Origin of the sequence: Martinezella multihospitum (assembly GCF_900094585.1) — a bacterium.
In the GTDB taxonomy this organism is placed as follows: Bacteria; Pseudomonadota; Alphaproteobacteria; order Rhizobiales; family Rhizobiaceae; genus Rhizobium; species Rhizobium multihospitium.
The window spans coordinates 1-56758 of the sequence record NZ_FMAG01000015.1 but is presented as its reverse complement, the minus strand read 5'-3'; the positions used below and the strand labels follow the sequence as shown (position 1 = coordinate 56758).

Genomic DNA, 56758 nt, shown 5'->3' with positions numbered 1-56758 from the left:
TGACGATCGTTCCCTGGTCGGTCTGCGGCCGCGGCGTGGACAGCGACGGCGCCGGGAACTGGGTGGTCGTAAATTCCTCCTTGTCCGGCGTCGTCATACTCGTCGGCCGGGGCTTGGTCGAATTATAGATCATCCATCCGGCGACCAGAGCCGCGCCGAGCGGGATGCCGAATTTCAGGAACCGGCCGACGGTGGTGTTCCCGCGCGCCACGGAGGTGGCGGCCGAGGCCTCGAGTTCGAATGAGCGATAGTCATCAGGCGTTGGCATCGCCCGTCACCCTCCCCCGTTGGCGGCCACGCCGACGCGCTGCGGTGCGTAGGGCTCGAGCCCGTTTGGCTCGTGAACGTTGGTGAGCCGGCGATTGAAAATGCAGGTCGATTCCTGGCCATTGCGCAGCGTCCACTGCGGTGAGACCTTGTCGACGATGACGTAGGGTCCTTCGGTGCGGAAATTTACGAGACTTTCGTTGCGATCGGCGTCGACGATGTAGATGGCAGGGGTCTCGCCGTCGAAGCGGAACCAGGTCTTCGTTCCGTCGTCGAAGACAGCGACCGGTTTGTTCGCGGATGATCCCTTGTAACCGTAATTGCTGTTTGCGTTGGCAATGTTCAAGCTCGCCAGATTGGGATTGGCGGCGCGCTGTTTGGCCTCAGCGAGGAGCTTTGCGTTGGTCTCGTCCTCTGGAAACCGAAAGCGCACGGCGTAGATCTGATTGGCCGCTGGCCGCGTATTCGAGCGCAACAGGAAAACGTAGATGCGCTTGTCGGTGACGACATTGAGGTTCGACTGCGCGTTCTTTTCGACCGGCTTCACGAAAATGATGTCGCCCTTGCGGTTCGGCTCGACCTTCCAGGCGATCGAATCGCCGAGCGCCAGGGTCTCGATCTTCTCGTCGGGCTGAAGCTCGATCATCGTCGAGGTGCCGTAACTTGCGTCGATCGCTGTGACGTTGTCTCTGTTGTAGACGACGTCGCGCACCCGTGGGTCGGTCCGTCCTGGCCGCGGCAGCGCTTCTCCCAGGGCGGGCGCGGCGATGAGGCATAGAACGAGAGCTGTTCCCAGCAGACGCACTGTCATTGTTGCGCTCCGGTGGTGCCGGGCGATGGCGCCGTCTCCTGATCACGGCGATATTCTACGACTTGAAATCCGAGCGGATTGTCAAAGCGCCACTCGTTACGCATCGGCGCTCCGCTATAGCGAAAGCGCACCAGCGAGACCCAGTTGCGCGTCACGATGCTGGTCGCCGACTTTTCGTCCGTTGAGAAGCGCACGAGCGCGGTTCGATTGTTGGGAAAGGTCACTGACTTGATGTTGACGGCGATTTCGGTGTTCGTGCCGTGCAGCTTGACCGGATTGTTCGGGTTAGCGGGAGAGTAGATCTCGGTCAGTTCGCGTGCCGCGTCGCCGGTGGCCAGCAACTGGGCAAGGTCGAAATTGTCCTTCAGGGCGCGAGGGTCGTATGTCTCGCGCGCCTTGATGTAGCGCACGACGTTGAACATCGTGACGGCTTCGTCCTGTGTCAGTGCTCCTTCGGCCATCGGGCGCTTGACCTCGACGAACCCCGTCGTCTTATCGACGACGACCATGTAGGGCTCGTACGTCTTCAGCGGCACGAGCAGGGCAAGGATGCCCAGGGCCGCGACAGCGACGACACTCATCACCGCGGCGACGATCCAGGCAAGCGCCCGCGAATTGCGATTGCGACGGGCAATGTCCTGCTCCCAGGTCGCCCCATCGGCGTAGTAGCGCGGATCAATACGCTTCGGTTCGGGCGCGGTCGCCTCACTCATGGCCGCCCTCCCCCGCTCGACGCCGGCGTCGAGGCCGAATTGCGAATCTGATCGGCGAGCCGCCGAAATTCGGCGGACTGCGCCCAGGAGGTCGCGCGCAGCCCGACCCGCGCGCGCTGGCGAGCCGCGAGCTCTTCACGTCGTGAGACGGAGGCGGGATTGAGCGGGTTACGAAGTGCGAGCCGGGCACGGTTGGTCGCGACCCCAAGCCGGTAGCCGGTCGCCGTCGCAAGCACTGCGCCGACGCGCGGGGCATGGATCGGCACACCGCCGGCGATCGCAGCCGCGACGTTGTTGATCTGGCTCAGCAGCAGGATCCCGATGATCGCAAGGAGCACCACGGGTCCGATCGTTGCCCAGGTCGCGGACTTCGCGTTGGCGACGCCGTTCAGCGCATCGATCGATTGCTGGATCAGCGAAACGTAGAAGGCGAGGAATGCGTAGACGAGCACCTGCACCACGAAATACTGCGCGAGCGAACTTAACCAGCCGCTGAAGAAGCGCGAGGTGGCACCGAACAGCAAAAGGATGATGAACACCGGTGCGAGCGCGAGCAACAACCACATGAAGAGCTTCGACAGCACGATCAGGAAGATCGCGAAGCCGATCAGGATCGCCATGACCACATAGAAGACCGCAGCGAAGATATAGGGTCCCCAATTCGTGATGCCCGCATTCTGGAGGAACGCCTCCGTCGCTGAGTTCGTCGTGTCCCACATATTCTGCAGCGCCGACTGCACGCCATTGACCGAGGTCAGGTTCGCGGCGGTTCCGGTGTTATTTGGCGTGGTGACGACGCTCAGGAGCGCGTTGCCAATCGCAGACGGGCCACTGTTCAAGGCATTGTACGCGAGCGTCTGGAAGTCACTCCAACTCGTCGCGAGCGCGTAGATCACGAAAGCACGGAACAGCCGGAAAGCGTGATCGGCAGGTCCACCTGTCGCCGTACCCTGCCAAATGCCGATTCCCCAGAAGATCACATAGAGCGTTAGCAGAAGGCCGGCGGCGCTCGTTACGCCGCCGGAGGTCGCCGCATTGGAGAGTGCCTGGTAGGCGCTCTGAACATAATTCTGTCCGATCTGATCAACCGACTGAAGGAGGGAGGTGATATTAAAGGTGTTGCCCATCGCTCTCCTCAGATCGGCCGCATGGGGCCGCAGCTATCGAGCGCCGTAAACGCCGCTGGGACCTGGTGGGTTGGGGTGTCGGTATAGGCGAGCGGCGTCCCACCCTCGTTGGGCGAACACGGCGCCTTCAGGGGTTTGTAGGCGCAGCCGGCGAGCGCAACCGCCATCAGGCCAAGAATGCAGCAGCGCACGATTGTCGTCATTTCTGAGGCGCCTTCGGCTGGGTGAAGGTCATCGCCCGGGAGGCAGCGGCCGCCGCATCGTCCTGCGCCGCAGCTTCGGGGTGGGTGGGGCGCGGGTGTGGGGAAGTAAAAAGCGCGCGCCCCGCGACGAGGCCGATGACGAGCGCGACGACGATAGCGACTACAACAAAACGTGGCGACAAAAGCCCATCCCCTCCATCACTGCGTAAACTTCATTGCGCGAGCGGCCGCAGACTCCGCAGCGATCCGATCGAGGTTGGCCTGGTTGGCAGCGGCTGCCGCGTTGTTCACGACGCCGTTGAGCTCATTGACGGTCTGACCTGTCTGGATCTGGACCTGCGTGTTCTGGTCGACGCTGCCCTTCAGGTCCTGCGCGCTGCCGATTTGCTGGCCGCCCTGCATGAAGGCCTGCGAGCGCGTCTGGACCGCGCTCTGAGTCGAATTGATCAGGCCCGACAGGGTCGCGGCGACATTGACCGAGTTCTTGTAGGCGGTGTCGACCGGATTGGTCTGGCCGTTCGCAAGGCCGGTGATGGTCTGAACGAGCTGAAGACCGTTGATTAGCGTCGATACGATGTTCTGCGAGCCGGCGCCCATGCCGGCGAACGACAATGCTCCGCCTGAGATGACCGAGCCGAGCGACGGTGCCTGCGCCATGCTGAACCCGCCGCCAAGCGCCATCTGGGCAAGCGACCCCTGCGCCTGCGAAGAACGATCGCCGGTCACGGCCTGCAGAGTCTTCTGCGTGAACTGCATGATCTGCTGGTCGGCGCCCAGGATCTTGCTCGTATCACTTGCGATCTGCTGCGCTTTTTCGAGATTGGCATTGTCGATCACGGGGACCTGTGCCAGCGCGGGCGACAGTCTGAGGAGCATGAAAAGAGCTGCAATTGCGTATTGAGCGCGCATCGGAACCTCCCTAGCGACCGTTCGATGTTGCCGCGGCGTTTGCCGCGTTCTGCGTCTGCGCGAGAAAGAAAAGGACGTTGTCGTTAGTATCGACGTAGCGGGCACTCACGCAGGCCGGATCGGGCGTAGCGCCGGGCGGCGTGGTCTGGCAGGTCGACGGCGAGCGGCAGGGATCGGTTGGTGTGCCCGAGCCGATCGTTCCCGCTGGGCAGGCTGGTCCCCGCGTGGGGGTCGGAGAGCCTGCGGTGGAGCGCATCCCCGCGGCGGCCCGGCTCATGTCGCTGGTCTGCGCCAAGTTGAGTGCATTCACTGCCGTGACCCAAAGATTCGCCGAGCCGATCACGTTGTTCCAGACGAGATTGTTCTGCAGCCGCGCGGCGCTGTTCATGTCAATCGCCGCCATCACAGTCTGCGCAGTGCCGACCTGACCGGTTGATGTCTGAAATCCGGATTGCGCCGCTGCGATCGTCGAGCGGCTGGCATCGAGCCCTCCGACCACGTCGCCGCTCGACTGGAACAGTGTCTGGCTATTGAGGGCGGCGCCCTGGGCGGTCGCGTCTTTGGTGAGAGGCAGGTCGGGACCGTATGAATGGATCGTTTGCGCGCCCTTTCCCATCTGGGGCTGAACCGTCGGGTTGGTAATGTTTGCCTTCTTGCCGGTCGTCACCGCGCATTTGACCCCGCTATTGGCGTCCTCGCGCTGCGTCGTCACCGGTACGAGCTTGATGGTCGTGCTTGCTGTTTCGGATTTTTGCGTGAGCTGGGCCGCATCCTTGACCGGAATGTTGGCCAATGCCGGCACGACACCGGCGATAAGCAATGCTGCGGCGGCAAAGGCGGCGAGCTTCATGGTTCGCTCCTTCCAAGGAAGATCGGCAACCAGACCGCGGCATCATCGCCGACCCTTGTCCTGATCGCGTCGAGTTCCGCGACGGTCTCCGTCCGCCCCGACAGCACCTTGATGAGATCAGGCATACCCGCGAGGTTGAGACGGGCGACGACGCTGTCGCGGCCGTGCTTGATCAGAAAGGAACGGCTTTCGGCCGCGGTCGACCTGATCCACCCCACCTCGCGGCCCGAGAGCCGGAAGGCCTGCTTGTAGCTTTCGTCGTCGGCCTTCGGGTTCGGGAAGAAAATATTCGTGCTGGTCTGTTCGATCAGCGTGTTCGAGGCTTTCGAACGCACGATATCGGCGGCCGACTGTGTGCCGAAACCGATGATGCCGTTCTGCTTGCGGATGGTTTTCAGCTTGTCGCGAATGAAGAAGGCAAAGACATCGTCGTCGAGAAGCCGCCACCCCTCGTCGAGGAAGATCATGACAGGATCGCCGGTGAGCAATTCCTCGGTCCGGTGGAAAATGTACATCAGCGCCGCCGTGCGGATGACCGGATCGTCGAGCACGCGCGTCATGTCGAAGCCGAACACGCTGGAAATCGAGAACTGGTCTTCCTCGTTGTTGAACAGCCAGCCGCGCTGGTCGAGCCGCATCCAGCTCTCGAGGCGCGCGAGCAGATCGCCCTCCCCGGCTCGGATGCGGCCACGCAACAGGGTCGAGAATGCCTTGAGCGTCCGCCCGTCAGGACCGGCAGAAAGTGCTGCGGCGATCGCGTTGCGGATGACCTGCTCCTCCGAGGCTGACAGATCGCCGCCGTTCGCCGGCCGAAGCATGAAGGCAAAGAGCTGGTAGAGGAATTCGCGGTTCGGCGCCGTATCGGGGAGCGAAAGCGGATTGAATCCCGTCGGTTCGCCTGGCACGAGGGTTTCGTACTGGCCACCGAGTGCCCGGATGAAGATTTCCGCGCCGCGATCCTTGTCGACGAAGACGAGCTTCGGACGCGGCACGATGCGTTGCGTCTGTGCCGCGATGAAGGACAGGAAGACGGTCTTGCCCGACCCGGTCGGACCCACCACCGTGAAGTTGCCGATGTCGCGGACGTGGTGGTTGTAATAGTAGGCCGTCTGCGACGTCGTCTCGAAGACCGAGATCGCCGGTCCCCAGTGGTTGTTGCTTGGGCGGCCGCTCGGATAATTGTGAAGGGACGTGAAACCGGCGAAGTTCTTCGACGAGATTACGGCCTTACGCGCGACATAGGCGAAATTCCCGGGAAGCTGCGACCAAAATGCCGGCTCGCAATTGAGATCCTCCCGAACCCAGATCACCGAGCGGTCGGTCAGCGCTGCACCGACCGCCGTGACGGCTGCGCCGACCTCGGCCAGATCGCGACCGAGACACATGACGGTCATGTGGTGCTCGCCGTAGATCGCCTCGGAGGCGAGCAGTTCGTCGCGTGCTTCATCGAGGTGGTCGGCGACGATCGAACCTGCTTCGTCCGACATGTCGACCTGGCGCGATACCCGATCGATCTGCCTTGCGGCTTCCGGCCGGTCGACGATGGCAAAGCTCTGCGTGGCGATGAACTCGTGCGGCACTCGCAGCAGATTGTCGAAGGAGCCAGGCCCGGTCTGCGCGGGGTATTCGCGGATCGACACCATTGCCCCAAAGCGCGTGTCCGCCGGTCCGGCGCCCTTGATCTCGATCGCGTTGCGACCGAAGAAGATCCGCTTCATCGAAAGCGCGTCGGCGAGATCCATCCGCGGCAGGTGCATTGGGCGCGACAGGCCACCATTAAGCAGCTGGACGAGGAACTCGAGCGGCTCGGAAAACCACACGCCATCGCGGTTGGCGACGCCGAGCTGGCGCACGCCGTAACCAGCAAGGCTCTCGCGAACGGCCGTCGCGACATCGCGCAGCTCGTTGAGGGCGGTCTGGCGGGCGACCGATTCACCCGCCTCGTCCTTGCGGCCGAGCAGCTTGGTGAGCATGAGGTCGAACGTGCCCGCCTGTCCCTGCAGTGGTCTGCGCACGATCGTCAGATAAAGATCGTTCACGAACATCCGGCGCTTGGAAAGCGCGGTGTTGTAGCGCTCATCGAGCTCGGCGCAGAACGGATTGTCGAATGTCGATTCGATGCGCGGCTGTACCTCGCGTCGAATGATATGCGAGACCAGCGCGAACCGGGAGTTCGCCAGCGTTCGCACAATGTCGTTGCGTCCGAGCAGCCGCGCGTTCACTTCGCTGATGTCGGAGGTTTCGAACGAATAGCCGTCGAGCTTGAAGATCGTGAGGACGAGCCCGTCCTTGGTCCGAATGATGAAGTCGTCGACGTGCCGGGTGTAGGGCACATGCGACGCAACGGGCCGTTCGCGCCTCGAGACGGCTCCGAAGGTCAGTTCATCGAGAAGTGCCCGGGCCACCATTGTCGCACCTCACACCGAATAGCTGTCGGCGGCCCAGAAGGTCCGCGAGCGAGGAGGGCATCTGGTCGACTTGACGAACAGGATCTCGAAGATGCGATCGTCCCGGAGCGTCATGACGTAGCCGAAGAGATGCAGCGGAATCGCGACCAACAGCATGAAGAGGTTGTGCGAGACGAGGAAGCAGATGCTCGAAACCACACCGTTGAACATGAAATACATGTACGGGACGCCCATCAGCGTCGGCGCGCGTGTGAGCGCTTTGACGAGAGGCGTGATCAAGGGATCTTCGAGCTCGTCTTCGGTCATTGGCCGACCGCCGACTGGAAGAACTGCACGATCTGCGCCGATCCGAAGACCAGAACGATGCCGAAGATCACACTGCCGGCAATCCCCCAGGTCAGCCGTCCGCTCCACGCGAACAGGCCGCAGGCGATGACCGCGAGCGTGGCAAGAGCCGTTGCGATCGGGCCTGTCAGGGTCGAGACGAGTTGCTGGAGCGTGGACTGAACCGGTTGGAGTGTGCCGCCCGTCGACTGCGAGAACGCGTCGGCCGCAGTCATCAGGAGCAGCGATGGCGCCAGTGAAATCCGTGCAAACGATGTCTTCATACGATCCTCCGTTCAGTCGACATGCATGACGAACCCGTTGTCCCAGTCAGCCTTTGCACTCGATGTGGCTGCCGGGGGGGATGGTGCTGGTTTCCGAACGCCGGGCTCGATCAGGTCTGGCGTGCTGGCGGCCAGCAAGCGGGGATCCTGCTTCGCCTGGCCGCCCGGCGCGGGCCATGTATAAAAGTCGTTGATGACCTGTGCGACGAAGCGGACGGTCTCCGGAAACGGCGGCACACCCCGGTTTCGTTCGACCGCATCCTCGCCCGCGTTGTAGGCAGCGAGGATAAAGAACGGATTTCGGTACTTCTCATGCAGCGCTCTGAGAAAACGCACGCCGCCGAGCACATTGCCGGCGGGGTCGCAGATATCGACCTTGAAGCGCTGAGCGGTCTCAGGCTCGAGCTGCATCAGTCCATAGGCGCCCTTGTCGGAGAGCGCGGTCGAATTGAACCGGCTCTCGCTTTTGGCGACAGACATCACGAAATCCGGGAAAAAATTCTCCTCGGTTGCGACGCGGGTGATGAGCGCGCGCGCCTCGTCCTGGCTGAGCGGCCTGGCATCGGCACAGGGTGATGCCGAGGCGGTTCGGCCAATCGTCTGGGGCGCGACATCCTGTGTTTCCACCGGGACGACACGGCCCGAAGCGTCGACAACAGCTAAGCGACGGGGCTCGGCGATATCCTGTGCGCGAGCCCCGGAGAACGTCACCATGACGCATAGTCCGATCGCTACGCCGCGAATCACCATGCCAGCCGGCCTCCATTTTCCAATAGACAATATATTGAATGTTGATACGTTGGCAACAGGTCAAAAGATGACTGGCGATGTGTCCTCTTCGGGAGCAAAGGATGAAGCGCGCAGCACATTTCGTGATGATGGGAGTGGCACTGCTGGGACTCGCTCCGGCGCGCACGGCGCACGCGCAGGACGCATCGTTTGGGTGCAAGGTGCTCCTGTGCGCCGCCTCCTCCTCGCCGAGCTGGTCAGGCATCCCCTATTGCGTGCCGGTGATGCACGATCTCTTCCGACGGCTTGCGCACGGCGGCAGCTGGCCAACCTGCCCCGAAGGCCATGCGAGCGGTCTCGGATACGATCCATATCTCCCCTGCCCCGCCGGAATGACGCCGGTGGAGAACGAAACGCACGGCAATGGCGGATTGACACGATCGGCGAACGGCAACCTGTGCGTCGACTTCTCGAAGCCGCACCGGACCTGCTTCGGCGGTCACGACGGTTGCACGACCGAATATCCGACGACGTCGCGCGCGCGCCGCGATGATCCCTACTTCGTCGACATTTCGACCGCGAACGGCGCGCAGCGCTTCTATTTCTCGCTGGAAGGTTACTGAGATGGCGAGCGCGCGACTACCAATCCTTGCGCTCCTCTTAGCCCTCGCAGCAGGTCCGGCTCCGGCGCAGGTCGCCTCGTCGGGATGGTTTCCCGTCCCACCTGACGCGATCTTCGAGACCGGCGACAGCTGGTCGAGCACCGGCACGACATATCGGCTCTACGGTGTTCAATCATGCCTGCGTGGCACGAGCTTCACGAACGCCCACGGGATCACGCGCGATTGCGGTGAGGCCTCGCTCACGATGCTTGTCGCGCTGATCCGTGATCTGAAACCCCAATGTTACGAGGCCGCCGAGGCACCGCAGACGAAGACGGCCTTTGTATTCTGTGTCGCCGTGCGGACCGAGGGCGCGGGCAAGGGCTCGCGGATCGATCTCGGTACCGCGCTGATCGCGACCGGCTTTGCCTTCGCCGCGCTAAAGCCTGACGGAACTCCGGTCCATGCGCCGTATCTTGAGGCGCAGCATGTGGCCCAGAACAGCCGTGCCGGGCTTTGGGCCTTTCGCGATCTCCCCGATCCGAACGCCATCATCTTGCGCGCGCTTCGCCAGGCTTCTCCATCGGCGAGCGCGACGCCGCCTCAGTAGTCGTCGATCAACACATCAGGGAGATCAAACCTTGCGAACGACCAATCTGTTCATCGTGCGTGGCCGCGTCGGCCAAACGCCCAAAGCTTTCAACAAGGCGGCGAAGGTGAGCGTCGCGACCGATCGAGCGTGGACTGACGCCAAGGGCGAACGAAGAGAGGAAACCGACTGGGTGACGGTCACGATCCTCAACGAAAAGGCAGCCGAATGGGTGCTCGCCAACGTCAAGAAGGGCGACGCCGTTTACGCCGAATGCCGCGTTGCCGACGGATCCTACAAAGGCAAGGACAACGAGACCGTCTACACGACAGACATCATCGCGAACACCTTCCACAAGCTCGATCTGGGCTCGCGCGATGATGCGGCCGCGTGAGGTCGGCTCGTTGGCGGTCATCGGTGTTGTCGCCTGCGCGGCGGTACCCTGTCTTGCGCAAAGCGGCGCCGACCCCGCCAGCCTTTACCAGCCAAGGGTGGCCGCTCAATTACCGCCATTGCGAGTCGAGGTCATCGACGGCGTCCGTTTTCGCGATATCGAGACGAAGACGGTCTTCCGCCTCTACGGGATCGATGCCTGTGCGCCGGAGCAGACGGCGAATCTCGGCCGCCAGCCGTGGCCCTGCGGCACGATGGTTCAGGCCTGGCTGGTGACGGCAACCCTCAATACATGGGTCGCATGCACGGTGATCAGCGATCAGCCGGGCGAGCATCTCGCGCGTTGCGCCACGGCCGGTCATCGTGATCTCGCCGCCGATATGCTACGCGAGGGCGTTGCCGTCCTCGCGCCTGTCGCGGAAGGCGGTCCCGTAATCCGCGAATACGCGGCCGCCGAAGAAGCAGCTCGCAAAGCGTATCGCGGCCTTTGGTCGAGCACCTTCCAGATGCCATGGGAGTGGCGAACCGCCCACGAGGCGACAGCCAGCACCGTCGCACGCGCCGGGGCAACGCCATGAGCTGGGCAAAGCGCTACGCGGTTCTGCCACTCCTCGTCGCACTCGCTGCATGCGCCGAGCGCCAGCAGACGATCGTCATTCCGCCAGCGGGCCCGGACGCTCTCTATACGCCCGAGCGAGTCGTTCCCGGCCGCCTCGAATACGCTCCCGATCGGTCGACCTTCGCGCCAATCCTCACCGAGCGATCGGCCTATCCGACGCAGCCGGAGGCGAACGCAGCCTATCTGCGGCTTATCGCGGCCGCTCCGTCGGGTCCGGCCTATCCGCGATCGATCTGGCTTTTCGGCTGCAGACCGGGCGCGCTCGACGCACAGACCGCGCGGATTTCACGCTATCCCGGTCCGATCGTCCATTGCGCGACGGATTTTCTCGATCCCAGCGGGCGTCGCGTCCGGCGCGAGACCGCGAATTTCTACTATCACAACCGCATCTGGTCGATGCAGCCCGTCTATCCGCCAAGGTCCGGCGTCGCATGGCGCAATCGCGAGAGTTCGCCAAAAGATTTCTGGTGGTGGGTGCCGGGCCGGCCCCGCTACGAATAGGCGGACAAGCCGATGGGCAAGATCCGTTCACCGTTGATACAATATATTAGATGTTGTATTACCTTCGTTGCAGTTGTCATCGGAGGATCGGCTATCATGAACGCATCGCAGGCCCAGGCCCAGGCCGTGACGTCCGATCCCGGGGCCTGGCGCGCGATGTCCTACGCGAACCTCCAAGCCCCCTCGCCCGCGACGGCGACCTATATCGATATCTGGAAGGATGCGCTCGACGCAAACAACCGGCACTACGAATCGCGCGGAGACCGGCGGTTTGCCGGCGGAAATGCTCCGGCCACCGAAGCGCACTTCATCATCTGGAGCAGCCGGCGGTCCGCCGTTTTCACCATCCTCGACACCGCAAGCCAGTGCACGACGAAGGCCAGCTTCCCCGACGCCGGAGCGACGGTGAAGCTCTGCCCGATGCGCATCGCGATCTACGAGGGCCTGCAGGTACGGACGATGGATGGCGGCAAGGCGTGCTTCCTCGAGCTCGCCGGCACCTTGGCCGACGCGAACGCGTCAGGGGCTTACGCGTCCTACGACGTCGCAAGTCGCAGCCTGAAGACCGGTTTGATCGTCAATCACACCGCGGTCGACGGCTGCTCGTTCAGCGTCCCGCTTCCCCGGCAATGATGGAACTGCAGCATGCGGACAGTCGGTACGCCGGCCGAACGACAACGCAAGGAGATCAAGATGCGACTTCCCGCCCTAACAATTCTCGCTGCTCCCGTCTTGTTGCTCATCGCTTCGCCGGGCCTCGCGGCCGACAGCGCCTTCTCCTACAAGACGAGCTATCGCAACGTCACGAGCGATCCTGACAATGTGTGGACCGGGGACGCGCTCGCACCCAATTCGAAGGGGACGGTCACCATCCACGAATATCAGCTGCGGACGCCCGACGGTGATTGGCTGATATCGCAGATCTGGAATGACGATTGTTCATCGGGAACCTGCCCGACCCGGGTCTTGCGCGTGGGTCCGAACGGCGCGCGGCAGGTCGTTGTCGACGACATGATGCACCAGATCGTGCCCCCCGATGACCCGCGTTTCGCCGGCATGGCGTCCAACAAGGCGACGGAAGCGTTCGCCCGGCAACCCTTCACGCTTAGGGACAATGGCAAGACCCTCGTCAATGGTGACTTCAAATTCCAGGTCGACGGGAGCAAGCCATGATCTTGCCCCGCGTTCTCCGCCAGTCGCTCGCGGATGCAGGCCTGCTAATTTGCCTGTCCGCCGCCGTCGCCTTCGCCGGCGAAACGGCAGCTAATCTCACTTCAGCCGGCATCCCGTCGAACTGCGCCGATTTCGCCTCGAAGGTTTCCGCGAGCGAGGGAAACTTCGGCACGACGAACCAGTTTGGGTGCCTTGGCGCCTTTCAGTTCTGCCCGGGGACGTTCGAGCAATATTACAACGGCAGCGCCGAGAGCTTCCTCAACAACCCGTCGGCTCAGACCGCGGCGTGGACCCAGTACGAGCAAGACGAGTGGTCGAAGGCGCAGAAGAACGGCCTCACGTCGATCGTTGGCCAACAGGTATGCTCCGGCGGCAAGTGCGCGACGGTCGATCAATCCGCGATCCTGATGGCCTGCCAGTTTGGGTGCGGTGGCAAGGGAAAACTCGCCAATTACGTCGCAGGAGGCGATTGCAACGCCCAGAACGTGAAGGATGGCAACGGCGTCAGCGTCTGCACCTATCTGGTGCGCGGCGCTGGCTATGACGTGTCCTGCTTTACCGGCCAGCAGTCGAATGTATGTGTCCAAGCGCCGACCGGCCCCGGCGATTTCCCGACATCAACCGGAATCGCGTCGAACCCACCGTCCGCTTCAAGCGCATCGATCATCGTCGGCCCGACCGAGATATAAGTTCGCTAGTTCAGCTCACTCGGATCACGGAGGATAAAGTGAGAAAAAGCGTTCAGTTGCTCCTCGACCGAGGCGCAGAGATCGCCGCCCCTATAGTGCGCGTGCACCAGCGCCCAGAAGACAACTTCGTCTGAGCGGCCGGCGAAGAGCGCCTTCTGCAGCGTGCGCCCGATGAGCGTCACCGCGCGGTCAGGCTCGTATCGGGCGTGAAGTTCGGAGGCGACGATCTTGGTATCAGCAGTTCGAATCACTGGTGGTTCCTTAGTTCATTGCGGTTTGGTCTAGGCGGCTGTCGGCCATGATGCGTCCCTAAGGACAGAATGCGTGCACCCCCGCGCCGCGTGGAGCGCCGACAGGGTTTCGTGGTTGAAGGACATGCGGAGGGCGACCACCTCGTCGCGGCCGATCCTGGCCGGAAATCCGAGCGGCCGAACGAAGAAGCGCAGTTGCATGGCGATCACCATGAGCCGCCAGTCGATCGCGACGGTGACCGTGTCGACGCGGTTCGCCATTCCCCACTCGACGACACCCTGCGCGAGCTCGAGGAATGGGCTGTCGCCACGCGGGCGCATCTCGCGCTGCCCGCGAGCAACGCAGAACCGCGTCCATTCGAAGACGCGCGGGCCGCGTGGTGGCGGACGCCGGCACAGATCACCGAGAACGTCGGTGAGAAGATGCGGCCGCGTCGTCGGAAGCAGGCGCTGATAACCCACGATCGCGTCACCGCGCAGACAAATCTGGTGGATCGCGTGCGCATCGTCGAATTGATCGCGCTCTAAGCCGTCGGGCTGACGCAGATCCTCCCAGCCCTTTTCTTCGACGAATATTTTGTGGCGGAAACGAAAAACCCGGTCCATCAGCGCCGAATGCTTGCCGATGTCCGAGCCAGGCAGGATTTTAAGCATGATTAAACCTCGGCTTGGAAAGACGAGGCGAATTTGTTCATGAAGCCGCGCGCGCAGGTATGGAGCGAAAGCTCCACCAACGCACAGGGCGACGCGTCCTTCGGCGGTTCGAGCACTCCAGCTCCGAGCCCACGGCACCTGTCTCAAAAAATTCATTTGGGGCCGAGTGCCGCACGATCACTCACTCAAATCCACTTGCAGCCGCCTCGAAAACCCCTCTATCTATCGATAGACAAAGAGAAACTGCCATCGCAGGATGCGGGCCAGGAGCGGGCAGTGCTGGAAGCCTGGGCTCCATCATAGCCGGTCTATCGATAGATAGAGCTTGACTCCGCAATCCGCCTCATCTAGCTATCTATCGATAGGTAGCGAAAACCTATCCAGAGGACCGACACCGCGCAGACGCGCCCGAAATTTCAAGGAGCTTTCAAATGCTGTTCGAACACAAGGTCAACATGGAGATCAGCGGTGACCGGACCGCGCTCGTACTCGTCGATATCCAGAACGACTTCCTCACGGACGGCGGCAAATACTTCGTCATGATCGAGGAGCTGATGAAGAAGAACAATGTGAATGCGAACCTTGAGACCTTGCTGAAGGCCGCCAAGGAACACGGCTATCCGGTATTCATGTCGCCGCATTACTTCTTCCCACACGACCATAAGGGCAAGACGCAGCTCAGCCCCATGGAAGATCTCGCGCTTCATGGCGGTGTGGTCGCTCGCGAGAGCCCGCTTCACACTCATGACGTACCCGGCGGCGGCGCGGACGTCCCGGACCGTTTCCGCGCCTATATGGAAGACGAGAACACGACCATCGTGTCGCGCCACGTCACCTACGCGCCAACCAATGACCTCGCCTACCTTCTGCGCCGCCGGAAGATCGAGACGGTCATCATGGCGGGCCCGGTCGCAAACCTCTGCCTCGAAGACCACATGCGCAACCTCATCCGTGACGGCTTCGAAACCGTAATGGTGCGCGATGCCGTCGCCGCCGCTGCGAACGAGGAAGGCTCGGGTCTGGACGCTGCCATGATCAATTGGCGGTTCATGGCCGGCGCGGTTTGGACCACCGAAGAGACCGTCCGCCGCATGGCCGAAGCCGCCAAGGCGAAAGCCTGAGACCCGGCCAAGCGTCCGCGGGCTGCCGCGGACCAACCGACATTCGATTTGGCGCGCTCCTGAGACTTGAGTTGCGCGCCCATTCAGGACCACCCGCAAACAAGCACCACCAATTTATCGACCACTGGAGATTAACATGAGTAAGGGTACCATCCTCGTCATCGGTTCGAACGCGACCGAGCTTGAAGCAAAAGGCGGCGGCACGATCACGATCGGCCAATTCCTCAACGAAACCGCTGTTCCGCTGATGGCGCTCGTCGCCGCCGGCTACGATTTCGTCCTCGCCACGCCGACCGGCGAGAAGCCGCATATGGATAAAGATTCTGATGCACTGATCTACTTCGCGCAGGACGACGCTGCCCGGACGAAGGCTCGCGACTTCTTCAACAACAATCCCTCGATGAACGACGTCCGCACGATCCGCTCGGTGATCGATGCTGGGCTCGAACGGTTCGCCGGCGTGTTCTTCCCCGGCGGTCACGCACCGATCGTCGACGTCATGCAAGATCCCGATGCCGGTGAAGTGCTGCGTTACTTCCATGGCGCCAAGAAGCCGACCGCCGCGATCTGCCACGGCCCGATCAGTGTCTTGGCGGCGCTCGACAAGGCGCGCGAGTTCCGCGCGGCTTTGATTGAGGGCAATGAGGTGAAGGCGCGTGAACTTGGCAAGGGCTGGCAGTATGCCGGCTATCGGATGACCGTCTTCTCGCGCAGCGAAGAGGAATATGCCGAAGACAACGTCTTCCACAAGAAGCTGATCTTCAACATGCCCGACGCCCTCGAGGCGGCCGGCGCCGAGGTCGTCAATGCCGACAACTTCACCTCGTTCGTCGTTGTCGATCGCGAGCTGATCACCGCCCAGAACCCAATGTCGGACCATGAACTCGCGGCGAAGTTCATCGATGCCCTCGCGAAGGCGGCCTGACACCGAACTTTCATTGCCAGCACAAACCCCCAGGAGAAATACCATGAAAAAGTTCGTCACGGTTGCCGCCTTGGCAGCGCTCGTGTTCGCGACCGCCGCCCAGGCACAGGACTCGTCCTATCCTCCGGCCTACGGCGGCGAATCCGTCACCAAGCCGGCCAGCGAGTTCTCGTTCAATGACACAGGTGCGAGGGGTGTTAACCCCAAGACTGGCATCAAGTTCTCCAACGTCTGGGGAGATGCGACCAAGGGGGCTCACGGCGCCTTCTTCCGGTTCGATCCGGGTTTTGTAAGCAAGCTTCACAGCCACACCTACGACTATTACGCAGTCGTCATCAAAGGGCAGTTGGAAAACTATCAGCCGGGGCAGAAGCCTCAGAAGCTTGGGCCGGGGTCGTACTGGTATCAGCGTGGCAAGCAGGCTCATACCACGTCGTGCGTCTCCAAGCAGGCATGCGAAATCTACATCGTCCAGCAGAACAAGTTCGACGCGCAGATTCCCCCCGTCACCGAATAGGCGGCCGCGGACTGCATCAAACGTCTCCCGTCACATTGGCCGGGGGACGTTCTCCACGCGGCGCTTTGCGGCCCCCCTCGCACTGCGCCGCGTGCTGAATAGAACGCAAGGTCACCCACCAGCCGAGCACCTGTGCCCGTGATCGGGTGCTGCTTTCGCCCCTCTCCAACAAGAATTCACCCGCAACGGCCAACGCCGGCGGCAACGCACGATTGGAATAACACCATGACAACTGAGAGCCTTACCGAACAGAACAAGAAGACGGTCCTGGCCTTCTATAAGGAAGCGCATTTCGACGGTGACGTCGACGGCGCGATCGCCCGCTATGTCGGCGATACCTACATCCAGCACACCGCGGCCGCCGAGGATGGCGTCGAAGGCCTCCGGGCCTTCATCAACGGCTTCCTGACCGCTTTCCCCAATGCCAAAGGCGATATCCGGCACGTCCTGGCCGACGGCGACCTGGTCGCGGTCCACGCATACTGGACCGGCCTTGTCAGCGAGAACGGCGATGTTGGCATCGACATGTTCCGCGTCAAGAACGGTAAGCTCGTCGAGCATTGGGACGTCTTCGCTCCGGTCCCTGCCACCTCCAAGAACGGCAACACCGTTTACTGACGCGCTGGTCGGGGGCCGCTCGGGCGGCTCCCGACGCGTGTGTAAAGGCGCGTAGGAGATATCGTCGTGGCCAATCACAACCCCAACGTCACCAACGCACCGGTGGAGGCCGTGATCGACGCGGTCAACGCCGAACGTAGCTTCTTTGGCTGGAAGGTCGTCGTTGCAGCTTTTACAGTCGCTGTGTTTGGCTGGGGCACCGGTTTTTATGGCCCACCCGTCTACCTTGAGGTCGTGCATCAATCGCGAGGCTGGCCGATCGCGCTCATCTCAGGCGCCGTCACTCTGCATTTCCTCGTCGGCCTCGCTCTCATCCCGAACATGCCTCGCCTTTATCGGCGTTTCGGACTGCCGATCGTCACTTTCATCGGCGGCGTCGTCATGGCGGCCGGAGTCCTCGGCTGGGCCGTCGCGAACACGCCGTGGCAGCTTTACGCGGCTGCGTTCCTATCGGGCATCGGATGGTCCGCTCTCGGCGCAGTCGCCGTCAATGCGATCGTTTCACCGTGGTTTGCCGCCAAACGCCCCCTGGCGCTCGGTGTTGCGTTTAACGGCGGCAGCGTCGGAGGCGTGATCTTCTCACCGTTCTGGGTCGCACTGATCGATACGATCGGCTTCCCGGCCGCCGCACTCGTGGTCTGCGTGGCAATGCTCGTCACGCTTGGCATCCTGGCTGTCTTCGTGCTCGCGCGAACACCGGAGAGCCTCCACCAGGCGCCTGACGGCGCCCCGCCGATCGCTTTCGTTCCTTCCGTCGCCGCGTCCGGTGCGCCGGCTACCGCGTCGGTGCCCCGTCGCCTCTTCCACGATCGAGCCTTTCTTACGCTTTGCATCGGGATGACCCTAGCCCTGTTCGCGCAGACCGGGCTGGTCGCACACCTCGTCTCGGTGCTGGCGCCGGCACTCGGAAGGCAAGGCGCGGGGCTCGCAGCCGGCGCGTCAGGCGTTGCTGCAGTCCTCGGCCGTGTTGCCGTCGGCTGGCGTGCATCAGGCACCTCGAATTGGCGTGCTATCGCATCGTACAGCCTCGTCGCGCAGGCGCTCGGATGCGTCGTGCTGCTCGTCGCCGATGGAAGCAATCCCGCCCTTCTCGTCGTCGGCGTCGTACTCTTCGGCCTCGGGGTCGGCAATGCCATCTCCGTTCCGCCGGTGATCGCCAATCTCGAATTCTCCAAGGAAGATGCTGCGCGCGCCGTGGCCTTGATCGTCGCCATTTCCCAAGGCGCCTATGCGATTGCGCCCGCCGTGTTCGGTCTTTTCCGCGAACTTTGGTCGGACGAGATCATTTTCGTCGCGTCGGTTGTTATTCAGCTCGCTGCGATCGGCGCCTACTTGCTTGGCCCAGGGCGCACCGCACCGCCGTGCGTGCCCAACGCCTAGCGGCAAAACCAGTCGGCCTGAATATCACGGCCGCCAGCCGTGATCGCGGCTTGCAAAGGACCGCCCTCGCCAAGTCGCACGGCCGCTCCCGTCCCTCATGATGGGCACGAGCGTCATTCTTCGTCTCTCGGAAGATCAATCCTGAAACGCCTTCGATCCTCGGCGCACAGGGTGAGTGAGCGCCGCACGCGACGTCCGCCGCGCGCGATCCAGCTCGCAGGTCATGTCAAGCCGCCAACTTGCTCGTTTCCGGCCAGGATTCCATCGCGATCCGGCCGATCGTTTCAAGCTTCTCACGGCTCGCGCCATCGCGCGCCTGTACGGCCATTCCGCGAATGATCGCATGGATCAAGGCGGCAAGTCCGTCGGCATCGACCGTGTCGGGCATATCGCCGTCCCTGATCCCCTTTCGGATGCGATCGGCGAGGTAGACCTCGGAGGCCGCGCGATATTCGACCATCATGTCACGGATCGGCGTGAGATCGGGGGCCTGGTGCGTGCCCGAGAGCGAAACCATACAGCCGCGTGGCAGGTCCTCGCGCGTGAGCTCTTCGGCGGCCGATTTCAGAAGACGCGTGAAAGCTTGACGCGTCGTTGCTCCTTCTTCCGACAGCGCGCCCTGGATCCACGTCTGCGCGTGATCCATGAAGTTCTCGGTCGCCTCCCGATAAAGGCGCTCCTTGCTGCCGAACGAATTATAGAATGTCGACGGGCTGATGCTCATCTTGGAGATGAGCTCCTCGAAGGTCGTACCCTCGTAGCCATTCTCCCAAAACAGCTTCATTGCCTCGAGCAACACCGATGAGCGGTCGAATCTGGACGGCCGACCGCGGCCGCGTTTTTGTGTCTCTAACATTTTTGGTATTTTCACTCCAAAATTCGCTTGACGTGTTTAGGCTTTCGCCATATTGGTGATTATAGGAGCAGTTACTCCAAAAATAAAGACCCTTTCGAAATATCTCTCAAACCAGAAGGAAAACCCGTCATGAGCGACTTTGTTATGAGATCCCCGGTCGACACCACCGTTTCCAATAAAGCACGTAGCCACAAGGGCTTGCGCTGGCAGCTCCCCCTCTTCACGGCGATCGTCGCTGGCGGCGTGGGCGGCTTCGCCTACTTCAGCCAGGAGACCTCGCAGGCTTCGGTTGCGCCCGCTGCGCCGCTTGCTGCCGTGACCGTCAGCAACCCGGTCCAGCGCGACGTCGATACACGCCTTGGAGCGATTGGCCAGTTCTCGGCGGTCAATAAGGTCGAGCTGCGCGCCCAGGTCGGCGGCACGCTCTCTGAAATCCATTTCGAGGACGGTCAGATCGTTCATAAGGGCGATCTTCTCTTCGTCATCGATCCCCGCCCGTACGAGATCAAGCTCGCCCAGGCCAATGCGGCGCTTGAAACCGCCAAGGCACGGTATAACCTCGCAACGAACCAGCTAGATCGGGTGCAGGCGCTCCTCAAGACCGGCAATTCGACCCGCGAAATCCTCGATCAGCGCGTTTCCGAGCAACAGGCCGCGCAGGCCGCGATCGATGACGCACAGTCACAGATCCGCAACGCTCAGCTCGATCTCGAATATACGAAGGTGACGGCGCCCTTCACCGGCCGCATCGGGGCTCGACAGGTCTCGTCCGGTGGCCTGATTGCCGGCAGCCGCGCTGCGGCCAGCCCGACGACCTTGCTTGCAACGCTCGTCTCGCTCGACCCGATCTATCTCGACTTCGACATGAGCGAACAGGATTACCTGACGTTCCAGCGCCAGCGCCAGAAGCAGAGCGGCTCGCTCGACAACAAGGTCGAAGCATCGTTGAGCGATGAAACCGAATATGGCCTTCAGGGCTCACTGAACTTCCTCGACAACGCGGTCGATCGCTCGAGCGGTACGATCCACGCCCGCGCAACCTTCAAGAATCCCGATCTCTTCCTGGCGCCCGGTCAGTTTGCCCGCGTTCGCATCGGGCTGACCGCTCCGGCTCCGGCGCTCCTTGTGCCTGACGCCTCCGTACTTGCCGACCAGTCTTCGCATATTGTCCTGACCGTCAGCGACAAGAATGTGGTCGTGCCGAAGCCGGTCGAGCTCGGCGACCTGCGCAATGGCCTGCGCGTTGTTCGCTCTGGCCTGACGGCCACCGACAAGGTCATCGTAGGTGGCATCCCGATGGCGCGTCCGGGCTCGGTTGTCGACCCTCAGGTCGAATCTGCCAAGGTCGCTATGAACAAGACTGCCACCGAATGAGGCCGCTGTGCAGCCGATATGGGGCTGCATCGGCAAAGATAGTCTCGGTATCGTTCCGAGCCCCTCCAAGACGGATGAACGTTGGCGCGCTCCTCCGTCTCGAAGGTTGAATGAGAGGAAAAGCACGGGGAGTGCGGCCCTATCGATAGATAGAGGATTGACACGCCTCCGCCCGTCCCTCTAATTGTCCAGCAATCTATCGATAGATAGTTACGGTTTGAACTTCACGCGGTGTCGCCCGTGGTTGAACTCGCTCAAGCCGCGTCTATTCAAAACCTAGGCTGAGTCGAACCATGAAGCTCGCGCATTTCTTCATCGATCATCCCCGCTTCGCAACGGTGATCAACATTTTCTTCGTGCTGATCGGTCTGGCGATGCTGACATCGCTTCCGGTCGCTCAATATCCCAACATCGTTCCGCCGACGGTCCAGATCACGACGGCATATCCCGGCGCCTCCGGCGAGACCGTCGCACGCACCGTCGCCACGCCCCTTGAGCAGGCGGTCAACGGCGTCGAGAGCATGGACTACATCACCAGTCAATCGACAGGGAATGGTCTCCTGACCATAACCGTGATCTTCAAGGTCGGTACCGATCCGAATACCGCCTTGATGCTGACCCGAAACCGGGTCCAGGACACGCTGTCGCGCCTTCCCCAGGAAGTGCAGTTGCAGGGTGTTCAGGTGAAAAAGACCATCCCGGCGCTTTTGCTCGGCGTGCATCCTTATTCGCCCGACGGCTCGCGCAGTGCCGAATACATCTCGAACTACTTCATCCTTCACGTCAAAGACGAGATCTCGCGTCTGCCGGGCGTGGCAGACCTCTGGAACCTCGGAGAACGCCAGTATGCCATGCGGATATGGGTCGATCCCGACAAGGCCGCTGCGTCGAACATCACCGCCAATGAGATCTTGAGCGCACTTCGCGCCCAGAACGCCCAGGTTTCGGCTGGAACCCTGAACGCACCGCCCGTGCCCAGCCCGGGAGCCTATCAGATCAGCGTCGAGGCGCTCGGCCGTCTGACGACGCCCGAACAGTTCGGTGATGTCATCGTCAAGTCCGACGCACAGGGCCGCGTGACACGGATCCGTGACATCGCGCGCGTCGAGCTCGGCGCTGCCGATTATGGCTCGAAAGCCTATGCCGACCGCTACGACTCGTCGCCGTTCTGGGTAATCGCGCAGCCTGGCGCCAACGTTGTCCAGGTCGAGAAGGCCGTCTGGGACAAGATGGAAGAGCTGAAGAAGAGCTTCCCGCCTGGCCTCGACTACATCAACATTTATGACCCGACGACGTTCGTCAGCCAGTCGATCGATGAGGTCGTGCATACGATCTTCGAAGCAATCGTCCTCGTTGTGGTCGTGGTGTTTGTCTTCCTGCAAAACTGGCGCGCGACGATCATCCCCGTCCTGGCTATCCCGATTTCGCTCGTCGGTACTTTCACGATCCTCGCGATGTTCGGAGTTTCGATCAACAATCTGTCGCTGTTCGGCCTCGTCCTTGCGGTCGGCATCGTGGTCGACGATGCGATCGTCGTGGTCGAGAACGTCGAGCGCAACATGCAAGCTGGCATGTCCCCACGCGAAGCGGCGCACCAGACCATGACCGACGTCTCGACGGCGCTGATTGCGATCGCCCTGACGCTCTGCGCGGTCTTCGTTCCGGCAGCCTTCATTTCGGGAATTGGCGGCCTTTTCTTCAAGCAGTTCGCAATCACGATCTCGGCCTCGACCGTGATCTCCTGCTTCGTCTCGCTGACGCTGAGCCCCGCCTTGTGCGCCGTCCTTCTCAAGCCGCATCCGACTGGCGAGCACGCCAAGCCGCGTGGTCTCGGACGGATCTTGCATGCCGTGTTCGGCCGCTTCAACCACGGCTTCGAGTGGTTGTCATCCTCTTACGGGAAGATGACGGCGCGATTTGTCCGCGTCACCGCGATCATCGGCCTCGTCTATGTCGCTCTGATTGGCTTCACCGGCTTTCAGATGTCGCGGATGCCGACGGGCTTCATTCCCGAGCAGGATATCGGGTATCTGGTAACCGTTATTCAGCTTCCCCCAGGATCGAGCCTTGCTCGTACGGATGAAGTTGTTCGGCAGGTGAACGATATCGCTCTCGGCATCAAGGGCATCGAGCATACGTCGCCAGTGACCGGTTTCGACGTCACCACCAACACTGTCGCACCCAACGCCGGCACGATCTTCGTCGCGTTGCCTTCGCTCTACGGAAAGAACATTCCTGGCGTGAATGCTGCCGCCATGCTCAAGATTTTGCGCGAGAAGCTCGCGGTTGTGAAGGATGCCTACGTCATTGCGGTCATGCCGCCGCCCGTACAAGGCCTCGGCTCGGCTGGCGGCTTCAAGCTGATGCTCGAAGATCGCGGTGGACTTGGAGCACAAGCGCTTGCCAAGGCGGCTAACGATCTCGTCGCGGCGGCCAACAAGGACCCGGCTTTCGGTGGCGTCTTTACCCTCTATAATGCGGGCTCGCCGTCCTTGTTTGCCGACATCGACCGATTGAAGGCCGAGAAAGTTGGCCTCACGCCGACCGACGTGTTCTCGACGCTGCAGCTCTACATCGGTTCGCAGTACGTGAACGACTTCAACTACCTCGGCCGCACCTTCCAGGTAATCGCGCAGGCCGATGGGCAATTCCGCGGCACGCCGGACGACGTCGCGCGCCTGAAGGCCCGCAATGCCGCCGGTGAAATGGTGCCGATCGGTTCGGTCGCCACTTTCCGCAACGAGACCTCGCCTTACCGCGTTCCGCGCCACAACCTCTACCCGGCGGGAGAGATCATGGGCGCGGCTGGAGCGGGCATTTCCTCCGGCACGGCAATGACACGAATGGAGGAACTGGCAAAGCAAGTGCTTCCTGAGGGTGTCGGGTTCGAATGGACCGAGCTCTCCCATCAGGAGAAGCAGCAGGGCACGCCGACGATCCTCGTCTTCGCAGCAGCCGCCTTGTTCGTCTTCCTCGTGCTTGCCGCGCAGTACGAAAGCTGGAAAACGCCGCTGTCGATCGTGCTCATCCTGCCGATGTGCCTTCTCACGGCAGCCGCCGGCCTGCAGCTGCGTGGCATGCCGATCGACATCCTTGCGCAGATCGGGTTTGTCGTCCTCGTCGGTCTCGCAGCGAAGAACGCGATCCTGATCGTCGAGTTTGCTCGGCAGGAAGAGCACCGGGGCGAGACGCCCGAACAGGCAGCAGTCGGCGCGGCAAAGACACGCCTTCGGCCGATCCTGATGACGTCCTTCGCCTTCATCCTGGGTGTTCTGCCGCTTGCGACCGCGACTGGCGCTGGTGCTGAGATGCGCCAATCGCTCGGAACCGCTGTCTTCTTCGGGATGCTCGGGGTGACGATCTTCGGCCTTCTCTTCACGCCGGCATTTTATGTGCTGGTGCAGCGCTTCGGAACAAAGAAGGCGGCAACAGTGAACGATGAGGCCCCGGTCTCGCACACCGCATAACGTCGGTCGGAGTGAAGATTGGCGTACTGCCAGTCTCCGCTCCGGCGCTGTTTTTCCCGAGCCGGATGAAGGGGCGAGGTCATGGTTGCCGAGCTGGAAGTCACGAATACCTTACAGGTCAAGGGAAAGTGGATTGCCTTCTCGCAGGTGGGCAAGGGTTATCCTGTCGCGCTTCTCCATGGGATACCGACCTCGCGGCTTCTGTGGCGCCACGTCGTGCCCCTCCTTGCAGCGCGTGGATGTGAGGTCACTGCAATCGACCTCCTCGGTTATGGACAATCGGATCAGCCTGACGACACCGATCTCGGCATCGCCGCGCAAGCAAGTCTGATCGGAGAACTGCTCGAGACCACCGGCTGGAACCGCGGCGCGCTTGTCGGCCACGATATCGGCGGCGGGATCGCGCAGCTCGTCGCCGTCGACCGCCCTCCTCTGGTGGATCGTCTGGTGCTCGTCGACACGATCGCCTACGACTCCTTTCCCGTCGGACCACTCGCGCGGCTTAAAGACCCCGTCTGGGATACCATTCTCGCAGCGCCAGATTTCGATCTGAAAAAAGGCCTTCGGAAAAGCTTCGAAGCCGGAATGGTCCATGCCGATCGCGTCACGCCGGAATTGATCGCGATGTACGAGACGCCGTTCGCCGGCGTTGAAGGGCGGCACGCCTACCTGAGGGCGGCGCGCGCGCTGCGCACCGATGAGCTCGCCACCCGAATGGCAGAGGTTGAAGCACTGAAGCTTCCAGCGCTTGTCCTTTGGGGCGAGCAGGACGGCTTTCAGCCGATCGCGTACGGAGAAAGGCTGGCCGCCGCGCTCGAAAACGGACGGCTCCTGCGGATCATGAACGCGGGACATTTCTCGCCGGAAGACCAGCCGGAGGTGCTGGCGGAGCGCATCTTGGAATTTTCCGTGGACGCGCAGGAGCAGGAGTGGCGGTGATGTCCAGCACTAGACACGGGCTGCTGCTGCTCCGGTTGAGGAGGGATGATGCAGGACCCTTCGATTGAAGCAGAATCCGCCGAGCCCCAGAGCGAGATCCCGCAGCGACCGAATTACAACACGTTGCGCGCAGACGTCGAGGCCTGGAAGGCCGATTGGATAGAGTACGTCCGGGGCGAATATGGCGATGAGGCTGCGAAGGAGGCCGCGAAATACCTCGATGAAAGGCCGTGGCTCTGCCTGAAATGGTTTGTCGACGATCACACACCGAAGGAACAGCGCGAATCTTCGGTCCCGTTTCTCTGATCGGAAGCCGTCCTACTTCCGCCCTACAGACGGGCGGGAGCACCTGGCAGAACTCATTTGAGTTCCCGCCACCATAGCCACGGCAGCGCGAGCATCGACGACAGATAGGCCGCGAAATTTAATCGTCCCTCCAAGCAGCGGCTTGCGGGGCATACAGCGAAATATTCGAAGTGGAGACCCCCGCATGAACACACCCCAATCTCCCATCGCGTCTGGCTTTAATGCATCGACGACAGCCGAAGACGTCATTCAAGGCATCGACTTGACCGGAAAGGTCGCGATCGTGACCGGTGGTTACTCCGGCATCGGGCTCGTGACGGCCCGCACGCTCGCGCTCGCCGGGGCGCGGGTCATCGTGCCTGCGCGCGATCAGGCAAAGGCTCGTGAGGCGCTACGGCCTTTCCCAAACCTGATGCAAGAGTCGCTCGACCTGGCAGATCCCGCCTCGGTGGACGCCTTTGCCGATCGCTTTCTGCAAACGGGCCAGCCCCTCCATATCCTCATCAACAACGCGGGCGTCATGGCGCCGCCACTCGTTCGGAACGCGCACGGTGAAGAGTCCCAGTTCGCCATCAATCATCTCGGTCATTTCCAGCTGGCTGCACGGCTGTGGCACGCCTTGCGCGATGCGGACGGCGCGCGCGTCGTGGCGCTTTCTTCGCGGGGGCATATGCGCGGCGGCGTCGATTTCGACGACTGGAACTTCGAGCGGCGCGAATATGACCGGTGGCTCGCTTACGGCCAGTCGAAGACCGCCAATGCGCTCTTTGCCCTCAAATTGGATGAGGTCGGCAAGCCGCACGGTGTCCGCGCGTTTTCGGTTCACCCGGGCGCAGTTCTGACCGATCTTCTGCGACATATGTCCGTCGCGGAGCTTCGCGCTGCGGGCGCCATCGACGACGATGGTGAGCCGATCCGTCCTCCGGCGAACAATCTTAAAACGCCGGAACAGGGTGCAGCAACGAGCGTGTGGTGCGCCACAAGCCACCAGCTCGACGGCATGGGCGGGGTTTACTGCGAGGATTGCAATATCGCCGAACCGCTGCCGGCAGATTCCAAGGAGCCGCGCGGCGTCAGACCTTGGGCGATGGATCCCGCCCTAGCAACACGCCTTTGGAAGCTCAGCGAAGACCTGACCGGACACACATTTCGATAGCGCTCTGCCAAGGGCCTCGGCGTGGACGATCGATGCCGTCGGCGCCGAACCGGGCTGCACCAACCTGAAGGAATATCGATGGGCACTGCTGGCCGCCCAAGGGAATTCGCCAAGGATATAGCTTTGGAACAGGCGCTCGTCTTGTTTTGGGCAAAAGGCTATCGGTCCACGTCTATTCAGGCTTTATCAAGCGCCATGGATATCGATCCGAAGAGCCTCTACGCCGCGTTCGGTAGTAAGGAGGAGCTCTATCTGTCGGCTTTGGATCGTTATGCGGCAACCTACGACGCCCGGATCTGGGGCCACATGCCTCCCGGTCAAACGCCTCGGGAGCGTGTTTGCGCAGTTCTGGAAAGAGCGGCCAGATATTTAATCAGAACAGACGTCACACCCGGTGGGTGTCTGATTACTCTCGCTGCCTTGGCGGAGGAGACGACAGATCGTATATCGCAAATCGCACGTGGTCATCGTGCGTATCGCTTGGGTCTGCTTCGAACATGGCTGCGGGCGGCGAAGGAACAAGGAGAATTACGACCGTCAGCCGATATTGTCGACCTGAGCCTGTTATTCTTCGCCGGATTTAACGGCATCACGGTGCAGGCGAGAGACGGTGCTAACGCCGATGAGCTGACCGCGATCGCGAACCTATTGATAGCCGCGTGGCCTGGCCGCTGACGGCATGGGGCTCAAGCCGGCTGGCGATGAAGGACGTTCTCAACGACGATGTGTCCGACCGCGGCGATTGAGCGGTCCACGACGATGGCGAGAAGGCCGACAAGGATCGCGCCCTGCAGGACATAGGCGGTATTGTAGGCGCTCAGCCCTTCGATGATCGGGTTGCCGAGCGTCGCGGCGCCGACGGTTGAGCCGACCGTGGCGGTACCGACATTGATAATCGCCGCCGTGCGGATCCCGGCGATGATGATCGGCCCCGCCAGCGGAATCTCAACCTTGAACAAACGCTGCCGCGGTGACAGGCCCATCCCGTCAGCGGCCTCGATGATGCCCGCATCAACACCTTCCAGCCCCGCGACCGTGTTGACGATAATCGGCAGCAATGCATAGGCAAAAAGGGCAACGACCGTCGGCGCGCTTCCATATCCGAGCAGCGGTACGGTGACGGCAAGCACTGCTACCGGGGGGAACGATTGGCCGATGGCGGCCACCGCCATGACCAGCGGCTTCACCCTTCGGCTCGCCGGTCGGCTCACGGCGATAGCAAGTCCGATTCCGATGAGTGCGGCGAGTGCGGTCGCCACGAGGACCACGACGATATGTGAGACGGTGAGCTCAAGAAAGGCGACTCGGCGGTAGACCGGCCGCTCCAGCTCCGGAAACAGCGCGTGGAACAGCCATTGGCTGTTCGGTAGGAATACGAGCGCGCCGGCGAGCAGGCCCGCCGGAAGCAGCAGACGGCGAAGTGTGAGATCCATCATCGCGCAAGCACCGCAGACAGATCCTCGAACGTCAGCCTCCCGACCGGCTTACCGTCGGAGGCCAGCACCGAAAGCGGCAGGCGGCCATGGACGAGCATTCGCGAGAGCGCGACCGACAGGCTTTCGTCCTTTCCGATTGTCACGGCGTCGGTGGCTGTCTCCACGGCGCGCATGGCGTCGGCGACCGTCAGCCGCGCCAGCAGGCGCAACAATGCCTCCTCGCCGCCGACAAATCCGCGGATCAGATCGGATGCGGGATCGGTGACGATGGCATGCGGCGGTCCGTCCTGCACGATCCGTCCGCCGTCCATGACGACCACGCGATCTGCCAGCTTGAGGGCCTCGTCCATGTCATGCGTGACGAAGACGATGGTCTTGCCGGTGCTTGCGTGGATCGCGCGCAATTCATCTTGCAGCGATCGTCGCGTCACCGGATCCAGAGCGCCAAAGGGCTCATCCATCAAGAGCACTGGCGGATCGGCAGCAAGCGCGCGGGCGACGCCCACCCGCTGCTGCTGTCCACCCGACAGCTGGTGTGGGAACCGCCGGTCGGCGTCGATGCCATCGAGGCCGACGAGACGGACGAGCTCGGCGACGCGGGCGCTGACCTTTGCTTCAGGCCAGCGCAGCAGCCTTGGAACGGTCGCGATGTTGTCTGCGACGCTCCAATGGGGGAAGAGCCCGCCCGATTGGATGACGTAACCGATCCTGCGGCGCAGCTCGGCCGGATCAACGGCGCGAACGTCCTGGCCTTCGACGAGGATTCGCCCCTCGTCTGCGGTAACGAGCGCGTTGATCATGCGCAGCGTTGTCGACTTGCCGCATCCCGAGGGGCCGATCAGCACGCAGACCGACCCTTGCGCCACCTGAAGGCTCAGGTCGTTGACCACGCGCCGGCCGTCATAGAGTTTACTGATATGGTCGAGCTCGATCACGAAAGCGCCCCCTTGGACGTAAACAGGGCGAAGACGGCGTCGACGGCGAGCGCGAAGGTGACGGTGGGCAGGACGCCGAGCATCACCAGGTCGATCGCGTTCTGACCGAGCCCCTGAAAGACGAAGGTGCCGAGACCGCCGGCGCCAATCAGAGCCGCGACGACGGCAAGGCCAACGGTCTGAACGGATACGATCCGCAAACCGGAGAGGATGACCGGTAGCGCCAGCGGAAGTGTCACCATGACCAGGATTTGCCGATCGCGCATGCCGTTCCCGCGCGCCGCGTCGATGACCGCCGGTGAGACCGCCTCGAGTCCCGCAATGGTGTTTCGCACGAGCGGCAGCAGCCCGTAGAGCACGAGCGCGATGACCGCGGGGGTGGCGCCAATCCCTGCAATTCCGATTGCGCCTGCCCAGGGGAGTGCCTGGCCCAGCGATGTCAGAGGGCCGATCAGCAATCCGAACAGCGCAACCGACGGCACGGTTTGAACAATGCCGAGGGCTGAGAGAAGCCGTTCACCAAATCGGCGACGGCGAAAGCCCAAGATTCCAAGCGGCAGGCCGAGAAGCGGGACGATCGCGACTGCAGTCACGACCAGGACAGCATGCCGTGTTAGCTCGGCGCGGAACGTGTCGGCATGCGCCCGATATTCGCGCATTACCGAGACATTATCGAAGGCTCCGCCAGCGATGAGGCCGACGGCGATCGCGACGCCGGCAAGGACCACCATTGTGCGGGCGGTTGGGCGGAATGCGGCTTGCTGGGCGAGATCGACCAGGCAGAGCACCGGCGCGCTCGCAAGCAGCCAGAAGCCCAGGCCGAGTGACGTGCGGGCGCCCGGGGACTTGCCCGCTGCCAAGCTCGCCGCTCCGCTCCCAGCAGCCCACAGGATTTCGGCGAAGGCGATGAGGAGCAGGATCGCGATCACCGTGGCCACAGGCCGGGATTGCGCGAGCAGGCTGCAGGAGAGCAACGCCACGCCCGTTGCAATAAGCAGCGTCAAGACGCCGGGGCTCGCGACATCCGCGAGCCGCATCGCGCTGCCGGGTAAGATCCGGTTCGGTGCGTGGACGAGAAAGCCGAAGGTGCTCGCACACGCAACTGCTGCTGCGACGATTGTGAACAGAACGCCGTTTCGGATGCTGACGTGTCGGTCCTTTGATGCTTTTGCGAGGCTGGCTATTGGAGGAAGCCCTTTTCGGTAAGGTAGCCCTTTGCGACCGATCGCGCATCCTCGCCGTCAACCGCGATCCGCGCGTTGAGCTGCTGTAGCGTTTCGAGCGTGAGCGACTTGAAAACAGGGGCGAGCAGGCCGGCGATCTCGGGGTGGGCGTCGAGCACCTCCTTACGGATCAGCGGTGCGGGCTCGAAGACAAGCTGCACGTTCTTGGTGTCACGCATGACGACGAGCCCGAGCGCGGCAAGCTGCCCATCGGTGCCATACGCCATGGCGGCATTGACGCCGGACGCGCCCGAGGCGGCCGCCTGTTCGGTCGCAGCGGTATCACCGCCTGACAGAACCAGCACCTGATCGCTATTTATCTTGAATCCGTAAGCCTTCTCGAACGCGGGCAACGCCCCGGCGCTTTCGGTGAATTCCGACGAAGCTGCGATCTTCATTTTTCCGCCGCCGGCGATCCACCGACCGAAATCGTCAAGCGTTGCGAGATTCTGTTCCTTGGCGACATCGGCCCGTACCGCGATCGCCCAGGTGTTGTTGGCGGGCGCCGGCTGGAGCCACACGAGCTTGTTCGTCGCATCGAGATCCCGTGCACGCGAGTAGGCAGCGTCGGCGGACTTCCAGACCGGATCGCTGTCCTGGTTGAAAAAGAACGCCGCGTTGCCGGTATATTCGGGGTAGATATCGATCGCGCCGGTCAGCAGTGCCGAACGCACGAGCTTGCTCGATCCAAGCGGGATGCGGCTCTCGGTGGGCAAGCCGCCCTTCTCCAACATCAACAGAATGACGTAGCCGAGCAACGAGCCCTCAGTGTCGGTCTTCGATCCGATCCGGATCGGCTCGGCCGCCATCGATGGCACCGCCATCGAGAGCGCGAGCGCAAGGATCATCAGTCGCGCGATTGCCTTCATTGCCTCTACCCTTCCCCTTTTGCCGGTTGGACGACCGCGCGCGATCGACCGAACCGTTTCGGGCGCGACGCGTCAGCTTATCTATCGATAGATATATGACTAAGATATGAAACCCGTTTCGTCAAACCACCGCGGTGCAGATTCCCGGCTTGCGGTTATCTTTTCGGCAGGCCGAAGAGACCTCGGCACCAACACGCCTGTTCCGCCCGGCCGCCGTGTCGAGCGGAACGTCTTCGCGGATCTCGGCGACGAGGTCAGGCCGCCACACAGCCACCGGGTTTGAACGTCCTCTCCGTGGCCGCCGGGTATTTCTCCAACATCTTCGCCGGACGCACCGGCCGTTCAACGAGATTCCCGCCGCAATTCGGGCATATGCCGTTCAGCTTGTTGTCCGCACAATCGCGGCAGAACGTGCACTCGAACGTGCAAATCAATGCCTCGCCGTTTTCCAGCGAGAGGTCACGATCGCAACATTCGCATCCAGGTTTCATCGCAAGCATCGTCTAACTCCCTCTGGTTCGAGCAGTGTCATTGAGGCGCGCCTATCTTCCGATAGATATTGACAGACGATACCGCCGAGCTTTAACAAAATGCAAGGGCTATCTATCGAGAGGTAGACAAAGAGTTCGAAGAAGGCGGCCGGCCGGCCGCTTGGAAAGGATCGGCGGCCGCATGAAACGCATGATTTTGAGTGCCTTCTTTTTCAATCCTCAGGGCGATCACCGAATTTCCTGGCGGCATCCCCGCGCCCCTTCGCGCGAGGTCTACGATCTTCCCTATTTTCAATCCCTGGCGGCGGCCAGCGAGGCAGCCAAGCTCGACGCGATTTTCGTCGCCGATCACGTCGGCATGTGGGACACCTTCGAAAGCAACATCGCGCACTACGCCAATCCGCGCCTCGAACCGATCACGCTGCTCTCGGCGCTTGCGGCGGTGACCTCGCAGGTCGGGCTTCTCGCCACGGCATCGGCTTCCTATACCGAGCCGTACAATCTTGCCCGCATGTTCGCGTCGCTCGACCACCTCAGTCATGGGCGCGCCGGCTGGAACGTCGTTACGTCGTCGATGCCCGAAGAGGCCATGAATTTTGGCCACGACGGCAACATCGACCATGCCAACCGCTACGAGCGCGCCGGCGAATATCTCGATGTCGTCAAGGCCCTGTGGGACAGCATCGACGATGACGCGATCCTTCTCGATCGCGACTCGGGCCTGTTCGCCGACGTGACGCGAATTCGCCGGATCAATCACGTGGGTAAATATCTGAAGGTTCGCGGTCCGCTGAATGTTCCGCGCCCGCCCCAAGGCCACCCCGTGATCGTCCAGGCCGGATCCTCGGACGACGGCAAGACCTTGGCCGCACGCCACGCCGATATACATTTCGCCGTCATACGGTCGATCGAGGAGGGCCTGAAATACCGCGCCGACTTCGACGTCCGGCTGGCGGCAGCAGGTCGCGCTTCCGGCGATCTCAAGATCCTGCCGGGGATCCACCCGGTCGTCGCCGCATCGCGCAGCGAAGCCCGCGAGAAGGAAGAGTTCCTTCAGACGCTCGTTCCCGAGCGGATCGGGGTCGATCTCGTCTCGAGTTGGTGCGGGGTCGATGTATCAGCGTTTCCGATCGATGGCCCCCTGCCCTCACTCCCCGATCTTGAGAGCTATGACGGTCAACGCTCCAATCTCGAAAGGATGAAGGCCTTTGCCGAGCAAGGCTTGAGCATCCGCGAGGTCGCTCATCGCCTTATCAATGCTGGAGCGGTTCCATCGGTGATCGGCACGCCGGCCGATGTCGCAGACCAGCTCGAGGAATGGTTCACCGCGGGCGCCGCAGACGGTTTCAATCTGATGTTCCCGCTGCTTCCAGAAGATCTTACGCAATTTTGCACCGAGGTGGTTCCCGAGCTGCAGCGGCGCGGTCTCGCGCAGACCGATTATAACGGAGCGACGTTGCGAGACCGCCTCGGGCTGAAAAGGCCGGCAAATCGTTTCGGCCGCACATGACCGGCGGGCGCGCCGTGGTCGGCCCCGCCATCGCCATTTCCGAGCAGAACCAATTCCGCGCGCCTGAGAGCCGGTGGCTCGTTCTCGTCGCCGCGATCCTGGCATCGACGATGGGCTTTATCGATATGACCGTCGTGTCGCTCGCGACGCCGGCGATCCGTGTCGACCTTGGCGCATCGCTCGTCGATGCGCAGTGGATCTCGAACAGCTACATGCTTCTCCTCTCTTCGCTGGTGCTGCTTGGCGGTGCGGCCGGCGACATCTTCGGCACACGCAACGCATTCGCCTTCGGCATTGCGGTTTTCGTGGTCGCCTCGATCGCCTGCGCGCTGTCTCCCGACGCACCCTGGCTCATCCTGACGCGCGGTGCGCAGGGCTTCGGCGCCGCCTTCATGGTCCCGGGCAGCCTGGCTGTTATCGCCAAGGCTTACCCGGCGGAGCAACGCGGCGCGGCGATCGGCCTTTGGGCCTCGGTCTCGTCGCTGACCACGGCTGCCGGACCGCTTCTCGGTGGCCTTGTTCTATCGCTCGATACGAGCTGGGCGTGGCGATCGATCTTCGCGTTGAATCTCCCGATCGGCGCGCTGGCACTGATCATCCTGCTCAAGCGCGTGCCTGACGATGTGCGGCGCGATCGAGGGCGGCTCGACCTGGTCGGCGCGGTTCTAGCGACGGCTTCACTCGGTTTGCTCGCCTGGGGACTGACCGCGATCGGGTCTTCCGGTGGCGCGGGGCGCCTCGCATCGATCGCGCTTGTCGGCGCGGCGGTGATATTTGGCCTCTTCCTTCTGTGGGAACGACGGGCAAAAGCGCCCCTGGTAAAGCTCGGGCTGTTCGCCTCGCGCGCGTTCGCCGGGGCGAACGTCTACACGTTGCTCGTCTTCGTCGCTCTCAACGCGCTGCTCTTCTTCCTGCCGATGACCGTCATCTCCGCATGGGGCATACCGGAATGGCAGGCGAGCCTCTTGTTTCTCCCATTGGCGCTCGCGATTGGTGCCCTATCCAGCGTGGCGGGGCGCCTCGCGGACCGGATCGGTGCGCGTTGGCCGATGACAGCCGGCGCCGCCATCGTCGGTATCGCCTTCGTCGGCATAGCCGCCACGCTACCCTTCGGCCAATTCTGGGCTCTTACCCTCCCCCTCCTGACGGTGATGGGGCTTGGGATGGCGGCGCTCGTCTCGCCGCTTTCCACGGCGGTGATGGCGGCCGCGCCGGACGAAGATTCCGGACAGGCCTCCGGCATCAACAACGCAGTTGCACGCGCCGGCGGCCTCATTGCAATCGCCGCGTTCGGCGCTGTCGTATCCGCCGTCTACGTCCATTCGTTTGCTGACGCCGGCTCGAACGGCGAGTTTGGCGTACGTCCGGCCCCGCCGCTCGACGCGATCGCCGAAACCGCTCGTGTCGCTGCCACGACGAGTGCCTTCCAATGGGTCGCCTGCATCTGCGCGGCGCTTTGCTTCTTAGCCGCGGTGGTCGCATGGTTCACCCAACCGAGACGATGAGGTCGGTTTGCCCAATCGCGTTCTGTATCAGCGCAAGTGTTTCTCAAGTGCAGTTCAGCTTGAGTGGTCAGGTCGTGTCTATCGGGAAAGGTTGGGTGCTGTCCGATATACGTTGACATACCGTGACGCCAAGCCTTAACGCCTGCTTTAACTATCTATCGAAAGATAGATAGTTGATTCGTCGAGTGTGCGGTCCGCGTCGCGGATGCGGCGGCGCGACACGGGAAAGCGGTCACCCAATCATCGGCGGACCGGAAAGAGGGAGCTACATGTCAGAACTGGAATTGATGGCGGAGGCGGATCGTCGCGCAAAAAGTTACCTGGAAGGGATCGAGCAGCGCTTACCGTTTCCCGATCAGGCCGCACGTGCCGGCCTTAGCATTTTTTCGGAACCACTTCCCTATGAAGGGCGCGGCGCGGTCGAAACGCTTCAAATGCTCGACATCCATGGCTCGCCCGCGACGACGGCCTCTAACGGGCCGCGCTATTTTGGCTTCGTGATCGGCGCGTCTTTGCCAGCAGCGGCCGCCGCCGAGCGATTGATGCTGGCCTGGGACCAGTGCGCCGCCACGTACGACACGTCACCGATCGCGGCGACGATCGAGAAAATCGCCGGTCGGTGGCTTCTCGACGCACTCGACCTGCCACGGGAATCTGCTGTCGGATTTGGTACGAGCGCGACCGCCTGTGCGCTGAGTTGCCTTTCAGCAGCTCGGCGATCGCTGCTGTCGCGTCAAGGGTGGAATATCGATAGGGACGGGCTGTTCGGCGCCCCTGAGATCCGGGTTGTCGTGTCCGAGACCGTCCATATCACCGTGCGGAAGGCTCTGCGGTTACTCGGCTTCGGATCCGTGCACCTGGTCACGGCGCCCGTGGACGCATATGGGCGGATCGATCCAGATCGCTTACCGCCGCTCGATGAGAAGACGATCCTTTGCCTACAAGCCGGAGAGGTGAACACGGGTGAGTTCGATCCTTTCGCTGTCCTGATCGACGCGGCGACAAAGGCGAAGGCCTGGGTCCATGTCGACGGTGCATTCGGTTTGTGGGCGCGTACCTCGTCGAGGCGAGCACTTACCGAGGGGATCGAGGGTGCCGATAGCTGGACCACAGACGGACACAAATGGCTGAACACGCCGTACGACGGAGCGGTCGCCATCTGCCGCGACGCGGAGGCACTGGCCCAGGCCATGAATTCCGACGCCGTTTACGCAACAGCGTCCGCCGACGCGCAAAAGAACCTGACGCTCGAGTTCTCGCGGCGCGCTCGCGGCATTCCTATATGGGCTGCGCTCCGGACGCTCGGCCGCGCGGGTGTCGCGCAGCTCGTCGACCGTCATTGCAACGAAGCCGCATGGCTCGCCGATCGGCTCCGTGAACGCGGATTCGACGTTCTCAATCGCGTCGTTCTCAATCAGCTGGTGGTGCGATACGGCACTGATGAGCAGACCGCGCAAATCCGCCAAAGTGTCATCGACACCGGCGCCGGCTGGTTTGGAATGACCGTCTGGCAGGGGCGGCCTGCGCTTCGGATCAGTCTGTCATCGTGGCGCACCGAGCATCAAGACGTCAGCCGTCTGGCGGAAGCCCTCTCGATCGCGGCGCGAAACTAACGTGTATTCGTAGTCGTCAGTTTGCGATGATAAGCCGACGTCGCTCGTCCTGGTCGGCGACGCGGCTTTGATCCGTTTCTAAAGTTCAGAAGGTCCGCCAGGTGCAGCTTGATTTCCCGCTGCGGGCGAGCAGGGCCAACGAGGCTTCGAAAGAATCTATTGAGAGCGACGGTGACGTTGTTCGAGAGCCCGATGTCGCGCTATATCGCTAGAGGACTTCCGCGCCGATAAGAACGTCGATAGTTGTCTAGCGCGATAGGAGGCAAGGTTGGTCGTGGGAAGCGGAGCGGCATCGAGAGCCAAGAGCGAGGTTAAGCCTGGCCGCAACGCGCCCTGCTGGTGCAACTCCGGGAGGAAGTACAAATACTGTCATTACAACTCGGACCGCGACCGGATCGTTACCATAAATCCCGCAGTACATCCGCCCGGCACTCCGGCGCAACTCAACTACAAAGATGACTTCGCAAACATCATGGCGCCCTTCGATGGCCCGCTACATCGCTTCTGTCGGGACAACGATTTTTACTTGTTTGGATCGACACTGACCGTCGGCGATATGGAAACAGCCTACAACAAGCTGGTGGCTGGCACGCTTACCAAACAGGAACTGCTGGACGCCCTTATCAAGCGCTCGCACCGGCACGTGCTCGAGGGATATGTCAAGGACGCTTGTGCGAAGTTTAGCAGCTTCGCGGATCGCGAAAAGTTTTTGCTGGATGCGGTCGAAGCGCACTTCACGGGAAAATATACATTGTCCGTGCCAGTGCTTTTTGCGCAGCTTGAAGGCATCCTGCGCCAGATCGGAGCTTTGACTTCCAAGGACAACATCAAGCCGACCATCAAAAGGAACATTTGGGGCAACCGCCTCCTGTTTGCGATGGAAGACGCCGTGGAAGCTTTCAACTCGTTCATATCGAAACTGTACGAGGGGCAAAAGGACGACGGCTTCAACCGCAACCCGGTGCTGCACGGGATGAATCTGAATTACGACAACGAGGAATATTCGCTCATCCTGCTGCTCGCGATCTGCGAAGTGAGGACCTTCCTCTGGTTCGAAGAGAATACGGAACCGGTCGTGTAGGCGGCCGGCCAATTCTTGATCGAGGATGTCGTTCTCTCAGCCAGTCTGCTCGACCACGTCGCGCTCGCGGGTCGCCTCCCGCGAAGCCCGATGGTAGTCGTCATTTGGCTCTGAATATGGGCTTCGCGAAATGCCGTAACCGATCTAGATGACCGCCATAGGCGCGCAATGCCAAATGTCTGGAGACCGGCGGCAAAACGATCGCAACTACCCGCCCGAGACAGGCGTACGGCGAGGTCAAACCTACGTTAGCGTATGCGACGAAGCGTTCGTGACGAATTTATCAGTACGAGCCGCCGACCAGCTCGCCTTGGCGTGCTGCGATAAGAGCTGACCCTTCAATGTTTCGCCTCGGCGCCGAATGCAATTTGGTCATTCGGCTCCGAGAACGCACGGGATCATACGCGTGCTGCTGGCGTCGGTTATTGGAGATCGTACTCGATGAAGCCGGTGCGCCGAGCGACACGATCATAGAGGCGGCGAGCCGTTGCGTTCGTCTCGCGCGTCATCCAATAAACGTTGGTCACGCCGATCTTGAGCGCTTCCGTCTGGACGGCCTGGATCAGCGCCGCGCCCACGCCTTTGCCGCGGACATCGGGATCGGCGAAGAGATCTTGAAGGTAGCAGTTGTTCTTCAGCGACCAGCAGCTACGGTGATAGAGGTAGTGGACGAGGCCGACGGGCTTGTTCTCGATCGTGGCGAGGAAACCCTTTGGTTCGAACTCGCCTTCGGTGAAAAGGCGACGCCACGTCGTCTCGAACACTTCGTCGGGCAGGCTGGCCTCATAGAAGGTCAGATAAGCAGTCCACAGCCTTTGCCATTCGGCATGGTCAGTTGATGCGAGCGGGCGGACGATGATTTCCGGCATTCATATTCTCCTGTGGCGTTAGTGGACATTCGGTTCGAGAATTTCGGCCTGCGACGACTTAGCGTCGCTCATAGCAGCGTGAGCTGGTCGCCAAGCCTCGGCGGGATTCGGAAGAGATCGGTTCGAAGCGGCGAGATTTTCCGATCGAGCGCGAAGCGCCGGCGCGCCAGCCGAAAACGGTCAACAAGGATCTGCGCGACGGGCCCCTCGCCCGCAATGCGGTAGCCGAAGCGCGCGTCGTTTTCCTTGCCACCGCGCATCTGGCGAACCAGCGACATGACGCGCTCAGCGCGGTCGGGACGTTCCGCCGCGAGCCATTCCTTGAAGAGATCCTTCAGTTCATGTGGCAGTCGCAGCATCGAATAGTGTGCGTACCGCGCACCAGCGTCGGCCGAAGCCTCGAGGATCGCCTCGATCTCATGATCGGTGAGGCCTGGAATGATCGGCGCCACGCTGACGATGACCGGTATGCCGGCGTCGCTGAGCGCGCGAATGGCATCGAGTCGTCGCGACGGCGTCGATGCCCTCGCTTCCATCGCCCGGGCGAGCTGACGGTCGAGCGTCGTGATCGAAATCACGACGACGCTCAAATTCCGCTCGGCCATCGGAGCGAGCAAGTCGATGTCGCGCGTTACGAGGTGATTTTTTGTGGTGATGCCGAGAGGATGCTGGAACTCGGCGAGCACTTCGATGACGCTGCGCGTGATGCGTAGACGCTTCTCAACCGGCTGGTAGCAGTCCGTGTTCGCCCCGAGTTGCACGCGATCTGGGACATAACCCGCCTTGGAGAGCTCGCTCCTCAGTAATGTCGCCGCCTGCGGCTTGAAAAATAGCTTCGTCTCGAAATCGAGCCCCGGCGACAAACCGAGATAAGCGTGCGACGGCCGGGCGAAGCAGTAGATGCATCCATGCTCGCAGCCTCGATAGGGATTAACCGAGCGATCAAAACCGATATCCGGGCTCGCGTTCCGGGAGATGATCGACTTCGCTTTTTCGGCAGTCAGGGTGGTATCGACCCGCTCCGTCTCGTCGACATCCGCGACCGACCACCCGTCATCGACACTCTCACGATGATAAGGTTCAAACCTGCCCGTCTCATTCGACCGTGATGATCGTCCTCGGACCGACCGATGCCCATTACGGCCCTCATCCGGCGCTGTTGGCATGCTCTTAGGGGCCATCGCAAGCTCCCGGGAGGACCATCTCGCGACGAGCTCGATGCCGCCATCCCAAGCAGTGCCCTGGGCTGAGGTCCTGAAAACTAGACTGGGCGAGACGCAGAGACGAGACGGTCAACCGGTTCCCTCCGCCCGCACGTCCTTGAGCCGGATCTTGGCGAGGCGTGCCTTCGCCGCGGTGAAAACGAGGTCGATCACCTTGCTGTCATGGCCGAGCCTGAAACATTCCACGACGACACCGACGAGCACGCTCTCGGTGATGACGAGCAAGTCCGAATAGGAACCGCCCGCCGCGCGCGTCTCCTCGATGATTTCCGCAACGACGCGCTTTGCGACGCGGTTGTGCAGTTCGGTCGCCGCCTCGGCGGTCAACTGGGGTTTTTCAGACATTTTCATCGTCGTCTGCCCTCTCGAGTCTGTCCGGCGCTCGATCGTCCGCGGACGCGTCCATTCGAAAAATTATCGGTTCGCGTCTCTCTATCGATAGATAGTCCTTGACGAGGAGGAATGCCAGCGAATATTGTCGGCCGCCTAACGACCTATCGATAGATAGATTAAGGAGACGACATGAGCCTGCAACAGTCCGCCGAGTCCACCGCCAGAACGCTCTTCACGCCCGTTCATATCGGTCCCTATATATTGCAACACCGGATCGTCCTGCCGCCGCTGAGCCGTTTGCGCGCTCAGCCGGGGACCGGTATCCCCAGCGATCTGCAGCTTGAATATTACACCCAGCGCGCATCGGAAGGCGGACTGATCATCACCGAGGCAACAGCGATCGCATCCTCTGCGCGCGGCTACTACCACGCGCCCGGCCTTTATTCGGAAGAACAGATCGCTGGATGGAAGCGCATCACCGACGCCGTCCACGACAGGGGCGGCACCTTCTTCACGCAGCTCTGGCACGCCGGTCGAACATCCCACATTGAGATCACAGGATCGCAGCCGGTGACTGCGTCGGTCGATCCCGCCTATTGGGCCGATGCGAACAACGTGATTGATGCTCCCGACGGGTTCAAGCCGGTATCTCCGCACCGCGCGCTCGACACCGACGAGATATCGACGATCGTCGAACAGTATCGCCAAGCCGCCCAGAACGCCAAGCGTGCCGGTTTCGACGGCGTCGAGCTGATGGCCGCCAATGGCCACCTAATCGACCAGTTCCTCCAGGACAACGTGAACAAGCGTACCGACCGTTATGGCGGCTCGATCGAAAACAGGGCGCGTCTCCTCCTGGAGGTCGTCGGCGTACTTGTCGAGGTCTGGCGCGCCGATCGTGTCGGCGTGCGGCTCTCGCCCAGCAACAGCTTCAACGGCATGGGCGATAGCGACCCGCACGCTCTGTTCGGCTATGTCATCCAGCAGCTGGATGCTCTCGGCATCGCCTACGTTCACCTCATCGAGCCGCGGGTCAAAGGCGCCGATACGATCGCGGAAAGCCAGCCGCCGATCGCGGCACAGGAGCTCGGCAAGCTTTTCCGGGGCCCCGTCATTGCAGCGGGCGGCTTCAATCCGGAGACGGCCAAGGCTGCCGTGTCGAACGGCGTCGCCGACCTGGTCGCCTTCGGCCGGCATTTCGTCGCCAATCCCGACCTGCCGAAGCGGATCGAGAACGGATGGCCGCTCAATCCCTACGATCGTAGCACGTTCTACGCTTTCGACGAACACGGCTATACCGACTATCCGTTCTATGACGCGTCCCAATCCGACGCGCTTCCCGCGGCTTGACCATGCTCGCCCTGCCGGTCGACCGGCGGGGCGTCTCAACGTTACGATCGCCGGGGTAACCGTCAATGGTGCGGTTAGCAGGATTCAGCGCTTCGACGGGGACAGCACTTTTGCGTAGGTGACAGTTTCACGCCGTGTCCCGACGGCACGTATCCAAGCTGGTCACAAAGGTCGCGGAAAACGACCCGGCGGCGCTCTTTCTCCATCTCGGCCGACGCGCAACGGATGCCGTGCTCCTCGTCGCTCAGCCCTTCAGGGCGGCAAATCGGACAGGACGCGAGGTGAAAGATATGGTCCCAGGCGGCCAGAGCGTCGACATAGGCGCGGTGAGCCGCGACCGTCTCCCGTTCAAGCGATTTTGGATTTCGCTCCCTGGCCCTGACCAATCGATCCCCCTCACCGGGTACAAGCCTGCGGTACGCCCCCGCAAACGAACCCTCTCTGACTCTTGGTGATCGGGGAGTTGGAAAACCGCTGTTAGACGGCCCTGTGGCCTTTAGTTCGGAGAACCTGTTGCATACGCCACAGGCTCCCCGACCATAAGGTCAAGGAGTGCGGCGCCGTATCGGCCGGCGCCAACCGCTAACAGGGGTTTTCCAAGCCCCAGGGCAGCGCGTACTGCCCCGCACGACTCATAACCGCTCGATCGTTTGTGTTCTAGATGCTTTATAAAGCTCGAACGATGCCAGACCCTCTTTCCGATGTTTTTGTGGGCAAAGGCCAGGCGTCGCCCCTGACGGGGCCGGGCTGGCAGCTGAGCTGAAGTCCGCGGCACGGTCTTCCCCCTTCCGGGCAGCCATCCCTGACGCGCGCGCGGCGCAAAAGGTGGGTGCCGCTGGCGCCTTGCCGGACGCAAGGGAGGCTTCGCCGCGCCGACCACCGTCGATCCTCGATTTCTTGTCAGCGCGCCCTTGCATCAGGCAGGCTACGCGGCGTGCCGGTTGTGTTCCGCAAGGTGCGGGATAAGGATGATCAACCGAGGAAAGGACGAGCGCGCCCTGAAGGCGCGGCTCGAGTGAACGGATGGAGAAGCATGAAATCGAGAATCTGCGCGAGAAGGTGACCTGCGCGATCGTCCTCGAAGCCGCGGGCTGGAAGGTCGATTTGAAGGAGAGCACCCGCCGCGCCTTGAAGTTCAGGCGCGGCGACGGCGAAATCATCATTGTGATCCATGAAGGACGCGGCTGGTTCGATCCCTTGTCGACGAAGAAAGGCGACATCTTCGATCTCGCCGAGCATCTCGGCGCCGACGGCTTCGTCGCCGCGTGCGAGCACCTCGCCTCGCTGGTCGGCGTCGTTTCGAGCGAGCCGGTCTGGACGCGACCGGCCCGCCCGTCGCCGGCCGTCGCGATCGCCGAGCGGTGGCAGCGGCGGTTCAAACCGCGGCCGGGTTCGGCGACATGGCGCTACCTGACGTCAGAGCGCGCGCTGCCCCACGATGTCGTCCAAACCGCGATCGCCCAGGATTGCCTGCGGGAAGGACCGCACGGCAGTATGTGGGCGGTCCATCGTTCGGCGCCGGGCGAACCCACCGGATGGGAGGAGCGCGGGCCGGCCTGGCGCGGCTTCGCGACGGAAGGGGCCAAGGTGCTCTTCCGCTTTGGCGCTCGAGATGCCGATCGGATCTGCGTCACCGAGGCCGCGATTGACGCCATGAGCCTTGCCGCAATCGAGGTGCTGCGCCGCGACACGCTCTATGTCAGCACCGGCGGCGGCTGGTCGCCCGCGACCGACGAGGCGCTTCGCCACGTCGCTATGGCAGGCAACGTCAGTCTCGTCGCTGCCACCGACAACAACCGTCAAGGCGACATCTATGCCGAGCGCATCCAGGCGATCGCCGCCGAGAGCGGAGCCAGCTATGTCCGGTCGCGGCCACGCGGCGACGACTGGAACGAAGATCTGAAGGTTCTGATGACCAGACTTTCCCGTCCCGAGCTCGTTGCCTTCGCGTGAGCGTGCAAGTTCAATCCGAATATTGACGTCGGCTTTTCCTTGACTGAACCAGCCGACGTGCTTACTTCACATGAACCTATCGATAGATAGATGAGATTGGACGCAACGTGTCTTCAGGAGCAGGCAATGGCGTCGACGCGGTGACGCCCGCGCGACGCGACAACATTGAACCGACACGGGCGGACGTGGCGCTTTCGGGACGCAAGCTGCGCATGCTGTTGTGCTGCGCTGGCGCGCCATTCCTCATCATGCTCGACACCAACATCGTCGCCGTCTCGCTGCCGTCGATCGCGCGTGATCTCAAGGGGAGTTTCACCGACGTCGAGTGGGTCGTCAGCGCCTACATCCTCCCCTTTGCGGCACTCCTGATGCCCGCCGGCGCGCTCGCCGATCGGCTCGGGCGACGGCGCATGCTGCTGCTCGGTCTCGCGATCTTCACTTTGGCATCGGTCCTGTGCGGTGCGGCGCCCGATCTTCTGACGCTCAACGCCGCGCGCGCCTTGCAGGCGGTGGGCGCCGCCCTGCAGCTGACCTCGTCGCTCGCGGTGATCGCGCATGGTTTCGAGGCGCACGAGCGTGCCCGCGTTTACGCCATCTGGGGCACCGTGATGGGGATTGCACCCTCGCTCGGGCCGATCGTCGGCGGTCTCGTCACGTCTTACTTCGGGTGGCGATGGGCGTTCTACATCAACCTGCCGCTCGGCGCGGGGCTGATCGTGCTCGCCCTCTCATCGGTGAATGAATCGCGCGATCCAAAGGCCGCCGGTCTCGACTATCGGGGCATCGCGCTCTTCGGCGCCGGGCTGTTCAGTGTCGTCTGGGCGCTCATCGACGCCAATGCGGTCGGCTGGGAAAGCCCTCGCACGATCCTGCGCCTCGTTGTCGGCGCGGTCCTGCTCGTCGCGTTCGTCTTCGCCGAACGCCGCCAACCGCGTCCGATGATCGACCTCTCGATCTTCAGCGATCCGACCGTCGTCGGCGCCGCGATCGCCATGCTCGGCTATGCCGCCTCCGCGCAGGTGATGATGACGATCCTGCCGCTCTATCTGCAGGATGCGTTCGCTCTGTCGCCGGCGACGGCTGGCATCGCGATGACGCCGTTCGCATTTCCGCTGCTGATCGGGCCGAGCATTGGCGGCAAACTTGCGGCGCGCCTGTCGAGCCGCGCCATTCTCTGCTTCGGCCTCAGCCTTGTCGCCATCGGCAACGCCATGGCCGCGGGCGCGGTTCTCGCCGGCTTTGCCTATTGGACGGCCGCCATCGGCATGTTCGCCACCGGTTCGGGCGCCGGCCTTCTCAACAGCGAGACCGCCAAGGCGCAGGTCAGCTCGGTCCCGCCCGAGCGCGCCGGGATGGCCTCGGGCCTCGCCAGCACGACGCGCTTCATCGGCATCATCGCCGGCGTCGCAGGTCTCGGCGCGGTGCTCGCCGCCGTCACCGAATCCCGCCTGCGCAGGCTCGGCACACCTCTGGTGCCTGACCGCGCGATCGACTGGCACGATCTCAGTCTTCGCATCGTCGGCGGTGACGTCGAGGGCGCATTGGCCGCGCTGCCGGCGCCGATCCAGAACGTTCTTGCGGGCTCCTTGCATGCGAGCGTCGGCGCCGGGTTCGGCGCGGCTCTTTTTGCCGCGGCGTTCGTCGCCGTCCTTTCAAGCCTGGCGACCTGGCGACTGATCCGGACCGCCGCAAACAGCCCGTCCTGAAGGCGTAAAGGCGCCGAACCGTTATGACCGAGATGATCCCGGATTCCCTCAAAAGCGTACGGCACGCTCCCGACGTCGATCTGCGCATCGAAGCCGTCAACGCCTTCTGGCGTCGCTCCGGCCTCGACAGGTGGTTGACGAAAGAGCCGTACTTTGACGCCGATTTTCATGTCCGCTTCGAAGCGTTGCATTTCACGGCGGCTGCTCGCCAACTCGACCATTGGGTCGACACCGTCGACGGTGCACTGGCGCTCATGGTCCTGCTCGACCAATTCCCGCGCAACAGCTATCGCACCGCGCACATGTTCGCCACCGATCCGCTTGCGCGGCACTTTGCGCGAATGGCGATCGACCGCGGGCACGACGCAGGGGTGAAACAAGACCTGCGCGTATTCTTCTATCTCCCGCTCATCCATTCCGAGGATCTACGGGATCAGGTCCGCGCGCTTCGGTTCTGCGAGGCCTCATTGGGTGCGGGAGCCATCTTATACGCGCGCATGCACCACGATATCATCGCGCGCTTCGGGCGGTTCCCGCACCGAAATCCCGTGTTGGGCCGCGACACGACCCCGGAGGAGCAAGCCTTCCTCGATAGCGGCGGTTTCGCGGGCTGACGCGCGACCAGACTATCGCGATCCGACACATCCCTTTCGACGAGGATGGAGTTCAATGAAATCAACACCTGAAGGTCTACAACACCATGATCCCAACCGACGCTGAACTTGAAGCAGGCCGCCTCGCCCTCGCCCGCCTCGATCCCTTGATGGCGAAAGCTCACGCCGAGGTTCGGCCCAGCACCTGGGTCGTTCGCGAGCGCGGATTTAAGGGCCTCGTGCGCCAGATCATCGGCCAGCAGGTTTCGGTCGCGGCCGCCGATTCGATCCGGCGGAAAATGATCGACGGTCTCGGCATGCTGACGCCCGAAACGATCCTTGCCGCAGACGACGTTCAGCTGCGGGGCTACGGACTGTCGGGTCAGAAAATCCGCTACGTGCGCGCGATCGCCGAGGCCGCCGAGCTCTTCGAGCGACTCGATTCGATGTCGGACGAGGAGGCGATCGCGGCGCTCGTCGCCATCAAAGGTGTCGGCCGATGGACCGCCGAAACCTACCTGATGTTTTCCGAGGGACGCCTCGACTTCTTCCCCGCGGGCGACATTGCGCTGCAGGAGGGTTATCGGCTCCTTGTTGGGTGGGACGCGCGCCCGAGCGAGAAGGTGCTCTACACTCGCGCCGAGACCTGGAAACCTTATCGCGGCATCGCCGCGCTCTTGCTGTGGGGCTATTACATGCAGGCGCGCGGCCGGGCGACCGAAAGCGGCGCCGTTCTAAGTCCGTAGCGCTACACCTTCATCGGCGCTTACGGCTTTCTCGATGGCAACGAGAACGTCAGTCAGGAGAGATGGGTTGCCGCCGGACGAAACGTGGACCATCCTCAGAACGCCATTCAACGTGTTGATTCCGATCATGTTGCTCTGCGATATTTGGGTGTTGAGTATCGGTCCCCATATGGCTCTGACTTTGAGCGAATTGATTTGCGTTTCGATCGACAGCCTGCCGAGGTTCGAAATCATCAAGTCCAGAACCTGCGGGGGCAGAACGGCAAAGGCGAAGCCCGGGTCGGCGACCTTGGGGACGATAGTTTCGAGAAAACGGGTAAGGCCAGCAACTGTTTCCGGCGATCGGATGGCCGCAATGCCATCGGTCGAGCGCCGTGCGACCGTCCATAAAGTGTCTTCGTCTGTCACCTGTAGAAATGCCGGCGACAGCCCCATGAAAAGTCCTGGGCAGTCGGCGTCCTTTCCGGCTGTTGCTCGAAGGTCCACAGGGCTGGATATGCCGATCGGCCCGGTCCTTCCTGGCTTCGTCGCAATCGCGGCTGCCGCACAGATCGCTCCATGAACCGTTGTCGATTCTTCGCGGCATTTTGCGACGAGATGACGTGTCAGTTCGCGGTCGAATTCGAGAATTGAAAGCTGCAACGGGTCATCGGTGACCTGCCTGATCCTGATTTCCGGCTTCACTTCGCTTTCCGGTGGAGGTGGCGGCAGCTCAGCCGCCGCGTACCCCGCTGCGAAGTCGTTCAAACCCGGCAGCCCGGACAGCGCCTGAAGGCGTTCACCACCAATGAGACGGATGAAGTCGTGCAAAATCGCCAAAGCGCCACGTCCATCAGTGATCGTGTGGTTGAATGTCAGGCAAATGGCGAAGGAATCGGGCGCAAGAAGCACGCTTGCCTTCATCAAGGGAGAGCCCGAGATGTCTTCCCATCGCTGGAGATCATCGCGGACGACCTCAAGCCACGAGGTTGCCTGGGCCACATGCCGCACAACGACCAATGGCTCATTGTCGCTCCATGCGAACGATAATCCGTCCGACGGGTGCTCGACGACTTCGACGCGGAGATAGGGATGCCGGTCGCGTAAGGCGGCAAAGGCCTTGACCACTGTTTGTTCGTCGGTCGCGCCGGAAATTTCAGCGACCACCGAAAAGTCGATCGGCGCGCGGAGGCTGTGCGAGAAAAAAGCGCGCTCGAGGCCTCCCAACGTCCTGACAGTAATCTGCCCTGCTGTCACACTAGCTGTCTTCTGCAATGCATTTTCCTCTAATACGTTGGCGAGATTCTAAGTATTGAGCTGCGGGTTCCTGGGTTGCCATCTGCCGAGAAGTGGCTTGGCCGCGTCACTCAGGCGCTATTCGTTGACGAACGCCCGTTTGTTACAACGACAACCGCTAGCGATGACCTGTTTCGCAGGCTTTCTGCGTCGAATTTGCGTCACGAAGACGCTCCATCCGCAAGTCACTGCGCGGGCGCACCGCTTCTGAAACCCGGCTCCCGATGGGTTGAGAAGCTTGCCCTTTCGAAAAGGCGGTCCGGGCTCGCGCGGCGGTTTCAGGCCTTGTCGCGGCATTGCTGCCCCTTGCTGCGGTTCTATTGCACGCATGCACGCTGCCAAGCAGCCCGCCGGCTTGAAAGGAACGGAGGAAGAAACGGAGGAAGGAAACGAGGAGAGGATGAAAGACGTGCCGCATGCCCGGCCGGCGCGTCAAGGGAGGCTTCGCCCGCGTGCCGCGGCCCTTGACCCACCGGACCGGAGAGGCGGCCGCAAAGGAGGGGTCAGAAGGGTTGAAGAGGATGGCGAACCGGAAGGTTGAGCCGCGCTCCGGCCCGACGAGGCTGAAAGGAGCCCATCATGACCCCGTCCTCAATCCGCAAGGTCTATCAAGGTGCCGCCGACCGCCGGCAGATGTTCCGCATGTTCGATCGCCACGCTCAACGGCCGAACCGTGCCGACACCGACGCGACGCAACTCTATTGCGGCGAATGGTTCGAGATTGGCCAGGCCGAGCACGACTACATGTTCGAGGTACTCCCGCCGCTCTGGATGCGCGGCGACATGTTCGCGATGCGCGAATTTCTCGCCGGCAGCATCACGAGCGTCTTCTTCGAACTAAAGATCGATGAGCGGGTGCGCTACTTCCACGGCTATTGCGATCTCGCCGACCGGCGATCGCCGGAACGGATGCGCGCCGCGATCGTGGAACGCGAATGCCGGCCTGTTCGCGCCACGACGCGTGAGGAGAGGCTCGAGCACATCTGGTCCAGCACGCACGACCCCTATCGCGGCTACGCCGACTGGCGCTTTGTCCGCGCCGATCGCGGTAAGCGCACCGTCATCGTGTACGGCTCGGACCAACGCAAGGACTTCCAGGTGCTCGACCAGCTGACCGAGGCGCAGATCGCCATGAAGTTGCCGGTGCATTTGCGCCATCTGCCCGACGCGATCGCCGCATAGGTGCCGCCATGTTCACGTTTTCGGTGACGGCGGTGCGCGCCGTGATCATGCGCGGGCGCATCGACGCCTTTCTGAATGGCGGCTTTCGCAACCCACACTACGGGCTTGCTCCCGGAAGGGACGAGAAGCCCGGCGCCTGGCTCGTCGGCGACGAAGGCGTCTACATGATGTCGAACGGCAAGCTTGCCGATCACCAACAGCGTTCGTTAGTCGTCTATGCCGAGGAATGCGATCCGAGGACCAATCCCGACCACTGGCATTACAAGCGCCAATATTTCGGCGGCGATGACGGCATCGACTTCCTCGACGCCGAAATGCTCGTGCGGCTGATCGCGGCCTTGCCTGACTGCACGCACCTCACGATCGCGATGACCGACGACAGTATGTCGATCACGCCAATCCGCCGCTGACACCCTGGGCCACACGGCCCTCGCTTTCCGTAACCCTTCGCGACCATCGCTCCCCGCCGGCGCCACCGGCGGAAGCGATGGCGCGCGCCTTCATCACAAGGAGACACCACGATGGCGCATGACGATCCCTTTACCCTCGACCTTTTCGGCAACACCGCGCTCTCGTCGGGCCTCGGCCTCGGCGTGACCGCTTTCGGCGGTACGTTTGCCCCCGATGACGACGAGCCCGATCCCACGACGCCCCCTCCCGCGCTCCCAGTTGGGACCGCGGCGCGATTGCCCGATCCGCATCATTCGGCGCGCGGCTCCAACTTCCACCTCGTCGACGATCGCCAACTCGCGAGGTCCTGGAAGGATCGGGCGCTCGACAATATCGCCGCCATCCGGCTTGCCGCCGAGATCGAGACCGATCATCGCCCGGCGACGCGCGAAGAGCAGGAGCGGCTCATCCGGTTCACCGGATTCGGTGCTTCCGATCTTGCCAACGGCGTCTTTCGCCGACCCGGCGAGCTCGATTTCCGCCAAGGCTGGCAGGAGATCGGCACCGCGCTCGAGGATGCCGTCGATGAGCTCGACTATGCGTCGCTCGCCCGGTGCACGCAGTACGCTCATTTCACGCCCGAGCCGATCGTCCGGGCGATCTGGACCGCGTTATTGCGTCTCGGCTGGCGCGGCGGCCGTGTGCTCGAGCCCGGCATTGGCACCGGGCTATTCCCGGCGTTGATGCCGGACGCGCTGCGCCATGCCTCGCATATGACCGGGGTCGAACTCGATCCGGTCACCGCACGCATCGCCCGCCTGCTGCAGCCGCGGGCGCGGATCCTCACTGGCGATTTCGCACGCACCGAGCTGCCCGCCACCTTCGACCTCGCGATCGGCAATCCGCCTTTCTCCGACCGAACCGTGCGATCGGATCGGGCGTATCGTTCGAAGGGCTTTCGGCTGCACGACTACTTTATCGCGCGGTCGATCGACCTTTTGAAACCAGGGGCCCTCGCTGCCTTCGTCACGTCGCATGGGACGATGGACAAGGCGGATTCTTCCGCGCGTGAGCACATCGCCGGATCGGCTGATCTCATCGCAGCCATTCGTCCCCCCGAAGGCAGCTTCCACGCCGGCGCCGGCACCAACGTCATTGTCGACTTCCTCTTATTTCGGAAGCGGAAGCCCGGCGAAAGCGTCGGCGATCAATCCTGGCTCGACACGGAGGAGGTGCGGCCCGCAATCGACGATGAGGGCGCGATCCGCGTCAACCGCTGGTTCGCGCAACATCCCGCCTTCGTTCTCGGGACGCACGCGCTGACGTCCGGCCCGTTCGGCGAAACCTATACCTGCCTGCCCCGTGCGGGCGAGGCTCTGGAGGCTCTTCTTGCCGCTGCGATCGATCGTCTCCCCGAGGCGATCTACGACGGCCAACCTGACGTGGTAGATCCTGATCTCGATCTAGGCGACGAGCTCGCCGAGATCGGCCTGCCGTCCGAACGTCATGTGCGCGAAGGCAGCTACATCGCCGACAAGGCCCACGGCGTCATGCAGGTCCTCGATGGCAGGCCCGTCGCGGTGAAGGTCCGTAAGGGCCGCAGCGCTGACGGCATCCCTGAGAAGCATATCCGGATTATCGCCAAGCTCATCCCGGTCCGCGACGCGGTGCGCGAGGTTCTCAAGTGCCAGGAAACCGATCGGCCGTGGAAGGACGCGCAGGTCCGCCTGCGTATCGCCTGGTCGAGTTTCGTGCGCGACTTCGGCCCGATCAATTTCACGACCGTCTCGATGACCGAGGACGATGAAACCGGCGAGGTCCGTGAAACACATCGCCGACCGAACCTGCAGCCGTTCCTCGACGATCCGGATTGCTGGCTGGTCGCCTCGATCGAGGACTACGACCTCGAGACCAACACCGCCAAACCCGGGCCGATCTTCACCGAGCGCGTGATCGCGCCGCCGGCACCGCCGGTGATCACCAGCGCGGCGGACGCGCTCGCCGTGGTGTTGAACGAGCGTGGCCGCGTCGATCTCGAGCATATCGCCGAACTGCTGCATCGCGAATGCGAGGACGTCGTTGCAGAGCTCGGCAGCGCCATCTTCCGCGATCCGGTTGACGGTTCCTGGCAGACAGCGGATGCTTATCTGTCGGGTCCTGTGCGCGACAAGCACAAAACGGCCGAGGCGGCGGCCGCGCTTGACGCTGAGTACGAGCGCAATGTCGCCGCGCTGCTTGCCGTCCAACCCGCTGATCTCAACCCTTCGGACATCACGGCGCGGCTCGGCGCGCCATGGATTCCGGCGTCCGACATCGTGGCCTTCGTCAAGGAGACGATGGGCGCCGACATCAAGATCCATCACATGCCCGAGCTCGCCTCGTGGACCGTCGAGGCGCGCCAGCTTGGCTGGATGGCGGCAGGGACCTCCGAATGGGGTACCGACCGCCGGCACGCCGGCGAGCTGCTCGCCGATGCGTTGAACAGTCGCGTGCCCCAGATCTTCGACACGGTGAAGGAGGAGATGAGCGAGCGACGCGTTCTCAACGTCGTCGACACCGAGGCGGCGAAGACCAAGCTGCAAAAGATCAAGGACGCGTTCCAGCGCTGGATCTGGTCCGATCCCGATCGCACCGACCGTCTGGCGCGCGTCTACAACGACCGCTTCAACAACATCGCGCCACGGGCCTTCGACGGCTCGCACCTGAAGCTTCCGGGCGCCTCTGGCGCCTTTGTTCTTTATGGGCACCAGAAGCGCGGCATCTGGCGGGTTATCTCGGCCGGCTCGACCTATCTCGCGCATGCTGTCGGCGCCGGCAAGACGATGACGATGGCCGCCGCCATCATGGAGCAGCGCCGGCTTGGACTGATCGCCAAGGCGATGCTCGTCGTTCCCGGCCATTGCCTCGCGCAGGCGGCGCGCGAATTCCTCGCGCTCTATCCGAACGCGCGGATCCTCGTCGCCGACGAGACCAATTTCACCAAAGACAAGCGGCACCGCTTCCTCTCGCGCGCGGCGACCGCGACCTGGGACGCGATCGTCATCACGCACTCCGCCTTCCGTTTCATCAGCGTGCCGTCCGCATTCGAGAGCGAAATGATCCAGGACGAGCTCGAGCTCTACGAGACGCTGCTGACCAAGGTCGAGAGCGACGATCGCGTCTCGCGCAAGCGGCTCGAAAGGCTCAAGGAAGGCCTGAAAGAGCGGCTGGAGGCATTGTCGACTCGGAAGGACGATCTCCTGACCATCTCCGAAATCGGCATCGACCAGATTATCGTCGACGAAGCGCAGGAGTTCAGGAAGCTTTCCTTCGCGACCAACATGTCGACATTGAAGGGTGTCGACCCGAACGGTTCGCAGCGCGCTTGGGATCTCTATGTGAAGTCGCGCTTCGTGGAGACAAGGAACCCGGGCCGCGCGCTCGTGCTCGCCTCCGGCACGCCGATCACCAATACCCTCGGCGAAATGTTCTCGGTGCAGCGCTATCTCGGCTACCAGGCGCTCGCACAGCGCGGCCTGCACGAATTCGATGCCTGGGCATCGACCTTCGGCGACGTTACGACCGAGCTCGAATTGCAGCCGTCCGGCAAATACAAGCCGGTCACGCGGTTCGCGACCTTCGTCAATGTCCCAGAGCTCATCGCGATGTTCCGCTCCTTCGCGGACGTCGTCATGCCAGAAGATCTGCGCCAATACGTGAAGGTGCCGATGATCTCGACTGGTAAGCGGCAGATTCTCACCGCGAAGCCGTCCGCGGCCTTCAAGCGCTACCAGACGCTGCTCGGTGAACGCATCAAGGCGATCGAGGAGCGTGACCGTGCCCCCGAACCCGGCGACGACATTCTGTTGTCCGTCATCACGGATGGCCGCCATGCTGCGATCGACCTGCGCCTGGTCGAGTCGGACAACGATAACGAGGCCGACAACAAGCTGAACCAGCTCGTCGGCAACGCCTTCCGCATCTGGAACGAAACCACGGAGAACACCTACATCCGCGCGGACGGCAAGCCGTTCGAACTGCCCGGTGCCGCGCAGATGATTTTCTCCGATCTCGGCACGATCAGCGTCGAGAAGTCGCGCGGCTTCTCCGCCTATCGCTGGATCCGCGACGAGCTCGTCCGCAGGGGTGTCCCGGCATCCGAAATCGCCTTCATGCAGGATTTCAAGAAGTCGGAGGCCAAGCAGCGCCTCTTCGCCGATGTGCGCGCCGGCAAGGTGCGCTTCCTGATCGGAAGTTCGGACACAATGGGAACCGGCGTGAATGCGCAGCTGCGTCTCAAAGCGCTGCATCACCTCGACGTGCCGTGGCTGCCGTCGCAGATCGAGCAGCGCGAGGGCCGCATCGTGCGCCAGGGCAATCAGCACGACGAGGTGGATATTTATGCCTACGCGACCGAGGGCAGCCTCGACGCGCAGATGTGGCAGAATAACGAGCGGAAGGCGCGCTTCATCGCCGCAGCGCTCTCGGGCGACACGTCGATCCGCCGGCTCGAAGACATGGGTGAGAGCCAGGCCAACCAATTCGCGATGGCCAAGGCGATTGCCTCGGGTGACCCGCGTCTCATGCAGAAAGCAGGTCTCGAGGCCGACATCGCGCGGCTCGAACGCTTACGCGCCGCGCATATCGACGATCAGCACGCTGTCCGGCGGCAGGTCCGCGACGCCGAGCGCGATATCGAATTTTCGAGCCGACGCATTGGTGAGATCGGCCAGGACATCGAGCGACGGACCTCGACCTCCGGCGACGGCTTCACGATGACGGTGACGAGCGAATCCTACACCGAACGCAAGCTCGCTGGCCGCGCGCTCATGAAGGAAATCCTGACGCTGGTTCAGCTCCAGCATGCGGGTGACATCGTCATCGCCTCAATCGGCGGCTTCGATGTCGAGTATAGCGGCGAGCGTTTCGGACGCGACGGTTACCGCTATACGACGGTGCTGCTACGCACTGGCGCCGAATACGAGATCGAGCTGCCGGTGACGGTGACGCCGCTCGGCGCGATCGCTCGTCTCGAGCACGCGCTCGGCGACTTTGAGGGCGAGCGCGACCGCTATCGCCAACGTCTCGCAGATGCCCGGCGGCGGCTTGCGAACTATGCATCTCGCGACGGCGGTGAATTCGCCTTCACGCAAGAGCTGAACAATAAGCGATTAGCGCTGAACGAGCTTGAAAGTGCATTGGCGAGCGATGCGGGCCAAGACGGCGTCGGGAGGATTGCAGCATAATTATCCCTCCAACCCGAGGCTGGAGGTCGCGAGTGCAAAACGGCCGCGTATCAGTAACCAACGCGCGGCTGTTTCAGTGTATCGATGCCGGTGCTTGCATCGGTTTCCGGCGGCGGCGGTGGTACGCCCTTCTCACGATATGACGGTAGTTCAGGCGCGTCTGCCAGGGGCGGTTGCTTTTCCAGTTGCGCGACCAATCGTTTCATCTCTTCGATCTCACGGACCTGCGCATCGATGATGCCGTCAGCAAGCTTGCGCACCTCCGGGTCGCGGATATGAGCGCGCTCACTCGTCATGATCGCAATCGAATGGTGCGGTATCATCGCTTTCATGTAGGCCACGTCGCCAACGGTCTGCTGGCTTCGAACTAGCCAGAGCGCCAACCCGGCAATGATGATGCTGCCAGCTGCAATCCCGAGATTGACGCGGGGGTTTGGGTACATCGGCCACATGAATCCGATCATGATAAGAGCCATCACCGCTCCCATCAGAACTGCCATCCACGTTCGCGTCTGACTGTATTCGATGTGATCGAATGCATAAGTGTTGAGGTACATCAGACCGAACATAACAACGGTCGACACCAGTATCATCCATGCGAAGCGGCTGTATTTCACGTCGATACTCCTCGAGTGATCTAACGCAGGCCACTGTCTTTGGTTCAGTCGGCAGGAAGCGCCGCCGTTTCGCTCGGATCATCTGGAGTGGGAAGAACAAAATAAACAAGGAGGGAGAAGCCCGCTCGCAGATCGGGCGGTCCGTCGACGCTGGCGCTCAACCGCGGCCTCTCGCAATCCCGGCCCTTCGTCCTGCGCAGGGCTTCGGCCCTGCTGGTCCAGCCGGTCAGGGATGCTCGCCCGCAGTTGCGTCGGCCCGTCCGCTCCGCGGGCCGGAGGGTGTCTTCGCCAAGAAGACGAGGAAGGATCGGCAAGGCCGGTCCGTAACCCAAAAGGAGCGTTCCCATGTATCTCATCAAGATCGATCCGCGCGCGCTGAATGAGAATCCAGATCGCACGCGTCAGACGAAGTCGTCACCGCAGGCCGACGCACTGCTGCTTGCGACGATCAAGGCGGTCGGAATCGTCCAGCCACCCGTCATCATGCCGGAAGCCGGCGGCGGCAACGGCTACGTCATCAATGCCGGCCATCGCCGTGTAAAGCAGGCGATCGCCGCCGGTCTCGAGGAAATCGACGTGCTCGTCGACGAGGTCGCCAACGACAACGGCGCCATGCGCTCGATGATCGAGAACATCGCACGCGACGCGTTGAACCCGGTCGACCAGTGGCGTGCGATCGAACGTCTGGTCGCGCTCGGCTGGACCGAGGAAGCAATCGGCGTTGCGCTCGCGCTCCCGGTTCGCCAGATCCGTAAGCTGCGTCTGCTCGCCAACGTCTTGCCGGCGATGCTCGATCACATGGCCAAGGGCGACATGCCGAACGAGCAGCAGCTTCGCACGATCGCGGCGGCCTCGCTCGATGAGCAGAAGGAGGTGTGGAAGAAGCACAAGCCGTCGAAAGGCGATCCGCAGGTCTCCTGGTGGAGCGTCGCACAGGGGCTGCAGAAGACGCGCATGTACGCGCGCCATGCCAGCTTCGGCGACGATCTCGCGCAGGCCTATGGCATCCAGTGGGTTGAGGACCTGTTTGCGCCGGCTGACGAGGACAGCCGCTACACCACGAACGTCGAAGGCTTTCTTGGCGCTCAGCAGGAGTGGATGACGGCGAATCTGCCGAAGAAGGGCGTCATCGCCGAAACCACGACCTGGGGTGAAGTTAAGTTGCCGCCCAAAGCCGAGCGCGTCTACGGCAAGCCGACCAAGTCCGATTGCACCGCAATGTATCTCGATCGCGAGGGTCGCGTGCAGAGCGTGCATTATCGGATGCCCGAGGCCAAGACTGCAAAGGGCGGCAAGAGCGCGAGCTCTCCAGGGACTGTGGCTGACGATGTCGGCGAGATCGCGAGGCCACGTCCGGACGTGACCCGCAAGGGTGTCGAAATGATCGGCGAGTATCGCACCGACGCGCTTCGCGAAGCGCTCGGCCGCGCGCCGATCGAGGATGACACGTTGATGGCCCTGTTGGTCCTCGCATTCGCCGGCCAGAATGTCTCGGTGACGACCGGCGTTTACTACGGCCACAGCCGGCTGGCAAAGAATGCAGCGGTTCTCTTCGACGCCGACGGCAAACTTGCCTTCGACATGGACACGCTGCGCGTCGCGGCGCGCTCCATGCTCATCGACGTTTTCTCGTGCCGCGAGAATGCGACCAATAGCGGAATCGTCGCGCGGATCGCTGGCGACATGGTCGGTGCCGACGCCTTCCTGCCGAACATGGGCACGGAGGATTTTCTATCTTGCCTGTCGCGCCCTGCGCTCGAGGGCTCGTGCAAGGATACGCCGGTCCTGCCGCGCCAGCGGGTCAAGGACACGCGCGCGGCGCTCGTCGAACACTTCCAGGAAGGGCACTTCGTCCATCCCTCCGCGCTGTTCGCGCCC

57 protein-coding genes (1 of these 57 cut by a window edge) are annotated in these 56758 nt (G+C 62.4%); 33 read left to right on the top strand and 24 right to left on the bottom strand.

Translation table 11 applies throughout. The features are described 5' to 3' along the window. From virB10 to GA0061103_RS33425, 11 genes are all read right to left on the bottom strand, one after another. Nucleotides 1–268, bottom strand: the 5' end (the start) of a protein-coding gene (virB10, locus tag GA0061103_RS33480) for a type IV secretion system protein VirB10 (RefSeq protein WP_092720103.1). 1082 nt of this gene lie to the left of the window's left edge; 268 of the gene's 1350 nt are visible here — the first part of the coding sequence; it begins with the start codon at nt 266–268; the stop codon falls past the left edge of the window. A gap of 6 nt (nt 269–274) precedes the next feature. Continuing rightward, nucleotides 275–1078: a P-type conjugative transfer protein VirB9 gene (gene virB9 / locus GA0061103_RS33475; protein ID WP_092720101.1), complete on the bottom strand. Its 804-nt coding sequence runs from the start codon at nt 1076–1078 to the stop codon at nt 275–277. Continuing rightward, complete coding sequence (locus GA0061103_RS33470) at nt 1075–1791, bottom strand: VirB8 family type IV secretion system protein (RefSeq protein ID WP_092720099.1); 717 nt, start codon at nt 1789–1791, stop codon at nt 1075–1077. The genes virB9 and GA0061103_RS33470 overlap by 4 nt, the downstream gene beginning before the upstream one ends. Then, nucleotides 1788–2918: a TrbL/VirB6 family protein gene (locus GA0061103_RS33465; RefSeq protein ID WP_092720097.1), complete on the bottom strand. Its 1131-nt coding sequence runs from the start codon at nt 2916–2918 to the stop codon at nt 1788–1790. The genes GA0061103_RS33470 and GA0061103_RS33465 overlap by 4 nt, the downstream gene beginning before the upstream one ends. Nucleotides 2919–2926: 8 nt before the next feature. Next, on the bottom strand, nt 2927–3121 hold the full coding sequence (locus GA0061103_RS33460; protein WP_092720094.1) for a hypothetical protein: 195 nt from the start codon (nt 3119–3121) through the stop codon (nt 2927–2929). Nucleotides 3122–3319: 198 nt separating this feature from the next. Then, a complete protein-coding gene (locus tag GA0061103_RS33450; RefSeq protein WP_092720090.1) occupies nt 3320–4030 on the bottom strand; it encodes a conjugal transfer protein in 711 nt (236 codons plus the stop codon). Between the two features lie 10 nt (nt 4031–4040). Beyond that, nucleotides 4041–4880: a hypothetical protein gene (locus GA0061103_RS33445; protein WP_092720087.1), complete on the bottom strand. Its 840-nt coding sequence runs from the start codon at nt 4878–4880 to the stop codon at nt 4041–4043. Next, the gene (locus tag GA0061103_RS33440; protein WP_092720085.1) at nt 4877–7288 is read right to left on the bottom strand and encodes a VirB4 family type IV secretion/conjugal transfer ATPase; all 2412 of its coding nucleotides are present in this window, start codon (nt 7286–7288) and stop codon (nt 4877–4879) included. The genes GA0061103_RS33445 and GA0061103_RS33440 overlap by 4 nt, the downstream gene beginning before the upstream one ends. Nucleotides 7289–7297: 9 nt before the next feature. Further along, nucleotides 7298–7594, bottom strand: a complete 297-nt coding sequence (locus tag GA0061103_RS33435; protein ID WP_092720083.1) for a VirB3 family type IV secretion system protein — start codon at nt 7592–7594, stop codon at nt 7298–7300. Continuing rightward, the gene (locus GA0061103_RS33430) at nt 7591–7896 is read right to left on the bottom strand and encodes a TrbC/VirB2 family type IV secretion system protein (RefSeq protein WP_092720081.1); all 306 of its coding nucleotides are present in this window, start codon (nt 7894–7896) and stop codon (nt 7591–7593) included. The genes GA0061103_RS33435 and GA0061103_RS33430 overlap by 4 nt, the downstream gene beginning before the upstream one ends. A gap of 12 nt (nt 7897–7908) precedes the next feature. After that, entirely contained in the window at nt 7909–8646 is a 738-nt protein-coding gene (locus GA0061103_RS33425) for a lytic transglycosylase domain-containing protein (protein ID WP_092720079.1), read from the bottom strand. A gap of 101 nt (nt 8647–8747) precedes the next feature. On the opposite strand from GA0061103_RS33425, the gene GA0061103_RS33420 reads away from it, so the two are divergent. From GA0061103_RS33420 to GA0061103_RS33385, 8 genes are all read left to right on the top strand, one after another. Continuing rightward, nucleotides 8748–9248 (top strand): hypothetical protein, encoded by a 501-nt coding sequence (locus GA0061103_RS33420; protein WP_092720077.1) that lies wholly within the window; start codon nt 8748–8750, stop codon nt 9246–9248. A gap of 1 nt (nt 9249) precedes the next feature. Next, nucleotides 9250–9837 (top strand): thermonuclease family protein, encoded by a 588-nt coding sequence (locus tag GA0061103_RS33415; protein ID WP_092720075.1) that lies wholly within the window; start codon nt 9250–9252, stop codon nt 9835–9837. Between the two features lie 31 nt (nt 9838–9868). Then, complete coding sequence (locus tag GA0061103_RS33410; RefSeq protein WP_092720073.1) at nt 9869–10210, top strand: single-stranded DNA-binding protein; 342 nt, start codon at nt 9869–9871, stop codon at nt 10208–10210. Beyond that, complete coding sequence (locus GA0061103_RS33405; RefSeq protein WP_245304954.1) at nt 10194–10787, top strand: thermonuclease family protein; 594 nt, start codon at nt 10194–10196, stop codon at nt 10785–10787. Before GA0061103_RS33410 ends, GA0061103_RS33405 begins: the two co-directional genes overlap by 17 nt. Continuing rightward, nucleotides 10784–11329 (top strand): hypothetical protein, encoded by a 546-nt coding sequence (locus tag GA0061103_RS33400; protein WP_092720071.1) that lies wholly within the window; start codon nt 10784–10786, stop codon nt 11327–11329. The genes GA0061103_RS33405 and GA0061103_RS33400 overlap by 4 nt, the downstream gene beginning before the upstream one ends. 96 nt (nt 11330–11425) lie before the next feature. Continuing rightward, entirely contained in the window at nt 11426–11962 is a 537-nt protein-coding gene (locus GA0061103_RS33395; protein WP_092720069.1) for a hypothetical protein, read from the top strand. A gap of 12 nt (nt 11963–11974) precedes the next feature. Continuing rightward, nucleotides 11975–12502: a hypothetical protein gene (locus GA0061103_RS33390; protein ID WP_245304953.1), complete on the top strand. Its 528-nt coding sequence runs from the start codon at nt 11975–11977 to the stop codon at nt 12500–12502. Beyond that, nucleotides 12499–13191: an acyltransferase gene (locus GA0061103_RS33385; RefSeq protein WP_092720066.1), complete on the top strand. Its 693-nt coding sequence runs from the start codon at nt 12499–12501 to the stop codon at nt 13189–13191. Before GA0061103_RS33390 ends, GA0061103_RS33385 begins: the two co-directional genes overlap by 4 nt. A 5-nt stretch (nt 13192–13196) precedes the next feature. On the opposite strand, the gene GA0061103_RS33380 is transcribed toward GA0061103_RS33385, so the two are convergent. Both GA0061103_RS33380 and GA0061103_RS33375 read right to left on the bottom strand, forming a co-directional pair. After that, on the bottom strand, nt 13197–13442 hold the full coding sequence (locus GA0061103_RS33380; RefSeq protein ID WP_092720064.1) for a hypothetical protein: 246 nt from the start codon (nt 13440–13442) through the stop codon (nt 13197–13199). 30 nt (nt 13443–13472) lie between these two features. After that, nucleotides 13473–14096 carry an acyl-homoserine-lactone synthase gene (locus GA0061103_RS33375; protein ID WP_092720062.1) on the bottom strand — a complete coding sequence of 208 codons (624 nt, stop codon included), beginning with the start codon at nt 14094–14096 and terminating at the stop codon, nt 13473–13475. Nucleotides 14097–14527: 431 nt separating this feature from the next. On the opposite strand from GA0061103_RS33375, the gene GA0061103_RS33370 reads away from it, so the two are divergent. From GA0061103_RS33370 to GA0061103_RS33350, 5 genes are all read left to right on the top strand, one after another. Next, nucleotides 14528–15217, top strand: coding sequence for a cysteine hydrolase family protein (locus tag GA0061103_RS33370; RefSeq protein WP_092720060.1), 690 nt, complete (start codon nt 14528–14530; stop codon nt 15215–15217). Nucleotides 15218–15353: 136 nt separating this feature from the next. Further along, nucleotides 15354–16142 carry a type 1 glutamine amidotransferase domain-containing protein gene (locus GA0061103_RS33365; protein ID WP_092720058.1) on the top strand — a complete coding sequence of 263 codons (789 nt, stop codon included), beginning with the start codon at nt 15354–15356 and terminating at the stop codon, nt 16140–16142. A 43-nt stretch (nt 16143–16185) separates the two neighbouring features. Beyond that, nucleotides 16186–16659, top strand: coding sequence for a cupin domain-containing protein (locus tag GA0061103_RS33360; protein ID WP_167376693.1), 474 nt, complete (start codon nt 16186–16188; stop codon nt 16657–16659). A 225-nt stretch (nt 16660–16884) separates the two neighbouring features. Continuing rightward, the gene (locus GA0061103_RS33355; protein ID WP_092720053.1) at nt 16885–17277 is read left to right on the top strand and encodes a nuclear transport factor 2 family protein; all 393 of its coding nucleotides are present in this window, start codon (nt 16885–16887) and stop codon (nt 17275–17277) included. A gap of 66 nt (nt 17278–17343) precedes the next feature. After that, nucleotides 17344–18657, top strand: coding sequence for an MFS transporter (locus tag GA0061103_RS33350; protein ID WP_245304952.1), 1314 nt, complete (start codon nt 17344–17346; stop codon nt 18655–18657). Between the two features lie 226 nt (nt 18658–18883). Here GA0061103_RS33350 and GA0061103_RS33345 read toward each other — a convergent pair whose 3' ends face one another. Beyond that, entirely contained in the window at nt 18884–19441 is a 558-nt protein-coding gene (locus GA0061103_RS33345; RefSeq protein WP_092720050.1) for a TetR/AcrR family transcriptional regulator, read from the bottom strand. 201 nt (nt 19442–19642) lie between these two features. On the opposite strand from GA0061103_RS33345, the gene GA0061103_RS33340 reads away from it, so the two are divergent. The 6 genes from GA0061103_RS33340 to GA0061103_RS33315 all read left to right on the top strand — a co-directional run bounded on the left by GA0061103_RS33340 (nt 19643) and on the right by GA0061103_RS33315 (nt 27430). Further along, nucleotides 19643–20887 (top strand): efflux RND transporter periplasmic adaptor subunit, encoded by a 1245-nt coding sequence (locus GA0061103_RS33340; RefSeq protein WP_092720048.1) that lies wholly within the window; start codon nt 19643–19645, stop codon nt 20885–20887. 293 nt (nt 20888–21180) lie between these two features. Further along, nucleotides 21181–24354, top strand: coding sequence for an efflux RND transporter permease subunit (locus GA0061103_RS33335; RefSeq protein WP_092720047.1), 3174 nt, complete (start codon nt 21181–21183; stop codon nt 24352–24354). An 81-nt stretch (nt 24355–24435) separates the two neighbouring features. Continuing rightward, complete coding sequence (locus tag GA0061103_RS33330) at nt 24436–25293, top strand: alpha/beta fold hydrolase (RefSeq protein WP_092720044.1); 858 nt, start codon at nt 24436–24438, stop codon at nt 25291–25293. Nucleotides 25294–25338: 45 nt separating this feature from the next. After that, the gene (locus GA0061103_RS33325) at nt 25339–25599 is read left to right on the top strand and encodes a hypothetical protein (protein ID WP_141694509.1); all 261 of its coding nucleotides are present in this window, start codon (nt 25339–25341) and stop codon (nt 25597–25599) included. 184 nt (nt 25600–25783) lie between these two features. After that, nucleotides 25784–26755 carry an oxidoreductase gene (locus tag GA0061103_RS33320; protein ID WP_092720040.1) on the top strand — a complete coding sequence of 324 codons (972 nt, stop codon included), beginning with the start codon at nt 25784–25786 and terminating at the stop codon, nt 26753–26755. 78 nt (nt 26756–26833) lie between these two features. Then, entirely contained in the window at nt 26834–27430 is a 597-nt protein-coding gene (locus GA0061103_RS33315; protein WP_092720037.1) for a TetR/AcrR family transcriptional regulator, read from the top strand. Between the two features lie 11 nt (nt 27431–27441). Here the strand turns inward: GA0061103_RS33315 and GA0061103_RS33310 are convergent, their stop codons facing one another. From GA0061103_RS33310 to GA0061103_RS33290, 5 genes are all read right to left on the bottom strand, one after another. Further along, complete coding sequence (locus GA0061103_RS33310; protein ID WP_245304951.1) at nt 27442–28191, bottom strand: ABC transporter permease; 750 nt, start codon at nt 28189–28191, stop codon at nt 27442–27444. Continuing rightward, nucleotides 28188–29126, bottom strand: coding sequence for an ABC transporter ATP-binding protein (locus GA0061103_RS33305; RefSeq protein WP_092720033.1), 939 nt, complete (start codon nt 29124–29126; stop codon nt 28188–28190). Before GA0061103_RS33305 ends, GA0061103_RS33310 begins: the two co-directional genes overlap by 4 nt. After that, a complete protein-coding gene (locus GA0061103_RS33300) occupies nt 29123–30163 on the bottom strand; it encodes an ABC transporter permease (RefSeq protein ID WP_092720031.1) in 1041 nt (346 codons plus the stop codon). Before GA0061103_RS33300 ends, GA0061103_RS33305 begins: the two co-directional genes overlap by 4 nt. Nucleotides 30164–30306: 143 nt before the next feature. Then, a complete protein-coding gene (osmF, locus tag GA0061103_RS33295) occupies nt 30307–31218 on the bottom strand; it encodes a glycine betaine ABC transporter substrate-binding protein OsmF (RefSeq protein ID WP_092720029.1) in 912 nt (303 codons plus the stop codon). 254 nt (nt 31219–31472) lie between these two features. Continuing rightward, on the bottom strand, nt 31473–31718 hold the full coding sequence (locus GA0061103_RS33290) for a DUF1272 domain-containing protein (protein ID WP_080760721.1): 246 nt from the start codon (nt 31716–31718) through the stop codon (nt 31473–31475). Nucleotides 31719–31890: 172 nt separating this feature from the next. Here GA0061103_RS33290 and GA0061103_RS33285 point away from each other — a divergent pair, with 172 nt between their 5' ends. The 4 genes from GA0061103_RS33285 (at nt 31891) to GA0061103_RS33270 (ending at nt 37418) form a co-directional block, all read left to right on the top strand. Beyond that, on the top strand, nt 31891–33219 hold the full coding sequence (locus tag GA0061103_RS33285) for an LLM class flavin-dependent oxidoreductase (protein WP_092720026.1): 1329 nt from the start codon (nt 31891–31893) through the stop codon (nt 33217–33219). After that, a complete protein-coding gene (locus GA0061103_RS33280; protein WP_092720023.1) occupies nt 33216–34724 on the top strand; it encodes an MFS transporter in 1509 nt (502 codons plus the stop codon). The genes GA0061103_RS33285 and GA0061103_RS33280 overlap by 4 nt, the downstream gene beginning before the upstream one ends. A gap of 269 nt (nt 34725–34993) precedes the next feature. Next, nucleotides 34994–36337, top strand: a complete 1344-nt coding sequence (locus GA0061103_RS33275) for a pyridoxal phosphate-dependent decarboxylase family protein (RefSeq protein ID WP_092720020.1) — start codon at nt 34994–34996, stop codon at nt 36335–36337. A gap of 274 nt (nt 36338–36611) precedes the next feature. Continuing rightward, nucleotides 36612–37418 carry a YecA family protein gene (locus tag GA0061103_RS33270; protein ID WP_245304957.1) on the top strand — a complete coding sequence of 269 codons (807 nt, stop codon included), beginning with the start codon at nt 36612–36614 and terminating at the stop codon, nt 37416–37418. A gap of 422 nt (nt 37419–37840) precedes the next feature. Here GA0061103_RS33270 and GA0061103_RS33265 read toward each other — a convergent pair whose 3' ends face one another. The 3 genes from GA0061103_RS33265 to GA0061103_RS33255 all read right to left on the bottom strand — a co-directional run bounded on the left by GA0061103_RS33265 (nt 37841) and on the right by GA0061103_RS33255 (nt 39855). Next, the gene (locus tag GA0061103_RS33265) at nt 37841–38287 is read right to left on the bottom strand and encodes a GNAT family N-acetyltransferase (protein ID WP_092720015.1); all 447 of its coding nucleotides are present in this window, start codon (nt 38285–38287) and stop codon (nt 37841–37843) included. A 68-nt stretch (nt 38288–38355) separates the two neighbouring features. Then, entirely contained in the window at nt 38356–39468 is a 1113-nt protein-coding gene (locus GA0061103_RS33260; RefSeq protein ID WP_208603607.1) for a PA0069 family radical SAM protein, read from the bottom strand. A 111-nt stretch (nt 39469–39579) separates the two neighbouring features. Beyond that, a complete protein-coding gene (locus GA0061103_RS33255; RefSeq protein WP_141694508.1) occupies nt 39580–39855 on the bottom strand; it encodes a hypothetical protein in 276 nt (91 codons plus the stop codon). 177 nt (nt 39856–40032) lie between these two features. Between GA0061103_RS33255 and GA0061103_RS33250 the strand changes: the two genes are divergently transcribed. The 6 genes from GA0061103_RS33250 (at nt 40033) to GA0061103_RS33225 (ending at nt 46191) form a co-directional block, all read left to right on the top strand. Continuing rightward, nucleotides 40033–41193 (top strand): alkene reductase, encoded by a 1161-nt coding sequence (locus GA0061103_RS33250; protein WP_092720009.1) that lies wholly within the window; start codon nt 40033–40035, stop codon nt 41191–41193. A 487-nt stretch (nt 41194–41680) separates the two neighbouring features. Then, nucleotides 41681–41779, top strand: a complete 99-nt coding sequence (locus tag GA0061103_RS35715; RefSeq protein ID WP_141694512.1) for a (2Fe-2S)-binding protein — start codon at nt 41681–41683, stop codon at nt 41777–41779. 437 nt (nt 41780–42216) lie between these two features. After that, nucleotides 42217–43146: a DUF3991 and toprim domain-containing protein gene (locus GA0061103_RS33240; RefSeq protein WP_092720006.1), complete on the top strand. Its 930-nt coding sequence runs from the start codon at nt 42217–42219 to the stop codon at nt 43144–43146. A gap of 107 nt (nt 43147–43253) precedes the next feature. Further along, the gene (locus GA0061103_RS33235) at nt 43254–44852 is read left to right on the top strand and encodes an MFS transporter (RefSeq protein WP_208603606.1); all 1599 of its coding nucleotides are present in this window, start codon (nt 43254–43256) and stop codon (nt 44850–44852) included. A 23-nt stretch (nt 44853–44875) separates the two neighbouring features. Beyond that, nucleotides 44876–45466 (top strand): DUF924 family protein, encoded by a 591-nt coding sequence (locus tag GA0061103_RS33230; protein ID WP_425349578.1) that lies wholly within the window; start codon nt 44876–44878, stop codon nt 45464–45466. An 86-nt stretch (nt 45467–45552) separates the two neighbouring features. Next, the gene (locus tag GA0061103_RS33225) at nt 45553–46191 is read left to right on the top strand and encodes a DNA-3-methyladenine glycosylase family protein (protein WP_092720004.1); all 639 of its coding nucleotides are present in this window, start codon (nt 45553–45555) and stop codon (nt 46189–46191) included. On the opposite strand, the gene GA0061103_RS33220 is transcribed toward GA0061103_RS33225, so the two are convergent. Beyond that, nucleotides 46180–47445, bottom strand: a complete 1266-nt coding sequence (locus tag GA0061103_RS33220) for a phthiocerol/phthiodiolone dimycocerosyl transferase family protein (RefSeq protein ID WP_141694507.1) — start codon at nt 47443–47445, stop codon at nt 46180–46182. The two genes, GA0061103_RS33225 and GA0061103_RS33220, sit on opposite strands and share 12 nt — an antisense overlap. 600 nt (nt 47446–48045) lie before the next feature. On the opposite strand from GA0061103_RS33220, the gene GA0061103_RS33215 reads away from it, so the two are divergent. The 3 genes from GA0061103_RS33215 to GA0061103_RS33205 all read left to right on the top strand — a co-directional run bounded on the left by GA0061103_RS33215 (nt 48046) and on the right by GA0061103_RS33205 (nt 54263). Beyond that, nucleotides 48046–48648, top strand: coding sequence for a DUF1419 domain-containing protein (locus GA0061103_RS33215; protein ID WP_092719999.1), 603 nt, complete (start codon nt 48046–48048; stop codon nt 48646–48648). An 8-nt stretch (nt 48649–48656) separates the two neighbouring features. Then, a complete protein-coding gene (locus GA0061103_RS33210; protein WP_092719996.1) occupies nt 48657–49058 on the top strand; it encodes a DUF3085 domain-containing protein in 402 nt (133 codons plus the stop codon). Nucleotides 49059–49169: 111 nt separating this feature from the next. Continuing rightward, on the top strand, nt 49170–54263 hold the full coding sequence (locus GA0061103_RS33205; RefSeq protein ID WP_092719994.1) for an Eco57I restriction-modification methylase domain-containing protein: 5094 nt from the start codon (nt 49170–49172) through the stop codon (nt 54261–54263). Nucleotides 54264–54313: 50 nt separating this feature from the next. Here GA0061103_RS33205 and GA0061103_RS33200 read toward each other — a convergent pair whose 3' ends face one another. Continuing rightward, nucleotides 54314–54880 carry a DUF305 domain-containing protein gene (locus GA0061103_RS33200; protein ID WP_208603605.1) on the bottom strand — a complete coding sequence of 189 codons (567 nt, stop codon included), beginning with the start codon at nt 54878–54880 and terminating at the stop codon, nt 54314–54316. 345 nt (nt 54881–55225) lie between these two features. Here GA0061103_RS33200 and GA0061103_RS33190 point away from each other — a divergent pair. Then, on the top strand, nt 55226–56758 hold a 1533-nt coding region (locus GA0061103_RS33190; RefSeq protein ID WP_092719990.1), incomplete at its 3' end, for a ParB/RepB/Spo0J family partition protein.

Bases quoted from the DNA above. Each gene is read 5' to 3' on its own strand.
- virB9 (WP_092720101.1), bottom strand. From the start codon at position 1,078: ATGACAGTGCGTCTGCTGGGAACAGCTCTCGTTCTATGCCTCATCGCC.
- GA0061103_RS33435 (WP_092720083.1), bottom strand. From the start codon at position 7,594: ATGACCGAAGACGAGCTCGAAGATCCCTTGATCACGCCTCTCGTCAAA.
- GA0061103_RS33310 (WP_245304951.1), bottom strand. From the start codon at position 28,191: ATGATGGATCTCACACTTCGCCGTCTGCTGCTTCCGGCGGGCCTGCTC.
- GA0061103_RS33210 (WP_092719996.1), top strand. From the start codon at position 48,657: ATGTTCACGTTTTCGGTGACGGCGGTGCGCGCCGTGATCATGCGCGGG.
- GA0061103_RS33450 (WP_092720090.1), bottom strand. From the start codon at position 4,030: ATGCGCGCTCAATACGCAATTGCAGCTCTTTTCATGCTCCTCAGACTG.
- GA0061103_RS33225 (WP_092720004.1), top strand. From the start codon at position 45,553: ATGATCCCAACCGACGCTGAACTTGAAGCAGGCCGCCTCGCCCTCGCC.
- GA0061103_RS33265 (WP_092720015.1), bottom strand. From the start codon at position 38,287: ATGCCGGAAATCATCGTCCGCCCGCTCGCATCAACTGACCATGCCGAA.
- GA0061103_RS33315 (WP_092720037.1), top strand. From the start codon at position 26,834: ATGGGCACTGCTGGCCGCCCAAGGGAATTCGCCAAGGATATAGCTTTG.
- GA0061103_RS33420 (WP_092720077.1), top strand. From the start codon at position 8,748: ATGAAGCGCGCAGCACATTTCGTGATGATGGGAGTGGCACTGCTGGGA.
- GA0061103_RS33370 (WP_092720060.1), top strand. From the start codon at position 14,528: ATGCTGTTCGAACACAAGGTCAACATGGAGATCAGCGGTGACCGGACC.
- GA0061103_RS33445 (WP_092720087.1), bottom strand. From the start codon at position 4,880: ATGAAGCTCGCCGCCTTTGCCGCCGCAGCATTGCTTATCGCCGGTGTC.
- GA0061103_RS33335 (WP_092720047.1), top strand. From the start codon at position 21,181: ATGAAGCTCGCGCATTTCTTCATCGATCATCCCCGCTTCGCAACGGTG.
- GA0061103_RS33280 (WP_092720023.1), top strand. From the start codon at position 33,216: ATGACCGGCGGGCGCGCCGTGGTCGGCCCCGCCATCGCCATTTCCGAG.
- GA0061103_RS33290 (WP_080760721.1), bottom strand. From the start codon at position 31,718: ATGCTTGCGATGAAACCTGGATGCGAATGTTGCGATCGTGACCTCTCG.
- GA0061103_RS33465 (WP_092720097.1), bottom strand. From the start codon at position 2,918: ATGGGCAACACCTTTAATATCACCTCCCTCCTTCAGTCGGTTGATCAG.
- GA0061103_RS33345 (WP_092720050.1), bottom strand. From the start codon at position 19,441: ATGAAGCTGTTTTGGGAGAATGGCTACGAGGGTACGACCTTCGAGGAG.
- GA0061103_RS33250 (WP_092720009.1), top strand. From the start codon at position 40,033: ATGAGCCTGCAACAGTCCGCCGAGTCCACCGCCAGAACGCTCTTCACG.
- GA0061103_RS33430 (WP_092720081.1), bottom strand. From the start codon at position 7,896: ATGAAGACATCGTTTGCACGGATTTCACTGGCGCCATCGCTGCTCCTG.
- GA0061103_RS33230 (WP_425349578.1), top strand. From the start codon at position 44,876: ATGACCGAGATGATCCCGGATTCCCTCAAAAGCGTACGGCACGCTCCC.
- GA0061103_RS33360 (WP_167376693.1), top strand. From the start codon at position 16,186: ATGAAAAAGTTCGTCACGGTTGCCGCCTTGGCAGCGCTCGTGTTCGCG.
- GA0061103_RS33255 (WP_141694508.1), bottom strand. From the start codon at position 39,855: ATGTCTGAAAAACCCCAGTTGACCGCCGAGGCGGCGACCGAACTGCAC.
- GA0061103_RS33340 (WP_092720048.1), top strand. From the start codon at position 19,643: ATGAGCGACTTTGTTATGAGATCCCCGGTCGACACCACCGTTTCCAAT.
- GA0061103_RS33415 (WP_092720075.1), top strand. From the start codon at position 9,250: ATGGCGAGCGCGCGACTACCAATCCTTGCGCTCCTCTTAGCCCTCGCA.
- GA0061103_RS33355 (WP_092720053.1), top strand. From the start codon at position 16,885: ATGACAACTGAGAGCCTTACCGAACAGAACAAGAAGACGGTCCTGGCC.
- GA0061103_RS33300 (WP_092720031.1), bottom strand. From the start codon at position 30,163: ATGCGGCTCGCGGATGTCGCGAGCCCCGGCGTCTTGACGCTGCTTATT.
- GA0061103_RS33215 (WP_092719999.1), top strand. From the start codon at position 48,046: ATGACCCCGTCCTCAATCCGCAAGGTCTATCAAGGTGCCGCCGACCGC.
- GA0061103_RS33425 (WP_092720079.1), bottom strand. From the start codon at position 8,646: ATGGTGATTCGCGGCGTAGCGATCGGACTATGCGTCATGGTGACGTTC.
- osmF (WP_092720029.1), bottom strand. From the start codon at position 31,218: ATGAAGGCAATCGCGCGACTGATGATCCTTGCGCTCGCGCTCTCGATG.
- GA0061103_RS33320 (WP_092720040.1), top strand. From the start codon at position 25,784: ATGAACACACCCCAATCTCCCATCGCGTCTGGCTTTAATGCATCGACG.
- GA0061103_RS33285 (WP_092720026.1), top strand. From the start codon at position 31,891: ATGAAACGCATGATTTTGAGTGCCTTCTTTTTCAATCCTCAGGGCGAT.
- GA0061103_RS33470 (WP_092720099.1), bottom strand. From the start codon at position 1,791: ATGAGTGAGGCGACCGCGCCCGAACCGAAGCGTATTGATCCGCGCTAC.
- GA0061103_RS33395 (WP_092720069.1), top strand. From the start codon at position 11,426: ATGAACGCATCGCAGGCCCAGGCCCAGGCCGTGACGTCCGATCCCGGG.
- GA0061103_RS33385 (WP_092720066.1), top strand. From the start codon at position 12,499: ATGATCTTGCCCCGCGTTCTCCGCCAGTCGCTCGCGGATGCAGGCCTG.
- GA0061103_RS33275 (WP_092720020.1), top strand. From the start codon at position 34,994: ATGTCAGAACTGGAATTGATGGCGGAGGCGGATCGTCGCGCAAAAAGT.
- GA0061103_RS33400 (WP_092720071.1), top strand. From the start codon at position 10,784: ATGAGCTGGGCAAAGCGCTACGCGGTTCTGCCACTCCTCGTCGCACTC.
- GA0061103_RS33330 (WP_092720044.1), top strand. From the start codon at position 24,436: ATGGTTGCCGAGCTGGAAGTCACGAATACCTTACAGGTCAAGGGAAAG.
- GA0061103_RS33325 (WP_141694509.1), top strand. From the start codon at position 25,339: ATGATGCAGGACCCTTCGATTGAAGCAGAATCCGCCGAGCCCCAGAGC.
- GA0061103_RS33460 (WP_092720094.1), bottom strand. From the start codon at position 3,121: ATGACGACAATCGTGCGCTGCTGCATTCTTGGCCTGATGGCGGTTGCG.
- GA0061103_RS33365 (WP_092720058.1), top strand. From the start codon at position 15,354: ATGAGTAAGGGTACCATCCTCGTCATCGGTTCGAACGCGACCGAGCTT.
- GA0061103_RS33375 (WP_092720062.1), bottom strand. From the start codon at position 14,096: ATGCTTAAAATCCTGCCTGGCTCGGACATCGGCAAGCATTCGGCGCTG.
- GA0061103_RS33205 (WP_092719994.1), top strand. From the start codon at position 49,170: ATGGCGCATGACGATCCCTTTACCCTCGACCTTTTCGGCAACACCGCG.
- GA0061103_RS33440 (WP_092720085.1), bottom strand. From the start codon at position 7,288: ATGGTGGCCCGGGCACTTCTCGATGAACTGACCTTCGGAGCCGTCTCG.
- GA0061103_RS33260 (WP_208603607.1), bottom strand. From the start codon at position 39,468: ATGGCCCCTAAGAGCATGCCAACAGCGCCGGATGAGGGCCGTAATGGG.
- GA0061103_RS33240 (WP_092720006.1), top strand. From the start codon at position 42,217: ATGGAGAAGCATGAAATCGAGAATCTGCGCGAGAAGGTGACCTGCGCG.
- GA0061103_RS33405 (WP_245304954.1), top strand. From the start codon at position 10,194: ATGATGCGGCCGCGTGAGGTCGGCTCGTTGGCGGTCATCGGTGTTGTC.
- GA0061103_RS33390 (WP_245304953.1), top strand. From the start codon at position 11,975: ATGCGGACAGTCGGTACGCCGGCCGAACGACAACGCAAGGAGATCAAG.